Source organism: Hyphomonas sp. UBA3195 (assembly GCF_002366485.1).
Lineage (GTDB): Bacteria > Pseudomonadota > Alphaproteobacteria > Caulobacterales > Hyphomonadaceae > Hyphomonas.
On the sequence record NZ_DEXB01000051.1, the window covers coordinates 33,206 to 90,876 of the forward strand.

Annotated in this window: 51 protein-coding genes and 1 tRNA gene (1 of these 52 cut by a window edge); 29 read left to right on the forward strand and 23 right to left on the reverse strand. The window is 57.3% G+C overall.

Annotated elements, in window-relative coordinates; translation table 11 throughout:
• The 5 genes from surE to secF all read left to right on the forward strand — a co-directional run.
• A partial coding sequence (surE, locus tag B2344_RS15660; RefSeq protein ID WP_290485571.1) for a 5'/3'-nucleotidase SurE occupies positions 1 to 582 on the forward strand: 582 nt, incomplete at its 5' end.
• Positions 570 to 1,223, forward strand: a complete 654-nt coding sequence (locus B2344_RS15665) for a protein-L-isoaspartate(D-aspartate) O-methyltransferase (RefSeq protein ID WP_290485572.1) — start codon at positions 570 to 572, stop codon at positions 1,221 to 1,223. The genes surE and B2344_RS15665, both read left to right, overlap by 13 nt.
• Positions 1,224 to 1,317: 94 nt before the next feature.
• Positions 1,318 to 1,689 carry a preprotein translocase subunit YajC gene (gene yajC, locus B2344_RS15670; protein WP_051607524.1) on the forward strand — a complete coding sequence of 124 codons (372 nt, stop codon included), beginning with the start codon at positions 1,318 to 1,320 and terminating at the stop codon, positions 1,687 to 1,689.
• Positions 1,690 to 1,737: 48 nt separating this feature from the next.
• Complete coding sequence (gene secD / locus B2344_RS15675) at positions 1,738 to 3,345, forward strand: protein translocase subunit SecD (protein ID WP_206990791.1); 1,608 nt, start codon at positions 1,738 to 1,740, stop codon at positions 3,343 to 3,345.
• 18 nt (positions 3,346 to 3,363) lie between these two features.
• Positions 3,364 to 4,347 carry a protein translocase subunit SecF gene (gene secF / locus B2344_RS15680; protein ID WP_290482855.1) on the forward strand — a complete coding sequence of 328 codons (984 nt, stop codon included), beginning with the start codon at positions 3,364 to 3,366 and terminating at the stop codon, positions 4,345 to 4,347.
• Positions 4,348 to 4,364: 17 nt separating this feature from the next.
• Here the strand turns inward: secF and B2344_RS15685 are convergent, their stop codons facing one another.
• The gene (locus B2344_RS15685; protein ID WP_206990789.1) at positions 4,365 to 4,928 is read right to left on the reverse strand and encodes a TIGR00730 family Rossman fold protein; all 564 of its coding nucleotides are present in this window, start codon (positions 4,926 to 4,928) and stop codon (positions 4,365 to 4,367) included.
• A 154-nt stretch (positions 4,929 to 5,082) separates the two neighbouring features.
• Between B2344_RS15685 and B2344_RS15690 the strand changes: the two genes are divergently transcribed.
• Together B2344_RS15690 and B2344_RS15695 are read left to right on the forward strand one after the other, a co-directional pair.
• Complete coding sequence (locus tag B2344_RS15690) at positions 5,083 to 6,921, forward strand: ABCB family ABC transporter ATP-binding protein/permease (protein ID WP_290478718.1); 1,839 nt, start codon at positions 5,083 to 5,085, stop codon at positions 6,919 to 6,921.
• 15 nt (positions 6,922 to 6,936) lie between these two features.
• On the forward strand, positions 6,937 to 7,800 hold the full coding sequence (locus B2344_RS15695) for a phosphatidylserine decarboxylase (RefSeq protein ID WP_290478717.1): 864 nt from the start codon (positions 6,937 to 6,939) through the stop codon (positions 7,798 to 7,800).
• Here the strand turns inward: B2344_RS15695 and B2344_RS15700 are convergent.
• A complete protein-coding gene (locus B2344_RS15700; protein ID WP_206990786.1) occupies positions 7,797 to 8,012 on the reverse strand; it encodes a DUF2842 domain-containing protein in 216 nt (71 codons plus the stop codon). The genes B2344_RS15695 and B2344_RS15700 overlap by 4 nt on opposite strands.
• 73 nt (positions 8,013 to 8,085) lie before the next feature.
• Here B2344_RS15700 and B2344_RS15705 point away from each other — a divergent pair, with 73 nt between their 5' ends.
• A complete protein-coding gene (locus tag B2344_RS15705) occupies positions 8,086 to 9,132 on the forward strand; it encodes a COX15/CtaA family protein (protein WP_290485573.1) in 1,047 nt (348 codons plus the stop codon).
• Here B2344_RS15705 and B2344_RS15710 read toward each other — a convergent pair.
• On the reverse strand, positions 9,110 to 10,081 hold the full coding sequence (locus B2344_RS15710) for a hypothetical protein (protein WP_290478715.1): 972 nt from the start codon (positions 10,079 to 10,081) through the stop codon (positions 9,110 to 9,112). The two genes, B2344_RS15705 and B2344_RS15710, sit on opposite strands and share 23 nt — an antisense overlap.
• 38 nt (positions 10,082 to 10,119) lie before the next feature.
• Between B2344_RS15710 and rplM the strand changes: the two genes are divergently transcribed.
• The 3 genes from rplM (at position 10,120) to argC (ending at position 12,110) form a co-directional block, all read left to right on the forward strand.
• Positions 10,120 to 10,584: a 50S ribosomal protein L13 gene (rplM, locus tag B2344_RS15715; protein ID WP_034811561.1), complete on the forward strand. Its 465-nt coding sequence runs from the start codon at positions 10,120 to 10,122 to the stop codon at positions 10,582 to 10,584.
• A gap of 44 nt (positions 10,585 to 10,628) precedes the next feature.
• A complete protein-coding gene (gene rpsI, locus B2344_RS15720; RefSeq protein WP_233347546.1) occupies positions 10,629 to 11,075 on the forward strand; it encodes a 30S ribosomal protein S9 in 447 nt (148 codons plus the stop codon).
• An 87-nt stretch (positions 11,076 to 11,162) separates the two neighbouring features.
• Positions 11,163 to 12,110, forward strand: coding sequence for an N-acetyl-gamma-glutamyl-phosphate reductase (gene argC, locus B2344_RS15725; RefSeq protein ID WP_290484017.1), 948 nt, complete (start codon positions 11,163 to 11,165; stop codon positions 12,108 to 12,110).
• A gap of 2 nt (positions 12,111 to 12,112) precedes the next feature.
• Here argC and B2344_RS15730 read toward each other — a convergent pair whose 3' ends face one another.
• On the reverse strand, positions 12,113 to 13,942 hold the full coding sequence (locus B2344_RS15730) for a PHA/PHB synthase family protein (protein WP_290482648.1): 1,830 nt from the start codon (positions 13,940 to 13,942) through the stop codon (positions 12,113 to 12,115).
• Between the two features lie 72 nt (positions 13,943 to 14,014).
• Between B2344_RS15730 and B2344_RS15735 the strand changes: the two genes are divergently transcribed.
• From B2344_RS15735 to B2344_RS15770, 8 genes are all read left to right on the forward strand, one after another.
• The gene (locus B2344_RS15735; protein ID WP_156947805.1) at positions 14,015 to 14,452 is read left to right on the forward strand and encodes a hypothetical protein; all 438 of its coding nucleotides are present in this window, start codon (positions 14,015 to 14,017) and stop codon (positions 14,450 to 14,452) included.
• Positions 14,449 to 15,657: an LL-diaminopimelate aminotransferase gene (locus tag B2344_RS15740; protein WP_034811572.1), complete on the forward strand. Its 1,209-nt coding sequence runs from the start codon at positions 14,449 to 14,451 to the stop codon at positions 15,655 to 15,657. The genes B2344_RS15735 and B2344_RS15740 overlap by 4 nt, the downstream gene beginning before the upstream one ends.
• A gap of 80 nt (positions 15,658 to 15,737) precedes the next feature.
• Positions 15,738 to 17,021, forward strand: a complete 1,284-nt coding sequence (locus B2344_RS15745) for a homoserine dehydrogenase (RefSeq protein WP_206990781.1) — start codon at positions 15,738 to 15,740, stop codon at positions 17,019 to 17,021.
• Between the two features lie 57 nt (positions 17,022 to 17,078).
• Positions 17,079 to 18,032: a class II fructose-bisphosphatase gene (gene glpX, locus B2344_RS15750; protein WP_256434926.1), complete on the forward strand. Its 954-nt coding sequence runs from the start codon at positions 17,079 to 17,081 to the stop codon at positions 18,030 to 18,032.
• A gap of 64 nt (positions 18,033 to 18,096) precedes the next feature.
• Entirely contained in the window at positions 18,097 to 19,890 is a 1,794-nt protein-coding gene (gene recJ / locus B2344_RS15755; protein WP_290485574.1) for a single-stranded-DNA-specific exonuclease RecJ, read from the forward strand.
• A 78-nt stretch (positions 19,891 to 19,968) separates the two neighbouring features.
• Positions 19,969 to 20,043: transfer RNA gene (locus B2344_RS15760), tRNA-Glu, on the forward strand.
• Positions 20,044 to 20,200: 157 nt separating this feature from the next.
• Positions 20,201 to 20,533, forward strand: coding sequence for a DUF6538 domain-containing protein (locus B2344_RS15765; protein ID WP_290482650.1), 333 nt, complete (start codon positions 20,201 to 20,203; stop codon positions 20,531 to 20,533).
• Between the two features lie 78 nt (positions 20,534 to 20,611).
• Positions 20,612 to 21,181, forward strand: coding sequence for a hypothetical protein (locus B2344_RS15770; RefSeq protein WP_290485575.1), 570 nt, complete (start codon positions 20,612 to 20,614; stop codon positions 21,179 to 21,181).
• A gap of 373 nt (positions 21,182 to 21,554) precedes the next feature.
• Here B2344_RS15770 and B2344_RS15775 read toward each other — a convergent pair whose 3' ends face one another.
• The 6 genes from B2344_RS15775 to B2344_RS15800 all read right to left on the reverse strand — a co-directional run bounded on the left by B2344_RS15775 (position 21,555) and on the right by B2344_RS15800 (position 29,744).
• On the reverse strand, positions 21,555 to 22,574 hold the full coding sequence (locus tag B2344_RS15775; protein ID WP_290478708.1) for a sugar kinase: 1,020 nt from the start codon (positions 22,572 to 22,574) through the stop codon (positions 21,555 to 21,557).
• 98 nt (positions 22,575 to 22,672) lie between these two features.
• The gene (locus tag B2344_RS15780) at positions 22,673 to 23,554 is read right to left on the reverse strand and encodes an NAD(P)-dependent oxidoreductase (RefSeq protein WP_290485576.1); all 882 of its coding nucleotides are present in this window, start codon (positions 23,552 to 23,554) and stop codon (positions 22,673 to 22,675) included.
• 39 nt (positions 23,555 to 23,593) lie between these two features.
• Entirely contained in the window at positions 23,594 to 24,952 is a 1,359-nt protein-coding gene (locus B2344_RS15785; protein ID WP_290485577.1) for an MFS transporter, read from the reverse strand.
• Entirely contained in the window at positions 24,949 to 25,317 is a 369-nt protein-coding gene (locus B2344_RS15790) for a cupin domain-containing protein (RefSeq protein ID WP_290480954.1), read from the reverse strand. The genes B2344_RS15785 and B2344_RS15790 overlap by 4 nt, the downstream gene beginning before the upstream one ends.
• Before the next feature lie 40 nt (positions 25,318 to 25,357).
• Positions 25,358 to 27,352 carry a heparinase II/III domain-containing protein gene (locus B2344_RS15795; protein ID WP_290485578.1) on the reverse strand — a complete coding sequence of 665 codons (1,995 nt, stop codon included), beginning with the start codon at positions 27,350 to 27,352 and terminating at the stop codon, positions 25,358 to 25,360.
• 184 nt (positions 27,353 to 27,536) lie between these two features.
• A complete protein-coding gene (locus B2344_RS15800) occupies positions 27,537 to 29,744 on the reverse strand; it encodes a polysaccharide lyase 6 family protein (protein WP_290485579.1) in 2,208 nt (735 codons plus the stop codon).
• 293 nt (positions 29,745 to 30,037) lie between these two features.
• Here B2344_RS15800 and B2344_RS15805 point away from each other — a divergent pair, with 293 nt between their 5' ends.
• Positions 30,038 to 33,052: a TonB-dependent receptor gene (locus B2344_RS15805; RefSeq protein ID WP_290485580.1), complete on the forward strand. Its 3,015-nt coding sequence runs from the start codon at positions 30,038 to 30,040 to the stop codon at positions 33,050 to 33,052.
• A gap of 230 nt (positions 33,053 to 33,282) precedes the next feature.
• Positions 33,283 to 34,029 (forward strand): FadR/GntR family transcriptional regulator, encoded by a 747-nt coding sequence (locus B2344_RS15810; RefSeq protein ID WP_206990770.1) that lies wholly within the window; start codon positions 33,283 to 33,285, stop codon positions 34,027 to 34,029.
• A gap of 305 nt (positions 34,030 to 34,334) precedes the next feature.
• Here the strand turns inward: B2344_RS15810 and B2344_RS15815 are convergent, their stop codons facing one another.
• Together B2344_RS15815 and B2344_RS15820 are read right to left on the reverse strand one after the other, a co-directional pair.
• Entirely contained in the window at positions 34,335 to 34,646 is a 312-nt protein-coding gene (locus tag B2344_RS15815) for a helix-turn-helix domain-containing protein (protein WP_290479653.1), read from the reverse strand.
• A 502-nt stretch (positions 34,647 to 35,148) separates the two neighbouring features.
• Positions 35,149 to 36,102 carry an SDR family oxidoreductase gene (locus B2344_RS15820; protein ID WP_290483516.1) on the reverse strand — a complete coding sequence of 318 codons (954 nt, stop codon included), beginning with the start codon at positions 36,100 to 36,102 and terminating at the stop codon, positions 35,149 to 35,151.
• A 166-nt stretch (positions 36,103 to 36,268) separates the two neighbouring features.
• On the opposite strand from B2344_RS15820, the gene B2344_RS15825 reads away from it, so the two are divergent.
• The gene (locus tag B2344_RS15825) at positions 36,269 to 37,159 is read left to right on the forward strand and encodes an AraC family transcriptional regulator (RefSeq protein WP_290485581.1); all 891 of its coding nucleotides are present in this window, start codon (positions 36,269 to 36,271) and stop codon (positions 37,157 to 37,159) included.
• Positions 37,160 to 37,174: 15 nt separating this feature from the next.
• Here the strand turns inward: B2344_RS15825 and B2344_RS15830 are convergent, their stop codons facing one another.
• A complete protein-coding gene (locus tag B2344_RS15830; RefSeq protein ID WP_206990766.1) occupies positions 37,175 to 37,786 on the reverse strand; it encodes a TetR/AcrR family transcriptional regulator in 612 nt (203 codons plus the stop codon).
• Between the two features lie 111 nt (positions 37,787 to 37,897).
• The gene (locus tag B2344_RS15835; RefSeq protein ID WP_290485582.1) at positions 37,898 to 39,655 is read right to left on the reverse strand and encodes an N-acyl-D-amino-acid deacylase family protein; all 1,758 of its coding nucleotides are present in this window, start codon (positions 39,653 to 39,655) and stop codon (positions 37,898 to 37,900) included.
• Between the two features lie 215 nt (positions 39,656 to 39,870).
• Here B2344_RS15835 and B2344_RS15840 point away from each other — a divergent pair, with 215 nt between their 5' ends.
• Positions 39,871 to 42,084, forward strand: coding sequence for a TonB-dependent receptor (locus tag B2344_RS15840; protein ID WP_290485583.1), 2,214 nt, complete (start codon positions 39,871 to 39,873; stop codon positions 42,082 to 42,084).
• A gap of 60 nt (positions 42,085 to 42,144) precedes the next feature.
• On the opposite strand, the gene B2344_RS15845 is transcribed toward B2344_RS15840, so the two are convergent.
• Positions 42,145 to 42,993, reverse strand: a complete 849-nt coding sequence (locus tag B2344_RS15845) for an alpha/beta hydrolase (protein ID WP_290485584.1) — start codon at positions 42,991 to 42,993, stop codon at positions 42,145 to 42,147.
• A 1,530-nt stretch (positions 42,994 to 44,523) separates the two neighbouring features.
• A protein-coding gene (locus B2344_RS15850) for an IS3 family transposase (protein ID WP_290485585.1) occupies positions 44,524 to 45,662 on the reverse strand; the annotation gives its coding sequence in 2 pieces (ribosomal slippage) (positions 44,524 to 45,404 and positions 45,404 to 45,662; 1,140 coding nt in all).
• A gap of 80 nt (positions 45,663 to 45,742) precedes the next feature.
• On the opposite strand from B2344_RS15850, the gene B2344_RS15855 reads away from it, so the two are divergent.
• Entirely contained in the window at positions 45,743 to 46,171 is a 429-nt protein-coding gene (locus tag B2344_RS15855) for a hypothetical protein (RefSeq protein ID WP_290485586.1), read from the forward strand.
• A 167-nt stretch (positions 46,172 to 46,338) separates the two neighbouring features.
• Here the strand turns inward: B2344_RS15855 and B2344_RS15860 are convergent, their stop codons facing one another.
• The 7 genes from B2344_RS15860 to B2344_RS15890 form a co-directional block, all read right to left on the reverse strand.
• Positions 46,339 to 47,007: a hypothetical protein gene (locus tag B2344_RS15860; RefSeq protein ID WP_290485587.1), complete on the reverse strand. Its 669-nt coding sequence runs from the start codon at positions 47,005 to 47,007 to the stop codon at positions 46,339 to 46,341.
• Positions 47,008 to 47,072: 65 nt separating this feature from the next.
• Positions 47,073 to 49,166 (reverse strand): beta strand repeat-containing protein, encoded by a 2,094-nt coding sequence (locus B2344_RS15865; protein ID WP_290483510.1) that lies wholly within the window; start codon positions 49,164 to 49,166, stop codon positions 47,073 to 47,075.
• Positions 49,167 to 49,324: 158 nt separating this feature from the next.
• Positions 49,325 to 50,131, reverse strand: a complete 807-nt coding sequence (locus B2344_RS15870; RefSeq protein WP_290485588.1) for a hypothetical protein — start codon at positions 50,129 to 50,131, stop codon at positions 49,325 to 49,327.
• A 196-nt stretch (positions 50,132 to 50,327) separates the two neighbouring features.
• On the reverse strand, positions 50,328 to 51,272 hold the full coding sequence (locus tag B2344_RS15875; protein ID WP_290479642.1) for a CsgG/HfaB family protein: 945 nt from the start codon (positions 51,270 to 51,272) through the stop codon (positions 50,328 to 50,330).
• Between the two features lie 28 nt (positions 51,273 to 51,300).
• Positions 51,301 to 51,741: a curli assembly protein CsgF gene (locus B2344_RS15880; protein WP_290483508.1), complete on the reverse strand. Its 441-nt coding sequence runs from the start codon at positions 51,739 to 51,741 to the stop codon at positions 51,301 to 51,303.
• Positions 51,734 to 52,603, reverse strand: coding sequence for a hypothetical protein (locus B2344_RS15885; RefSeq protein ID WP_290483507.1), 870 nt, complete (start codon positions 52,601 to 52,603; stop codon positions 51,734 to 51,736). Before B2344_RS15885 ends, B2344_RS15880 begins: the two co-directional genes overlap by 8 nt.
• A 220-nt stretch (positions 52,604 to 52,823) precedes the next feature.
• On the reverse strand, positions 52,824 to 53,960 hold the full coding sequence (locus tag B2344_RS15890) for a helix-turn-helix transcriptional regulator (protein WP_290485589.1): 1,137 nt from the start codon (positions 53,958 to 53,960) through the stop codon (positions 52,824 to 52,826).
• 272 nt (positions 53,961 to 54,232) lie between these two features.
• Between B2344_RS15890 and B2344_RS15895 the strand changes: the two genes are divergently transcribed.
• The 5 genes from B2344_RS15895 to cydB form a co-directional block, all read left to right on the forward strand.
• A complete protein-coding gene (locus tag B2344_RS15895; RefSeq protein WP_206990746.1) occupies positions 54,233 to 54,757 on the forward strand; it encodes a cold-shock protein in 525 nt (174 codons plus the stop codon).
• A 52-nt stretch (positions 54,758 to 54,809) separates the two neighbouring features.
• Positions 54,810 to 55,265 (forward strand): DUF192 domain-containing protein, encoded by a 456-nt coding sequence (locus tag B2344_RS15900; protein ID WP_206990745.1) that lies wholly within the window; start codon positions 54,810 to 54,812, stop codon positions 55,263 to 55,265.
• Positions 55,258 to 55,689 carry a PaaI family thioesterase gene (locus tag B2344_RS15905; protein ID WP_206990744.1) on the forward strand — a complete coding sequence of 144 codons (432 nt, stop codon included), beginning with the start codon at positions 55,258 to 55,260 and terminating at the stop codon, positions 55,687 to 55,689. The genes B2344_RS15900 and B2344_RS15905 overlap by 8 nt, the downstream gene beginning before the upstream one ends.
• A 101-nt stretch (positions 55,690 to 55,790) precedes the next feature.
• The gene (locus B2344_RS15910; protein ID WP_206990743.1) at positions 55,791 to 57,209 is read left to right on the forward strand and encodes a cytochrome ubiquinol oxidase subunit I; all 1,419 of its coding nucleotides are present in this window, start codon (positions 55,791 to 55,793) and stop codon (positions 57,207 to 57,209) included.
• 9 nt (positions 57,210 to 57,218) lie between these two features.
• Positions 57,219 to 57,671: the 5' portion of a cytochrome d ubiquinol oxidase subunit II gene (gene cydB / locus B2344_RS15915; RefSeq protein ID WP_290485590.1), read on the forward strand. The gene runs 603 nt beyond the window's last position; 453 of the gene's 1,056 nt are visible here — the first part of the coding sequence; it begins with the start codon at positions 57,219 to 57,221; its stop codon lies beyond the right edge, outside the window.

Sequence of the window (57,671 nt, forward strand, 5' to 3'; positions counted from 1 at the left end):
GCCTGGGCCGTGGCGGGCACGCCGTCCGACTGCGTGCTGCTGGCGACGCACAATCTGATGCCAGAGAAGCCGGACCTTGTGCTGTCCGGCGTCAATCGCGGCCAGAACATTGCCGAGGATACGAGCTTCTCCGGAACGATCGCCGCGGCGCTGTTCGGCATGCAGCTCGGCATTCCGTCCATCGCCCTCAGCCAGTCGCAGAGCTTCCGCGAGCGCGGCTCCCTGCCTTGGGACACCGCCCGGGCCTGGGGCAGCAAGGCGATCAAGCCGCTGATCGAGCATGGTTGGCCTGGCGATGCGGTGATGAATGTGAACTTCCCGGATGTTGAGCCCGATGAGGTTAAGGGCATCCAGATCACCCGTCAGGGCTTTCGCGACGAATCGATCATCCATACCGACCGCCGCGAAGACCTGCGCGGCAATGATTATTACTGGATCGGGTACAAGGGCAAACTCTCCAAACCGGATGCTGGCACCGATTTGCGGGCGATCTATGATGGCTATGTCTCCATCTCCCCGCTTCATGTGGACTTGACGCATGAAGTATTCCTCCGGACGCTGCGGGAGCTATGGAAGACCTGATCACCGATCCATTCCGTGCCGCCCGACTTGTCCTGCGCTTGCGTCAGGAGGGGGTCACGGATGATGGCGTGCTGAGAGCGATGGAAACGGTCGACCGGGGAGCCTTTGTCGATGATGCCGCCCTGAAAGACCTTGCCTTTGCTGACTGCGTGGTGCCCATCCCGTGCGGCCAGACAATCCCGCGCCCGGCGGCGACCGGGCAATTGCTTCAGGCGCTGGGCCTCGGCCGCGAGCGCAAGGCGCGTCTTCTGGTGATTGGCATGGGGTCTGGATATATCGCCGCATTGGCCGGTCAGCTTGCCGCGGATGTGTTTGGCGTCGAGCGGTACAACAAGCTGACCGATCATGCGCGCCAACGGATTGTGAGCCTTGGCCTCGACAATCTTGCGGTGCGCTACGGCGCTGGCCTGCTCGGCTGGGCTGAACGCGGGCCATATGACCGCGTCCTCATCACGGGGCTAGTGGATGCGATCCCCCAGGCTCTGTTCGACCAGCTCAAGCCCGGCGGATTGGTGATCACGCCGATGCAACACGAAGGGCGCCAGCAGATTGCGCGCGTGGCGCGCGACGGCACGACTGAATGGTTCAGCCTGTCGCATGAGTTGGCGCCTATGGTGCCGGGATGTTCCCAGGCGCTATAGTTGCAGTGGTTTCATCTGCAGGGCTTGTTTGCCAATGCAACTGCCCACAGCTATAGGAGCAACACATTTTCAGGGGTCTATGGGAGAGAACCAAATGCTGACCAGACTTGCCACGCTGACCGCAGGCGCCGCCATTGTAACACTGCCGGCCTTGGCGCAGGCCGCGCCAAGCGCGTCGGGTCCGAGCATCATGAGCCAGGTGCTACTGTTCCTGCCGCTGATCCTGATCTTCTACTTCCTGCTGATCCGCCCGCAGCAACAGCGCGCGAAGAAGCACAAGGCCCTGATCGAGAACATCAAGAAGGGCGATACGATCGTCACGTCCGGCGGCATCGTCGGCAAGGTGACCAAGGCGGGCGACGAGGAAGTCACGGTCGAACTGGCCGAAGGCGTTCGCGTCCAGATCATCAAGCAGATGGTGATCGACGTTCGTGGCAAGAACCAGCCGGTCGCCGCCAACGATTAAGGGCCTGCAGGGCCCGCTTGCGGCCCTTCGCATGACAAGGAATTCCGCATGCTTCAGTTTCCACCTTGGAAGGTCGCGCTTGTTCTTCTGACACTGGCATGGGGTGTCGTCATGGCGCTGCCGAATGTCGTGAACATGGATGATGCGCCGGGTTTCATGCCCAAAAAGGGCGTTAATCTCGGCCTAGACCTTCAGGGCGGCGTCTACCTGATGATGGAAATCAATCCAGACGAGGTGATTGCCAACCGTCTGGAAGTGTTTGCCGGTGATGTGCGCAGCGCGTTTACCAATGTGACGCCGTCCGAGCGTATTGGCCATCTGCCAGACGTGAAGGGGCGCCAGCTGGAGATAACGCTGACGCGTCCTGACGCCGAAGGCAACTTCCCGATGGACGAGGCGCTCCGTCGTATGCGCAAGCTGAACGGCAATGTGGAAGGCGCGATTGGCGGCGCGAAGACGTACGAAATCGAACAACTCGGCACAGACCGGATTCTCGTCACGGTTCCCGCCGCATCAGAAGAAGCGTTGATGAAAGACGCGCTGGGCAAGACGATGACCATCGTTCGTCGCCGCGTCGATCCCGACGGTGTTTCCGAAATCTCGATCACGCCGCAGGGCAATGACCGGATCATTCTTGAGGCGCCAGGCGAGCCCGATCCGCAACGCTTGAAGGATTTGCTCAGCCGTGACGGCAAGATGACGTTCAATCTTGTTGATGACAGCCCATCCGCGATCACCTCGGCGCAGGCAGGCGTGGCGCGCGCGGGCTATCGCTTGCTGGAAGGGCCGACGACCGGGGCGCTGCTCGTGCGGAACATTCCGGAAGTGACCGGCGCAGATATTGCCAACGCAGCGCAAGGTTTTGACGAAGGTAACCGGCCACAGATTACGTTCCGCCTCAACAGCAATGGCGCCCGGAAATTCTACGACACGACCCGCAACAATTCCGGCAAGCTTTTTGCGATTGTTCTGGATGATGTGATCATGTCAGCGCCGCGCATCAATGAACCGATCCCTGGCGGCAATGTTCGCATCACGGGTGATTTCACGCAGGAAGAGGCCCAGGACCTTGCCGCGATCATCGAGGCCGGTGAAATGCCAGCCAAGGTCCAATTCCTGGATCAGCGCACGGTCAGCGCCACGCTGGGGCATGACTCCATTCGCGCCGGTACACGTGCATCCATGATCGGCCTCGCGCTTGTGGCGATCTTCATGATCATTGCTTATGGCCTGATGGGAGGTTTTGCCGTTGGCTCGCTTGCGGCGAACATCGTTCTGATTCTTGGGGCGCTCTCTGGGCTCGGCGCTACGCTGACCCTGCCGGGTATCGCAGGCATCATCCTGACCATCGGTATGGCGGTCGACGCCAACGTGCTCGTGTTTGAACGTATCCGCGAAGAACAACGCAATGGGCGCTCTCCCCTCACGGCCGTTCAGGCCGGGTATGAACGTGCCTTTTCGACCATTCTCGATGCGAACGTTACAACCCTGATCGCCGCCATCATTCTCTACCTGCTCGGTTCAGGACCGGTGAAAGGCTTCGCCGTGACGTTGGCCATCGGTATTGTCACATCGGTGTTCACCGCCTTTGTCGTGACCCGCTGGTTCACGGTCATGTGGTTGAAAACCTTCCGTCCCAAGAAGCTCGCGGTCTAGGCCCGGAGGAGATACGATATGCTACTCAAATACTGGCCCCAAAAGACCAATCTGAGCTTCATGAACCTTCGCCTGATTGGCGCAGTTGTCTCAGCGGTGCTGATTGCATCTTCCATCTTCTTCCTCGCGACGCGGGGTCTCAACTTCGGTGTCGACTTTGCCGGTGGAACAGTGATGGAGCTGGAGCAGACGGACACAATAACTGTGGAAGGTGTGCGTCAGGCGATGCCACTCAACGCCGATGTGAACAGCGCGGTCGGCACCGATGCTCGCAGTATCGTGGTCGTGAAATACGGCGAAGCAGATGCGTCCATTCTCGGGGAAGAATTTCAGGCGCTGTCTGCCACCGACCAGGCCGAACGCGCAACGGGCGCGACCAACGAACTGGTGACAGAAACGCTGAAAGAGGCGCTGGGCATAACTGACGAGCAGATACTCCGCAACGACTCGGTGGGCCCCAAGGTTTCGCAGGAATTGTTTAGGGATGGGATCACGGCGCTGATTGCAGCCCTTGCACTGATGCTGGTCTACATCTGGTTCCGGTTCGAGTGGCAGTTCTCGGTCGGCGCCGTGGCGGCGCTCGCACATGACGTGATCATCACGCTCGGCGTGTTTGCGTTCCTTCAGATGGAATTCAACCTGACCACTATTGCGGCCCTGCTGACAATCATTGGTTACTCGATGAACGACACGGTCGTTGTGTTTGACCGGGTGCGTGAAGAGAAGCGCAAGTATAAGAAGATGGCCGACAAGGAGGTTATCGACCTTGCGCTGAATGGCACGCTATCCCGGACCTTGCTCACCTCTGGCACGACCCTGTTGGCTTTGATGGCGATCTTCTTTCTGGGCGGTCCAGTCCTGCGCGGCATGAGCTTCGCGTTGATCTGGGGCGTATTTATCGGGACGTACTCGTCCATCTTCATCGCCTCGACCATCGTTCTGGCGTTGGGCATGGATCTCAACAAGAAACCGATTGAGGATGTTCCAGGCTTTCAGGGCTGAACGCGCCTGTCCCCGGCCTAATTGTCCAGGACGATAACCTTGTCCATCAGCGCGTCGATGGCTTGTTGTGGCGTATCGCTGTGAACCAGTGATGCACGGAAGCCTTCCGGTGTGAACTTGCCGTCGATGATGTGTTCCATCAGTTCGAAGAAGGGCGACCAGAATCCGTCTTCGTCGAGGAAGGCCATTGGCTTGGCATGCAGGCCGAGGCGTGCCCAGGACAAGATTTCGACGGCCTCTTCCAGCGTTCCGATACCGCCTGGCAAAACGATGAAGGCATCAGACTCATCAAACATCATCTGTTTACGAGTGTGCATGTCGTTGACGATGCGATGCTCAACATCCTCGTAGATGCGTTCCTTGTTGAGCAGGAAGCGTGGCATGATGCCAAGCACATCGCCCGCGGATTCGTGGGCTGATCGCGCGCACGCCCCCATCAGGCCAACGCCGCCGCCGCCATAGACGAGGCGGATATCGCGTTTGGCCAGTTCGCGGCCCAATTCTTCGGCCAGCTTGATATAGCCCGGCTGAACATCGTCGGACGCGCCGCAATAAACGCAGATGGATTTGATATTCGTCATGCGGGGTTCGCCTTTCAAACTTGCCTCAGCGAGGCGTGCCGTTGCCCTATATGGGGCCTCGTATTCCTCGACCAGTGACAATTTCAGGACGTTTCGCTGTTCGGCGCAACATGCAGGGTTTGCTGATCTGTCATTTTGTTCCCATATGCGGGCGATGACGAATCCTCACGCTGCCGCCGCTGACCATGACAAGATCGAAAGCGCTGATGGCGGGATCGGCGCCTCCATTCTGCGAATCCTGAAGCTGCTCGCGCGGCCGGAACTGTCGAAATGGCGGCCAATCATGGTGATCGCAATCTTGATCACACTCGCTGCTTCGGTGTTGGAAGTGATTTCGCCCTTGCTGCTGGGACACGCGATCAACCGCGCTGTTCCGGAAGGTGGCGAGGCGGCGGCCTTCGGCGCGGCCGCATATTGGCTCGCGGTCGGGATTGGTGTCCGCTTTCTTGCTGCGGCCATGCCGCAGGTGCGCGACTGGCTGTTTTCTCCCGTCAGTCAGGACGCACAACGCGTCGCCAGCGTGGACGCTTTCGGGCATGCGCAGTCTCTTTCTCTGAACTTTCACCAGACTCGGCGGACCGGCGCACTCAATCGGGTCATCGAGCGCGGTGCCAGTGCCATCGACTATTTGATTCGCTTCCTCGCCTTCAATATAGGGCCGACCTTCGTGCGGCTGGTGCTCGCCTCCATCGCGCTCGGCGTCGCTTATGATTACCGCCTGTCCCTGATCGCGGTCTTCACGATCATCATCTATGTCATCGCCACGGTAATCATCACCGAATGGCGCGTGCGCCAGCGCCGCCGAATGAATGAAGCCGACACGCATTTCCGAGCGACCTCTGTCGACATTCTGACCAATTTCGAAACCGTGAAGGCTTTCGCTGCAGAACGCCGCGAAACCGGCCGGTTCAACGACGCGATGCGCAATTACAATCATCGGTATGTCGATGCTGTCCGGTCCATGTACGTCCTGAACGCAACGCAAGCGGTGGTAATGAATGCAGGCTTGTTGGCGGTGCTCGTCCTGTCGGCCTGGAATGTCATTCAGGGAACCATGTTGGTCGGCGACCTGACGGCCGTCATGCTGATGCTGCTGTCACTCTATGCGCCGCTGAATATTCTCGGTTGGGCCTGGCGCGAGATCAAGCAAGGCGCGGTGGACCTCGAAAAGCTCTACGGGCTGCTCGCCATGAAAACCGAAGTGGCGGATGCGCCAGATGCGATGCCATTGTCGAAGCCGACTGGGCATGTCGAATTCCGCAATGTGGGTTTCAATCATGAAGGCCGTGCAGTTGGCGTGCAGGATGTCAGTTTTGACTTGCTGCCCGGCCGCAAGGTTGCGTTTGTCGGCACATCTGGGGCGGGAAAGTCGACGCTGCTTAAGCTCCTGTTCCGCTTCTACGATGTCGATCAGGGCAGCGTGTTGGTCGATGGGCATGATGTGAGATCGCTGACACAGGAATCCCTGCGCAAGGCGCTTGGGCTCGTGCCTCAGGACGTTGTTCTGTTCAATGACACGATCCGGTCCAACATCGCTTACGCTCGTCCCGATGCCAGCGACGAGGAGCTGCGGGATGCTGCGCGCCGGGCGCAATTACTCGATTTCATCGAATCGCTGCCCGATGGCTGGAAAACACGCGTTGGCGAGCGAGGCTTGAAACTGTCTGGGGGTGAGAAGCAGCGCGTGGGAATTGCCCGCGTGATTCTGGCCGATCCGTCCATCCTCGTGCTGGACGAGGCCACGTCAGCGCTGGACAGTGCGACGGAAGAGGCCGTGCAAGACGCGCTTGAGGATGCCGCCGAGGGGCGTACGACATTGATGGTCGCCCACCGCCTGTCTACTGTGAAATCTGCTGACGAGATCATCGTTCTCGATGCCGGGCGAGTGATTGAGCGCGGCACACATGCAGACCTGCTGGCAAAAGGCGGCAAATATGCTGATATGTGGGAAAGACAGGCCAAGAGCGCGGAGATCGCGCTCGCTGCGGAATAGAAAAGGCTGGCGGGCATGACCGAAGACCTCGAACGGAAGACGACGCCCTGGATGACCGGCGGGCTCGATTGGGAGGGCGTTGCGGCTGCGTTGGCCTCCCTTCTGGTCGGCCTGTTGCTAAGTTGGGTCTGGGACCCACTCTTCTGGGTTGGGTTTGCCGGGATGATCGCTGCCTTGATGGCGGCGCGCTGGGCCAAGCGAACCGCGCCAGATCTTGCCAGCGGCATTGTGGCGCCGTGCGACGGGGTGGTGGTATCAGTGACCCCAGCCGATCCGCCGGGCGAATTGCGCATGGCCGGCGCGGAAACCACACGCATCCGGATATCTTCGTCGCCGGCCACAACGAACCGACTCTACGCACCGATTGCTGGCAGTCTGGAAAGCCTCATTACGGAAGACGGCGAACAAACTGTCCCATTTGCCATGCGCCCAGATGCAGACGGATTGGCGATTTCATACCTGTTGTTTGAAAGCCGTGCACAGCAGGTAGGTGTGCGCATCGCGACAGGCGGTCTTGGCCCACGTCAGGAATTGGAAGCTGAATCGGGCGATATCATGCGACTTGGACGCGTGTTCGGAAAACGACGGCTGGGCGGCTGGTGCGATGTGTATGTTCCGGCCAAAGCCGGCCAGTTGATTTGGCCTGGCCAGACATTGATCGGGGGGGAAACCGTGCTGGGCCGTCTGGAATCCGATCGCGACGAAGGCTCTTTCGAAACGATGTCGGGAGAGGCAGGTGAATTGCCATTAGGCGTGACGGAGGATGAATCGGTCGAGGAGGACGATTATCCGGAGCCCGACGAGGCAGATACACCTGACGATCCCGCTGTTATGCTGGCGCGGTTGAAGGAAGCCACCAAGAACAAACCTGAAGACTAGTCTTCCTGCTTTGGCGCATCGCGATTCATCCACGCGAAGATCGGCTTGAACGGGATGATCCAACCGATTCCTGCGAATACGTAGAACAGCATTTCAGCCCATTTCGGCCAACCTGAGACAATCGGACCGACTGAGCCGACCATGATAATCCAGCAGACCATGAAGGCCAGCAGGATCAGGCTCGCGACGATTTTCCTGGTCGGATAGCTCATGGGTATGTCTCTCAACTGCACATGCGACTTTGCCGCCTCTTGCGCGGGCGTCTGCTTGGATCATGTATCTCGCATGAGCGAAACGTCAAAAGTCAGCCCCTCCGCTACCTGGATCCGCCGCTGGCTGATCCTTGTCGGTCTGATGGTCTATGCCATGATCCTGATTGGTGGTGCCACACGCCTGACGGATTCCGGCCTTTCCATCACTGAATGGAATCCGGTCAGTGGTGCGTTGCCGCCGCTCTCAGAAGGTGCGTGGCAAACCGAGTTCGCGAAATACCAGCAAACCGCTGAATACCAGTTCGTCAATCAGGGCATGTCCATGGCGGAGTTCCAGAAAATATTCTGGTGGGAGTGGGGGCATCGCTTTTTTGGGCGCATGATCGGCTTGGTGGCTGTTGCGGGTTTTGCGGTCTTTACCGTTCGCGGTTGGCTGACCAAACATCTCACTTGGCATCTGATCGCATTGATCGGACTCGGTGGTCTGCAGGGCGCCATAGGCTGGTGGATGGTGGCCAGCGGCATTGGCGAGACCACGCGCGTGGACGTCGCGCCTTATCGGTTGATGACCCATTTCACACTTGCGCTGTTGATTATCGCCTACGTCACTTGGCTCTGGCACGATCTTGGCGAAAAGCGCCGACCGGCGGTAGCTGGGCTCACCCGAAGCATTGCCGTAATACTTCTGGTCACGATTTTCATCCAGATGGCTGCCGGCGCCTTGGTTGCCGGCCTTGATGCGGGCCGGTCCTACAATGATTGGCCGTTGATGGCGGGAGAGTTCTTTCCGTCACACTATGTGGAAGAAGGCCTCGGTGCGCGCAGCCTGTTTGAGGGGCGCGCTGCAACGCAATTCAATCACCGCATTCTGGCCTATGCCATCTGGGCCGGATCATTGGCATCCGCCTGGGCGTTCCGGAGCACGCCACTGCGACAGGAATTTCGTTGGCTGGCTGTGCTCGTGACCCTACAGGCAGTGTGGGGAATTCTCACGCTTGTGCACGCCGCCCCGATGAACCTGGCTCTGGTTCATCAGGGTCTTGGCGTAATCGTTACGCTGATGGCAGTGCGTCTTGTCTGGCAATCGCGTGGGACGTCTAGCGAGAATCGTCCAGCGTAAGGGGGCTTGGATCGACGAATACGGCCTGATGCTGGTCCGGGGCGGTTTCGCCCGCGATGACAATCACACCGCCTGGATATCCACCACTCATCATCGTGCCCATGGCGGCCATCGCATCCGGTGCATCTGGCGCAATAACGGTAATGCCATCCCGAACGGTGATTTCGGTGTTGGTCATGCCCAAATCTGTTGAGACCTGAAGCCCACTGCCGTCTTCGATGGAGAGCAGGGCATCAAAATCGCCACGTGTGAGCGACGCTGCGCTTTTCGCACGCGGGGAGGCAACCAGTGTGTCGCTCGTATAGGCGCAGGACCTGATCCCAAAATCTGTGAAGGTCGATTCGCTGGCATCCCAGGAAAACTCGCCATTCTCTTCCCGCACGATGCCGGTCTGAAGTACGCGATCATTGGTCGAGGTCCAGTAAGCCACTCGCATGATACCGGCTGCCCGCATCGGACCGGAGCAAACGCCGGCAATGGAGCTCGTATTTGGAACGGGCAGGTCGACCTGAGCCGGGGCGAGGAGGCCTTCGCCGTAAAGATATGCTTTCAGCTGGCCCTCGCGGGTGATTCCCGGGAATATGGTCACCGTACTGCCGCCAAGCGTGGCGCTCTGGCCGCTGGCGAGGTCAGTGAGCCTGAAGTTGGCAGGTTCCCCCAGAATTTCGCCATTCATATTGAACAATTGCAGGCCGCCGCGCTCATAGGCGACTGCCAGCAGGCCTCCGAGGCCTCCGGAGAGCGCCACAGCGTTCACTTTGCCTTCCAGTGGGCGCGTGGACCATACAGCGGGAAGCTCCACACCAGCAGCGATTTCAGAGGCAGAAGCCGGTACTTCGGGGGCTTCGGCTTTCTTCGAGCATCCAACTGCTGTAAAAAGCAGGGCGAGGCCAAGCCCTGCGTTGACAACCGGGGAAGTGGCGCTTAAACGCCAGCGCTTGAATTGCATTCCATGAACTCCGAAAGCGAGAGGCTCTTAGTAGAGCGATGAAAACCTATAACGCACCAGCCAACGTAGAGCACAACTGGGTCGTGATCGACGCGACCGATGTCGTCGTCGGACGCCTTGCTTCATATGTCGCCAAGCGCCTGCGCGGCAAGCACCGTGCTGACTTTACACCTCACATCGATACGGGCGATCACGTCGTCATTATCAATGCTGACAAGGTGAAATTCACCGGTCGCAAGATGACGGACAAAGTGTACTATCGCCACACCGGTTATCCGGGCGGCATCAAGTCCACGACGCCGGAAAAAATCCTCAATGGTCGTTTCCCTGAGCGCGCGCTTGAACTTGCCGTGAAGCGGATGATGCCAAAAGAAAGCCCGCTGGCCCGCAAGCAGTTCTCGAAACTGCACGTGTATGGCGGCGCGGAGCACCCACACGAGGCCCAGAAGCCCGACACTGTCGACTTCAAAGCCATGAACCGCAAGAACATCAAGGCGGCCTGATCAACATGACTGACACTGCAAACTCCCTCCAGGATCTTGGCGCCATGTCCGGCGCAACCGAAGCTGAAGCTCCGGCTGCTCCAATCGAGCCGAAGATCGACGCTCAGGGCCGTGCTTACGGCACCGGTCGCCGCAAAGAGGCCGTCGCCCGCGTCTGGATCAAGCCCGGCACTGGCAAGATCACGATCAATGGTCGCGATCAGGAACAGTACTTCGCGCGCCCTGTGCTGCGCATGGTAATTGCTCAGCCACTGGTCGAAGCTGGCCGCGAAGGCGAGTTTGACATCATTGCAACTGTGAAGGGCTCCGGCCTTTCCGGTCAGGCAGGCGCTGTGCGTCACGGCCTGTCGCGTGCCCTCGTCAACTACGAGCCAGGCCTGCGCGCCGTGCTGAAGCCATTCGGCTTCATGACCCGCGACCCACGCGTTGTCGAACGCAAGAAGTATGGTCGTGCGAAAGCACGCCGCAGCTTCCAGTTCTCGAAGCGCTAGGCCGCACACCGAATATCATTATTCAGGCGGGCGCTTCGGAAACGGAGCGCCCGTTTTGTTTTGTCCGGAATCGGGAACACACAGATTATGCTGCCCAAAGTATTCATTGATGGCGAAGCCGGAACGACCGGCCTTCAGATTGCCGAGCGACTGCGGGCTCGCACGGACCTTGAGCTGATTTCCATTGATCCGGACAAGCGCAAGGACAATATCGAGCGTGCGCGCCTGATGGATGCATCCGACGCGGTCATCCTCTGTTTGCCCGATGATGCAGCGCGTCTTGGGGTGTCCCTCGTGAACAGTCCGAACACGGTGATCATCGACGCATCTACAGCGCACCGGGTTGCGAGTGGATGGACTTACGGATTTCCGGAAATGGACAAGGGGCAGCGCGCCGCGATCCAGGCGTCCCGGCGGATCTCCAATCCAGGCTGCTATCCCACAGGTGTGATTGCGCTGTTGCGTCCGCTGGTCTCAAAATGGCTGGTGCCAACCTCTTGGCCCATCGTGGTCTCTGCTGTGTCGGGCTATACCGGCGGCGGCAAGGCCATGATCGCTGAGTTCGAGGATGAGGCGTCCGAAACGTATTCTGAAGACAATCACCGCATCTATGCGATGGGACAGAAGCACAAGCATCCCCCTGAGATGAAGAAGTATTCCCGGCTCGAGCACGCTCCCGTCTTCATGCCGTCAGTGGGGCGTTATGCGCAGGGTATGATCGTTGAAATCGGCCTGCCGCTCTGGGCCATTCCGGGTAAGCCACGCCGTGCGCAAATTCACGCGGCACTGACCTCAGCCTATCAAGGCGAGCGATTTGTAAGTGTGGCCTCCCTCGCAGACTGCGATGCCTTGAAGGGTGTTGAGCCAGAGGCCTGCAACGGAACCAATCGGATCGATCTGTTTGTCTTCGGCACGGATGACGAGGCGCGACTTGTGGCGCGTTTTGACAATCTCGGTAAGGGCGCTTCTGGCGCGGCGGTTCAGAACCTCAATATTGCGTTGGGGCTGGACGAGGATGCCGGATTGACGGCTTGAGCTTACTTGAGCCTGATATCCTCAAGACGAACTCTGGCATAAGTGCCCGGCGCAGCGCCGAGGCCCATGTCCTTTGGCTGCTTCGCAATGACTTTGCGACCGGACTTCGGCCGTAGCCAGTCCCACCAGGTCGGCCACCAGGAGCCTGCATGCTCCTCCGCACCTTCGAGCCATTCCGCGCCAGTTTCTGGCAGCGCGCCATTATTGGTCCAATGGCAGTATTTTCCGGAATCCGGGTGGTTCACTACGCCGGCGATGTGGCCTGAGGCGGCGAGGATGAAATTGGTCTTGCCGCCAAATACCTTGGCGGTGCGGTAGACACTTTCCATGGGGCAGATGTGATCGTCGCGGCTGGCCTGCACCATGATCGGGATATCGACCTTTTGCAGGTCCACTGTTTCGCCGAGCACCTTGAACTTGCCGCGTGCGAGCTTGTTCTCTGCGTAACAGTCCTTGAGGTATCTGCGGTGTACCTTGCCCGGAATATTGGTCTGGTCAGCGTTCCAATACAGCAAATCGAACGGCCGCGGCTCCTTGCCCAGCATGTACTGGTCAATGACGTAGCGCCAGACCAGATCAATCGGGCGTAGCCAGTTGAAGGTTTCGTACATCATCGTTCCAGGCATGATGCCGTCATGTTCCTCGATGATGGAGTCGATATAGGCGCGGCCATTATCGTCGGTGAAGACTTTCAGGTCTCCGGCTAGGCTGAAATCGGACTGGGATGCAAAGAAGGTGGCTGACTTGATACGGTCGTCGCCGCTGGCAGCCATGTGGCCGAGGGCTGAAGAGAGTAGGGTGCCCCCGATACAATACCCGACTGTATTGAGGCCCTTCTGCCCAGTCGCCTGAAGCGTGGCTTCGACGGCGGCATAGATGCCATTCTTCACATAGTCGTTCCACGTGTAGTCGCGGGTCACTTCGTCGGCCGAGCGCCACGAGACGACAAAGACTGACAGGCCCTTGTCTAGCAGCCAGCGGATCATCGAGTTTTCATCGCGCAAATCGAGGATGTAGAATTTGTTGATCCAGGGCGGGAAGATCAGCAACGGACGCGCATGGGTCTGCTCGCCAGTTGGTTTGTACTGGATCAGTTCGATCAAATCATTCCTGAAAACAACTTCACCGGGCGCCGTCGCGATGTTCTCGCCGAGTTTGAACGGCGTCTCGTCAGTTTGGGTGATGTAGAGTTTGCCATTGCCCCTTTTTACATCGTCGCGAGCCATCCGGATGCCTGCCAGCACGCTCTCACCGCCACTTTCGAAGAAGGTGCGCAGGGCCTGCGGATTGCTGCCGAGATGATTGGTCGGCGCGAGACTGTCGGCCAATTGCTGGCTGAAGAATTTTGCGCGCAAGTGAATATTGTCCGGCAGGTCGTCCTTCACATGATCGGCCAGGCCCATCAGCCATTTGGCATTGAGGTCATAGGCTTTGCGGATAAATTTGAAGCCGGGATTGCGATCCCATTCAGGGTCGGAAAAACGTTTGTCCCGGACCGCATTGGCGGCGCCGGTCATGCCTTCCAGTGCCATTTCCTGCCACAGCTCCATCCAACCCTGCATGAGTTGCATGTTGGCGTTCATCAATGCAACGGGGTTCTTCGCGAAGCCTTGGCCCACGGCTTGGAAAGCTTCGCCCACACCCATAGGGTCGCCATTCGTCACAGTGCCGAGTGGCCCGGATCCTGACAGGACATCTAGCAACAGGGCGTGAGATTCTGTATTGGCCAGCGCCAGCGTGGTCAGCAGGGACTGCATTTGCATGGGGTTTTGCTGGGCGAGAATCTCGGCGAGCAGTGGCTGGCTGTCTTTATTGTTCTTGCGGTCGACCATTCGTCCCAATATCGCCTTGTTTAGCCGCCTCTAACTATTCTACGGAATAATTGTGATTTAATGAGTTTAACCATGAAAAACACGGCGATTCCCCTGACAAGTGTATGTTGCCTGCTATTGGCAGCATGTACGGGGTCGTTTTCGAAGGTTCGGACAGCCATCGACCAGGCACCGGACTGGTATGATGCGCGCCGTGTGGAAATTCGTGGCGAAGGCTATCCCGAGATTGTCGATATTCCGACAATTGAAAAGGGGAATACACCGGGGCAAACACTCGAAACATCGAAAGCGCGCGGCGCTGAGTTGCGCGCAGTATTTGCGGAAAACGCGCGAGCGGTCGCGCCCGCAAATGCCGCCGCCGAGATCGAAGACCTTAGGGAATCGGTTCGGCGCGGATTTGCGGGCTTTGAGGCCAACTCCAACTTCCTGACGGATGAGGAGATTGAGGCCATACGATCCGCTTTTGATGTTCCACGAGTTACGAGGGGCCTACGGGCCGCCAACAGATGAATACAGATTTCCACAAGATCCGCCGACTTCCCCCATACGTTTTCGAACAAGTGAACCGCACCAAGGCGGCGCTGCGCGCGCAAGGTGCGGATATTATCGATCTCGGTATGGGCAATCCCGACATGCCAACGCCAGAGCATATAGTCGACAAACTGTGCGAGACGGCCCGTCGCCCTGACGTGAATGGCTACTCTGCTTCGCGCGGTATCAAGGGCCTGCGCCGCGCTGTGACCAATTACTACCAGCGTCGCTTCGATGTGTCCCTCGATATGGACCGGGAAGTCATCGTGACGCTCGGATCCAAGGAGGGGTTTGCGAACCTCGCTCAGGCCATCTCGGCGCCGGGCGATGTCATTCTTTCTCCCGACCCGTCCTATCCGCTGCATTCGTTCGGATTCATAATCGCCGGGGCATCCATTCGCAGCGTTCCTGCGCACACGCCGGAAGAGTACCTGTCCAATCTCAGCAAGGCCGTAAAATATTGTGTGCCACCGCCGACAGCGATGGTGTTGTGTTTTCCTTCCAACCCCACGGCTGAAGTTTGCGATCTCGACTTCTACAAGGAAGCCGTGAAGTTTGCGCGCAAGCACGATTTGATCGTCTTGTCCGATCTTGCTTACAACGAAATCTATTTTGACGAGCCGACCCCTTCGATCCTTCAGGTGGATGGTGCAAAGGACATCGCCGTTGAATTCACCACCATGTCGAAGACCTATTCCATGGCTGGATGGCGGATCGGCTTCGTGGCCGGCAACGAGAAGCTTGTTGGCGCACTGGGGCGCGTGAAATCCTATCTCGACTACGGTGCATACACGCCGATCCAGGTCGCGGCGGCAGCTGCGCTGGATGGCCCTCAGGATTGTGTCGACGAATTTCGCCAGATCTATCGGTCACGCCGCGACGTGCTGGTGGAGAGCTTCACGCGGGCCGGCTGGCCCATCCCGTCGCCGAAAGCCTCGATGTTCGCCTGGGCTCCGATCCCTGAGCCTCTCAAGGAAATGGGTAGTCTCGAATTCTCGCTACAGCTGATCAATGAAGCACATGTGGCCGTCGCGCCGGGTGCCGGATTTGGGGAGCAAGGCGATGGGCATGTCCGGATTGCGCTGGTCGAGAATGAGCAGCGTATCCGGCAGGCAGCGCGCAATATTCGCAAATTCCTGCAGTCCCGCGGGATCAAGGATATCCAGCCCGCCGCGGCAGAGTAGCGCGCGCCCTCGACGCATTCGCCCAAACCCGCTATGCGCTGCCCCTGAAAGTCAGACACTCAAACTGAAAGGGTGACCAATTGGGGCCGTTGAGAATAGGTATTGCGGGTTTGGGCCACGTCGGCTGTGGTCTCATCGAACTGGTTGAGCGGCAGGAGCGCCTGCGCATTCCGGGTAAGATCGAGATTGCAGGTGTGAGCGCGCGTAGCCAGTCTCGCAACCGGCCCGTCGATACAAGCAAGTATCGCTGGTTCGATGACGCTGCGACCCTGGCTGAAGACCCGGAAGTCGACGTATTCGTTGAATTGATCGGAGGATCTGACGGCCCGGCGAAGTTTGCGGTCGAAGAGGCCCTTAAGGCAGGTAAGCCGGTGGTCACCGCCAACAAGGCCCTGATGGCCAAGCATGGCATGGCGCTGGCCAAGCTGGCTGAAGAAAAGCAGGTAGATCTGTTGTTCGAGGCCGCTGTCGCTGGGGGTATTCCAGTCGTGCGCGTGTTGCGCGACAGTCTGGCAGGGGTCGAAATCAAACGCGTGGCGGGTATCCTGAACGGTACCTGCAACTTCCTGACAACAGAAATGCTGGCAACGGGCCGCGCTTATGACGAAGTGCTCGCCGAAGCCCAGAAGCTCGGATATGCCGAAGCTGATCCTACGCTGGATGTTTCTGGCATGGATGCCGCGCACAAGGCAGCGATTCTCTCTGCCATTGCGTTCTCTGCTGACCTCGACTTCTCCAAGGTGGAAGTCTCTGGAGTAGATGGGGTCGAGCTGCTCGATTTGCGCCTTGCCGATCGCCTGGGGTTACGGATCAAGTTGATAGCAGAGGGTGTTTTGACCGATGAAGGCGTTGTGTGCCGGGTTGAGCCAATGGCCTTGCCTGTGTCGCATCCGCTTGCCCGCATTGATGGCTCCCTGAACACGGTGCGTATCGAAGGTGATCCTGTGGGTGCCGTCACCTTGACGGGCCCTGGCGCGGGCGCTGGTCCCACCGCGAGCGCCGTGATGGGAGATGTCGCAAAGCTGTTCCGCCCGGCGATCCGTCCGGCCTTTGGACGCGCAGAACACCACATGGCGCGGCCCTTCACAACTGGGCGCAAGGATGAGGTGGCCCAGTTCTTCCTGCGGGTACGACTGGCTGACAAGCCGGGCGCGCTGGCGGCACTTTCGGAGTCTTTGGCCGCTGAAGGCGTATCCGTCGACAAGCTGCTTCAGGATTCAGCAGATGATACTGGTGCAAGCCCGATTGCGATTGTCACACACCGATGCGAACGATCAAATATGGACGCGGCCTTGGCGCGATTGGAAAAATTTGCAATTGCTGTTGATCCGCCGCGCCTGATCAGGATCGAGTCGGCAAGCTAATTGCTTTAGATAGGCGCAGAGCCTTTATGTTTTGCGCGTTCGGAGAATTGAGAATTCATGAAAAATAGCGTTCTGACGCCCAGCCTTGCCGATTCCATGGTCCGTGTTACGGAATCTGCTGCCATAGCCGCCGCCAAACTGGTTGGCCGTGGAGATGAGAAGAAAGCCGATGCAGCCGCTGTGGATGCGATGCGCACGGCATTCAACGAGGTTGATTTCCAGGGGCGCGTGGTCATCGGCGAAGGTGAACGCGACGAAGCGCCCATGCTGTACATCGGGGAAGAGGTCGGCACTGGTAAAGGAGCCGAGATCGACATCGCCCTTGATCCGCTGGAAGGCACCACACTAACCGCAAAAGCCATGGCCAATGCGCTGGCCGTGCTGGCCATCGCGCCGCGTGGCGGCCTGCTGTATGCGCCAGACACCTATATGGACAAGATTGCCGTAGGCCCTGGCTATCCGGAAGGCATTATCAGTCTGGATGCGACACCTGCCGAGAACATTCAGGCGCTGGCCAAGCACAAGGGCATGGATGTCACCGACATGACCGCTTGTGTGCTGGACCGCCCGCGTCATGAAGGCATCATTGAGAGCCTGCGTTCGGTTGGCGCGCGTGTGGCCCTGATCACGGATGGCGATGTGGCCGGCGTAATCGCGACGACCAACCCACACACCGGAATTGATCTCTATGTCGGTCAAGGTGGCGCGCCCGAAGGCGTACTTGCAGCAGCGGCCCTCAAATGTGTTGGCGGCCAGATGCTGGGACGCCTCGTGTTCCGCAATGATGATGAGCGCAAACGTGCAGAGCGCACGGGTATCACCGACTTCGACCGCACTTACTCCCTAAATGAACTCGCCTCGGGTGACACAGTATTCTGTGCGACGGGCGTGACCGATGGATCGATGCTCAGCGGCGTGAAATCCGCAGACGGTCGTGTGCACACTCACACACTCGTCATGACATCACTCGACGGTATGGTGCGCTATGTGCGCTCCGATCATAAGGTCTGAGCCGGGCGTTTCCCGTGACAGCCTAGATGCGTTAGAATCTCCGGGAGCGATTCCCGGAGAACCCATGGCTGACCCAGCCCTAAAGCAAGATACGACGCTATTCGATGTGCAGAGATCGGCCACGGGCCGGTTCTGGACGCTTGCGTCTGTGGATGAGGCATTGGTGCGGCGGCTCCAGCCGAGCGTCGGTGGATCCGATTTGTTGGCCAGGTTGCTCGCCACCAGAGATGTGACGCCAGACGAAGCGGCGACTTATCTGTCCCCGACCTTAAGGGAGACATTTCCTGATCCGTCGAGTTTCTCAGACATGGACAAGGCGGCCGAGATTGTGCTCGACGCGATTCTCGCAAAGAAGCGCGTCACGGTCTTTGCTGACTATGACGTCGATGGCGGTACCAGCTCAGCAATTCTCGCGCGATATTTCCGGGCATGGGGCGAAGACCTCGGGCTTTACGTGCCGGATCGCCTGGAAGAGGGGTATGGTCCTTCGCCCGAAGCTTTTCGACACTTGAAGGAAAAAGGCGCGGAACTCGTCATTACCGTCGATTGCGGCGCAGCTGCGGTCAATGCGCTGGAAGAGGCGGAGTCTATCGGTCTGCCCATTGTCGTCATCGATCACCATTTGATGGCCGGGCATAACCCTCCAGCGGCTGCACTGGTCAATCCGAACCGGCCCGACTGCAACTCTGGTTGTGGTCATCTCGCTGCGGCGGGCGTCGTTTTTGTTTTTGCGGCCGCATTGAACCGATTGGCGCGGGAACGAGGCATTGCGCCTCCGGAAGGTCTACCGGACATCATGTCGTTTCTTGACCTCGCAGCACTTGGGACGCTTTGCGACATGTCACCCCTACGCGGTGTAAACCGAGCCTTCGTGCGACAAGGGCTCAGCATTCTGTCCCGCGGTCAAAATGAAGGCCTGCGCGCGCTGGCCGAAGTATCCGGGATCAGCAAAGTGGACAGTGTGTACCACGCTACATTCATGCTGGGGCCACGGCTTAACGCAGGCGGTCGTGTGGGTGATCCGTGGATCGCCGCGAAACTTCTGGCTACGGATGACCGGTCAGAGGCAATTGCGCTGGCCGAGCGGCTGCACGCACTTAATGACGAACGTAAGGCCGTCGAAGCGGCGATTCTCGATCAGGCCACCGCACAGGCTGAGCAGGCGCTGAAGCGTAATCCAGACCGGGGTATCCTGGTCGCCGGTGGCGAAGGCTGGCATCCCGGCGTGATCGGCATCGTGGCCGGACGCCTGAAGGAACGGTTCCACCTTCCCTGCATAGTCATTGGCTGGGGACAGGGGCTGGGGCCCGTCGCTAAGGGATCGGGGCGATCGGTAACCGGTGTGAACATTGGTGATGCGATTTCAGCTGCGGCGCGTGAAGGAGTCATCTTGTCAGGGGGCGGCCATGCGATGGCGGGTGGCCTGAGCCTTGAGCCTGAGCAAATTCCAGCCTTCGACGCATGGATGGTCGGCCATATGGCGAAGTTTACGGCAGAGCGTGCTGCGGCACTGGAACTGCCCGTGGATGCGATCCTGTCTCCGGGCGCAGCATCTCCTGCGCTGGTTGATCAGATCGCCGGTATTGGCCCGTTTGGTGTCGGATCCCCCGAGCCTGTTTTCGCGCTGCAATCGGTACATGTCACGGGCGTGCGACAGGTTGGCGTAAATCATCTGAAGTTCACCGCCGAAGACTCCAGTGGGCGTCTTGATTGCATCGCTTGGCGTAGCGCTGGCCAGCCTTTGGGGGAAGTAATTCGTCCGAATGCGCGGCTCCATGTTGTTGGAAAATTGAAGGCGGATGAGTGGAATGGCCGTCGGCGGGTACAGCTGGATGTCAGTGATGCAGCTGAGGCATGATTTATCTGCAGAAACCCGCCTCAAAGCGCTTTACGAGTCAGAAATGAGCAGCTATATCGCCTGTCTTCGAGCCGGTGCGGTCCCTTCGTCTATCGGTTAGGACGCCAGGTTTTCAACCTGGAAAGAGGGGTTCGATTCCCCTAGGGACTGCCACGGCTTGAACTTCATTGAAAAACAATGTGTTGCGCGATGCAAAATCGCTGATTTTCAACACACTTTTCAACACGATTCAGTGTCGCTAGAACGCATTTCCCCGGGGGTCACTTGATCGTCGGAAGGGTTCATTATGCGTGCTAGAAGGTATCGATCTATGAGTTATGTTTATGAGAGATCCAATGGACTCTTTGAGATCAGGTATCCGATCCCTTCAGATGTCGTGAGCTACTTTCCAAAACCAAATAGCAAGCGGTTCAGAACTCATATTATCAAGTCACTTTCGACGCGGGATCAGAACGATGCCAACAAAGCAGCCATTGATTGCATCAAGGAGTTTGAAGGTGCGTTTTCCGTTCTGAGAGAAGGCGTCGCTTCCAATGATTTCAAAGCTTTTTGCCGAGTGGCTTATGAACAGGAAACTGCAATCATCACGGAAAGCTTCCTGAGCACGGAGACAGGCAAGAGCGGTCGCCTCGATCAACGCTGAGGGGATCTTCGGAGCGCCCTGACAACTACCGATACCGAGCAACTTGAAGCGCTAGTTGGGTGGCTCGTCGATCACTATTTGGATGTGACCACCAGCAAAAGTGCGTCCGTTCCAAGGGATACACCCATTCGCAATGCGATGCTCAAAGCTGCAGCCGGTGTGCTGTCGGATGCGTACACCCACGGTTTGGCTGAAATTCGCGGCTTAGCAAGACCTCCTCAACCAAAGTCTCCATTTTTGAAGGCTGAGCCAACAGTATTGCCCGCACTTGGAGATAATACACCTTTAACGCCGGAGGGGCGTAAATCTCTGGAGCAATATTGGGAGGTCTACGAACAGGTCAAACAGGATTCGACGACACCTGTGAAAGCAAAGACTTTGGAGCGTAGACGGGTTGCGTGGACTGAGTTTCATGAACTCACCGGTTCGTCTCTTCCGATATTTAAGGTGCAAAAATCTCACATCTGGGCGTATCGAGATGCCCTGAAAAGAGCACCAGCCAGGTCGGGTTCCATATCTGAGCTCAGACGGTTAAGTTTTCCGGAGAAGCTCGAAAAAGCCCGCAATGGCAGTAATTATGCCAAGTTGACCCAGGAACCATTAAAGACCGGCTCAGGCAAATCCAAGTTGTTCTTCAGCTGGCCGTAATTCGAGGACACTTAGTGAGCAATCCTGCGGTGGGGGTCACCGAATCCAGCTCAGTTACCAGACCGAGCAGAAGAGCCTACACCACCAAAGAGCTAAATGTAATATTCACGTCGGCCCCGTTCGACAGGGTGTGGCCGTTGGAAGATGACAACACGACCGACCTTCCAACGTACTGGTTCACCGCCATTCGATCGGGTTCGCGGTACGGGTATTTCTCGACGGTTTGAGCCGGCGATATTGAATGCACCGGGGTGGGGGAAGGCGGCGATCCCTAAGACTTCTCTCCTTCGCGTCGACTGCGCTCTCAGGAGTCCGTAGAGCAGCCTAGGACCTGCTCGTTCGCACTGGTTCGCATTAAACTGACACCACCCCATCAGCGACGCAATTGCCCGAAGCGTGTCGTGGAGACGAGAGCATCGACTTCACTGACAGAGACTGCGTTGCTGTCTCCGTGTATCGAGTGTTTAAGGCAGTTGGCGGCGGCGCCAAACTCCAGTGCTTCACTGGGCTTTCGGGCGTCGACCAGTCCATAAATCAGCCCGGCACAAAAAGCGTCGCCGGTTCCGACGCGGTCTAGGATGGCTGTCATTTCGTACGTGCGCGAAAAATAGGAGCCAGCCTGCGTGCGCAGGTGCGCGCTCCAACTATGATTTTCTGCCGACTTTGAATTTCTTAGCGTGATCGACGCATTTGTTAACTGGCTGAACCGTCTGAACAGCTGCTCGGTCAGGGATTCCGCCCACACCTGACTGCCATTCTCACCTTCGCCGTCCACACCGAGACAATGGGTGCAGTCGCCTCTTCCGGCGATCAATGTATCGGCCAGCGAAGCAAGAGCTGGCATCACCTCAATGGCCGATCGACCATATTCCCACAACCGTTCGCGATAGTTCAGGTCGAGCGAAACATGTATATTCCGTCTCCGGGCTTCCTCCATGGCAAAAGTCGCAAGTTGGCGGGTCTCATCTGAAAGCGCGGGCGTTATGCCGCTAATATGAAACCAATCTGCTCCGTCAAAGGCTGCGTTCCAGTCGATATCATCGGGGGATAACTCGGAAAACACACTGCCGGCCCGGTCATACACCACGCACCCGGAGCGAAAATCGGCACCTTCTTCCATAAAGTAAAGTCCCAGCCGGCCAGGACGCCGAATGACCTGACTCGTATCGACATCGTGGGCCCGGAGAAACCGGAGCGCTTGCGCTCCGAGTTCACCTTCCGGAAGCCCCGTGACCAGGCGAGAGGCGAGACCAAACTCTGCAAGCGATACGGCGACATTGGCCTCGGCGCCCCCATGGCATACCTCGAAGGCCTGTGCTTGGCGCAGACGCAATTTGCCGGGGGGCTTCAGGCGCATCATGAGCTCGCCAAGTGTGACGATTGTCTTTGACATGGTCGACGCCTTTCAGTGCGCGGTTCTGCCGAAAATCGGCTTGTGTGGTGTAGATGTAAACAAAAAACAATCCTGGAACGGACAGAACTCGTAATCGCTTACCTTTTCAAATCAACGAAGTAGTCGAAGATTTCCGGCACATTACCTGAGCCCATTCCGGCTTCGACGGCGGCTGAGAGATTCGTCGAGGTGCCTTCGGCAATCAGGGAACGAGAACCGAGATCCGAGACCATCTGGTTAAAGTAACGCAGATCCTTGTTTGCATTGTTGATGGAGAACCCAAGGTCGCTCACACCGTCGACCGCGTAGTTCTTGCAGAACTTCATGAACGGCGAATTGGACGGACCAGATGACATTATTTCGTAGAGCTGACCGCGGTCTACGCCGGCCAGTTTTGCCGCAGCGAAAGCCTGCGACATGGCGCAGACGGTTGTCATGCCCATGAAGTTGTTGATCAGCTTCGTCGTGTGGCCGGCACCGAGCGGGCCGAGATAAAAGACGTTTTCGCCCTGTTCCTTGAGGACCGGCTCGTACTTGTCGAACGTCGCCTTGTCACCGCCAGCCATGATATTCAGCAGCCCGTCCTTGGCGTGCGCAGGCGTACGACCGAGGGGCGCATCAATCATGCCCACGCCTTTCCTGGCGAGGTCGGCGCCGATCTTCTGAGAGGACGCAGGGATGGACGTTCCGAAGTCGATCAGGACGGAGTCTTCCTTGATCCCTTCAAGAATGCCATTTTCGCCATAGACGAGCTTTTCGACCACTTCGGACGTCGTCACGCAGAGCTCAATGATGTCGCTTTTCTCGGCGAGCTCCTTGGGCGAGCTGGCTTCGGTCGCATTTCCTCTTGCCAAGACAGCAGCGACCGCATCCTTGTTGAGATCCATCACGATGACTTCGAAACCCCGCTTCTGCAGGTTTTCGACCATATTGCCGCCCATCAGCCCAAGACCGATGAAACCAATGACGGGTTTTGACATATTCATGACTCCTAATTCCAGAAATATTCAGATAATAAGTTAGCGCGTTAGCGCGCCGCGTGGCTTGAGCGGTTCAATCCGTCCACAGAGAATCCACACTGCGAACAACGCCAGCAGAGCGAGTCCGGCGCCGATGATGAAGACGGGCGCGTAATTGTCGCCCTGCGTGATGACTGGAACCAGGAAGGTCAGCCCGGCCGCACCGAGCTTTGCGGCCATGCCTGCAAAGCCCGAGAGCGTGCCCACGGACCTTCCGCTGTAAAAATCGCTCGGCAGTGTCTGGACATTGCCAATAGCAGTCTGGAAGCCGAACAGAATGGTCGCCATGATGATGACTGAGATGGTCGCAAGCGTCGTCGTCGCAGGATCGGTCATCCCAAACACTGAGGCTATCAGCGTCGGATCCGCCAGCATCATAAGTGACGGAAGCATGATCAGGCACCCGAGGGAAATGACCATTTTGCGGGTGGCATCGACAGTCCAGCCCGCTTGGATGCGGTTCTGGGCCAGAAGTCCCCCAAACCAGGCACCCAGCATGGCGCCGAAATATGGGACCCACGCATAGAGCGCGAGTTCCTTGACCTCCATGTCATAGACACGGTTCAGGTAGAGCGGAATCCAGACAATAAAGAGCCACCAGATCGGATCAATCGCGGCAGACGCGATGATCACGCCCCAGCTCTGTTTCCGGCTCAGGATTTCTCCGGTGCCCGGTGCATAACCGTCATCCGGCTTGCCATCCTGGTCGATATCCTGATTGAGTTGACCGGTCAGGATGTATTCGCGTTCGTTTTCATTCAGCCAAGGGTGGTTCTTGGGGGGAGACTTGACGAGCACCCACCAAGGGATGAGCCAAAGGAAGCCCAGCACGCCGACAAGAACAAAGATGATGTGCCAGCTGAAGTGGATCGAAAGGAAGCCAATAATTGGGATTGAAATCAACCCGCCGATCGCCGCTCCGGAGTTGAAAATGCCTTGGGCAAAAGCCCTTTCCCTGGTTGGAAACCATTCTGCATTGGCTTTGGCCGCGCCAGGCCAGTTGCCTGCCTCAGCGATACCGAGAATGGAGCGGAAAATGCTGAACGAAACCACACCGCGCGCAAAAGCGTGCATCACTGTCGCAACAGACCAGACGCCGATTGACAAAGCAAAACCGAGACGCGTGCCGATCCAGTCAAAAATCTTGCCGAAGATCGCCTGGCCGAAGGCATAGGAGAATATGAAAACCACGGAGATGAAGCCGTAAATCTGGTCAACTTGTGCTGTCGATTTCTCCGGATACAGCTCCGCTGCGATGTCTGGCCAAAGAACACTCAATGTCTGCCGGTCAATATAGTTGATAACAGTCGCCAACGCGACGAGACCAACAACCCACCATCTTAGGCCCGAAAGTTTCATGACGAGTATCCCTCGCCATTGAGGAAGTCTTCCCGAGCGGGGCTGAAGATATCGAGCAGAATGCCGGCCTCCAGGCACACAGCACCATGTCCAGCACCCGACGGCACGAAAAAGCAGCCTCCTGCTTCCAATACCTGTGTCTCGCCATCGACGAAGACTTCGAACTTCCCTTCCACGACATACGCCGTCTGCGTGTGAGGGTGAGCGTGGACAGGACCGACAGCGCCCTTCTCGAACCACACCTTCACCAGCATCAGGTTGTTGTCATAGCCGAGAATCTTTCGGCGCATGCCGTTCCCGATATCTTCAGCATCGCTGGCGGGGCTGTTCATGAACAAATCCGACTGATTTGGCGTAGCAGGCATTTCTGGTCCTCCCGGTGCGATCGACGCACCTGTCTTGTCACTAAGTACTGGATTGGATGTATGCGTAGACTGGCCCGGTCCACTCAACGGAGATGCCGTCGATATCGATCACGTGTTTCAGTTCCGCAGAAGTGTCTTCCGCGAAGGCGAAAACGATGTTGTCACCTGTTTTCGTAGTCACCATATACACTGATACGCCGTTGTCGGACGTCTGGTAGATGTTCTCTACGGAGCTGCCGGGAAAAACAGTAACTTCTTCGTCATTGTCGTACCGCCCATGACGTTCGTAGACGGAGAAGAAATCTATGCTGTCTGCCTTTGACCTCAGGACGAGCGCCTGCTCGCGGCGAAGATTATTGTTCGGGTCATTCGCCCCGAGTTCTGTGAGGAATGCGGTCGTCGGCGTGCTTGCAGCGAAGCTCAATGTATAGAACTGATCTTCGATCAGCCATGACAAGTCCGAGAGTGTCGTCAGTGGTTGTGAGACAGCCTTCTGCCAAAGATGCTGATAGCCATTGGCGGTGCCAAACGGAGTTAGCTGGCTCGTCGCGTGGTCCAGTTTGAAGCCAGTCTCGATCAATTGGCCTTTGAAGTGGACCGGCAGGTCATAGGTGTGCTGCGTATCGCTACGTGCGCGCACGATATCAACGATGTATTGGCCGCCATCAGGTTGTGGAACCAAGGCGAGGAGACGCTGCAGACTTACACCCTCATATGCAGTATCGAGTTCTGCCGCAGTGAGCTGAATTCCGTTGACCGTTTCATAGGCAATGACGTGGGGCGCGTAGTTTTGACCCGTCTCCCAATCCCCGCCGAACTGGCTCTCCTGGTCAACAACAAGCGTGTTGTGAGCGATAGTTTGCTTGGCCCAAGTCTCGTTTTCGGGAAGGTAGCGTCCGCCGTTCTTGGGCTCGACATTCAGGAAGCGCGCCGCGCCATAGTCCGCAACGACTTCGTGACCATCGTCGTAGTACAGAAATCCGAGGCGATCGAAATGGCCGTGGCCCAAGCCTTGGGAGGTTGGTTTGAAGACGACGGCTGCACCGCGGGCGTCCCCCGCGCGCAGTATCGCTAGTGCCCCTTGATCGCCATTTGACCCGTCGCGAAGCAGGGAGGATTTGAATGGAAATGGGGTCGTCAACCCCAATGACAGATCCCGCGCGAGAGCTTCTCCTTCGTGCGTCGGAACGACGCTATCCTGCATGGACACCACATCCAGCAGTGATGAGTCGCCAGTTAGGTCGTAGACGATGGCCAGAGCATACTTCAGCTCAACCGTGTTAAGTCCTTTCTCCCGGATTGCGTCATTGATCGGAAAGAAGCGCCCGGCATAACTTTGCTGAACGGTGGCGTACGCGGCTTTCAGCAAAACGCCGTCCCGATACCTGAAGATATCCCGTTCCGGATCGTTCTCCTGAATTGCTTGCGCAAACAGGACGAAAGGCATCAGGGCGTAGCGCTGGTAGTAAGGCCCTTCAGCGTAGTACCCATCGGGCGAAAACAGTTCGTCCAGCTGCCGCAGGAACCCGGCATCACCAGACTGATCAAGGCCAAGAAGCGCTTGGTTCACCCAGGTATCTTCTTCGAGCACATATCCGGTCATGCCGACTGCTGCTGCTGCCCACGTGCCGTGATTGTGAATACGGTCGAAAGTTTGTGGCTGGCCCTCTGACAGGAAATCGGCCATCGGTCGAATGACGCCGGACTCGATTTCTGCTCGTGTACCTGTGTCCAGGTCTGCCCTGATGGCCTCGTAGCCCTGAATTGCGTAGACGAGCCAGACAGCTTCATTCAGGCTTTGCCAGAAGAGTTTGCCGGGCGTTTGTTCCTTTCGCTGGGGGTGCAATCCCAGTTCCGGATAGAGAGCCGAATAGTCCCGTAGAATGGATGTCGCCAACTCTCTGTAACGCTCATCACTCGTGAGCTCGTAGAGCATGCCGGCTTCGTAGATCGTCTTGGCGTTTTGCTTATGTTGCTCATGAGTATAGCCGCCCCCCGCGTCGATCGGCACCGGCACCGGCACGCCGGTTTTCATGCGCGCTTCCAGATCCTGTTTTATCTTATCGACGGACTGCTCAAAGAGGGGAGCGCTGGACGATTTGACTGCAGAGTAACTATCGGGATTACCAGAATGTGCGCAGCCTGATAGTGTCGGCGCCATCGTCAACAGTGCCGCGCTGGCGATAGTGGTGCGGAGGGAACAGGCGCGTATCATCACTTTACCTCAGGTCCACAGTGGTCAAGACAGCTGCGGCGCTTGGATCCATGAGCGTATTGCCGGACACCGCCACTTCGGGATTGCCAGTGGTGATGGTCAGTTGCGCCGGTTTCGCGTTGGCAATTTGGTTTCCACTGATTTTGAGATTCTGAACACCGTGTAGCTCCATGAGAGGGCCACCTCGCAGGCCAACATCGTCGAACTTCGAGTCGCTGACCCAGACGTGAGGGCCAAACGTGCTTTCATCCCGACCGCCACGATAAACGGCGGCAACAGGTCCGCCGATACGCTCGAACGAGCTGTCCTCTATGATGACATATTCGGCATTGTATATTCCGTAGTCGTCCGTTTCGGTATCCAGTTTGATGACGGTGCCAGAAATATCGCTGAAGTGGGATCCGGAAATCTTGATCCGGTCGTAAAACGTACCCTTGGCTGCAGATACGACCGAGAATCCCTTATTCACGTCGAAGCCGGTAAATGACATGTCTGCCAACTCGACCGTGTGGTTTCCGCTGCCACCCATCGAAGTGGTAAAAATGAAGCTGTTACCGCTGGCATCGGGGGAGGCTGCGCCCGAAACACTCACGCCTTGCATCCGAAGGCTTCCCTTACCAGAAAGCTGTACGAAATTTGGCCGCTCAAATGTGATGACTGGTGGATTATCTGGGTCTGCGGCTTCCACCGTGACCGGGACCTGCAAGTTGACCAGCTTGGATTCGCGATACTGACCCGATGTAAGTACCAGTGTGTCGCCCGCCTTGGCGCGGGCGAGGGCTGTTCCCAACGCATCGGGACTTGCGACGACCTCGATCCGCTCCCCTCCGTCGAACGGTGATGACACAGATGGCTTGGGATACCAGTCAGCACCGGTCTCAGTGCGTTGGACACCAAGGGAATGCCCGACGGGTAGTCGTGTTTTGGCTGTGACGGCTGGCAACACTTCGAACCCGTAGGCTATTTCCGACGGTGGAGCAGCCGTCGTCACATTGTCCTCAAAAGTAATTCCGCTTAGGTCGTCCTGTATTCGAAATGGCGCGTCGCTACCTTCTCCAATCACAATGTTGCTTCGGAAAATGGAATTGACAGGTACGGCCGTGCGTTCAGCGTCGGATCCTTCGGCCAGCTCAATGCGGCGGACAGTATCGAACACATTATTCTCTATAATTGCGCCATCAACCTGATGATAGCGGTTGATCGGCGAGTTCGGTACCCCATTCATTACGACCAGCGCACCAGAAAATCTCTCTCCGGTCAGATCCTTGAAATAGTTGTTCCGCACGGTCTGGCGCGCATTGATAACGCGGACACCTCCCGTATAAGGAGCGCCATCTCCATCAAAGAGGTTGTTCTCAACCAAGGTATCATTGCCGTGGCGCAAGGTGAGTGTACCACGCGACCGGAAGAACGTGTTCCCACGGTACGTATTACCGCCTGATTTGTTCGAAATGATTTCGACCTCGCCGCTGCAGCGGTCGAAGTAGTTGTTCTCCACGAGTGTGCCCGAGTGCGTGAGCGAATAATGACTGGTTCCAATACGAAGCGTCTCGCCCCCATTTGACCCGAACACTGGGCGAGGCCCGAAATAGTTGTTTCGAATGACATGGTTGTTGTTCTGGCTGTCTTCCGTATTGAGGCGGACTGCCATTGTAGGACCGGAATTGAGCTTGCCCGACAAGTGATTGTGATCGAACATATTGTTCTGGCCATACATCGCAACCCAGATGTCACGCTGCGCCCTGGTTGGGTTGGAGTAGTTTTCGATAACTGTTTCGGTGACACGTGAATTATAGGCGAGATTGTCATTGTCTCGCCGGAAGCTGATAACTTCAGTGCGCGGCGTATAACCTTCCCGAAAAACAAGACCGGATATGACAAGGTGTTTGCCGGCCAGTCTCAGGCTCGACTGTCCGGACAAGATAACCTTGCCAGGTGTTTCAGCCGATACGGTAATGGGAGTTTCGATTGTCCCTTCAGCGTCGAGAAGCATATCAAAGTCGCGCCAAACACCGTTCTGGAGAACGATCTGGTCTCCTGGCTGGGCATTGGTTGCTGCATTGAAATAGTCTTCCTGATTGGAGACGGGGATGACACGATGGCTATGAGGGCGTTGGGGTGTGGCTTCAGAAACTTCAGGCAGTGCGGGGACAGCCTGACAAGCGCCCAAAGCAAAACAAATTACCGTCGCATTGATGAGCCCTAAACGCATGCTTTTCTCCCGAGGCCGTGTAATCCGGCTTTTCTGCAGTGCTAAATTGTCAGACCAATTTGTCAACCAATTAATTCTTGCGCTGTTAAAAATGTTCTTTTTGATCCCCGTCGCTTGGGGGGGGGTGTCGCAAATTTACAATACTAGCTCGGAAAACTGATTAGAGGTCATACCAATATAGACAAATATGCATACCAAAGTGGTTGACATACCATCAGCGGAGGGTGTTGGTAGTCTTCGAAGTGCCTTGCGTCGAGACGAGGCCTCAAAAATATAAATGGGAGGAATTCAGTATGCGCACGTTTAAACAGGATGAGTCTGTCAGTCTGAGGAGGCAGCGGGTTTGGCGGGCGGCACTGCTTGCCGGTGTCGCGCTGCCGTTGGGTGCCGCAGCATGGGCGCAGGAAGAACCGGTCACCGTGTCAGCACCGGCCGCTGAAGGTGAAGCGCGCCAGGATACGGTTGTGGTGACGGGAATCCGCTCATCGCTCGCAAGCGCACTTAGTGAAAAGCGTGCTGCCGATAATCTGATTGAAGTCATCCAAGCAGAAGACATTGGTAAGCTGCCGGACCAAAACCTTGCTGAAGTTCTGGAGAATATCACGGGTGTTCAGATTACTCGCGAAGCTGGTGTGGGCACCGGGGTTCAGATCCGCGGTACAAATGCAAACCGCACCGAGATAAACGGTGTGTCCACCGTGGGGTCTGGTTCTGGTCGGGGTGGCATTAGTTTTGAAGATGTTTCTGCTGCCATGATCGCGGCTGTTGAGGTAACCAAAGCTCCTGAGGCAAAGACGATTGAAGGTTCTGTGGGCGGGACAATCAATCTCAGAACAATTCGTCCGCTTGACCTTACTGAGCGTTTGACGACGATACGAATTCAGGGCGAGGACAGCAGCCTCACAACCGATGGTATCACTCCCCGGCTCGCTGGGACCTATGGCAATAAATGGTCAACGGACATGGGTGAGATCGGGACCGTCATCAGCGTCAGCTACGCTGAGCAGGACGTTACCGCGTTTCGTCCTCGTGCAGACCGCGATAACCTGATTGCGTCAGATAGTGGTGCCGACAGTGCGCAGTCTTTTGATTTTCTGCCAATACAGTTCCTGAATCAAGACTACGACAACTTTGAGTACGAGACGACCAATATAGCCGGTACGGTAGAGTGGGCGCCGAATGATGGCGTGAAGCTGTACTTTGATGCTGTTCTGAACGATCAGGAGCGCCGGCAAGAAAGCTCCAGGGTGCAGGCCTCGGGGGTCAGCAGCCTAAATAACATCTCCATTCCGTCTGCCTTCGAAACAGTGAATTTTGGCACGTTGAGCGGCGAAGACGGCGCGCAATTCCTCGGTAGCATTGAGGCGGCGCTCAGAGGTGTCATACCGGTCGACTTGGCTGATGATGATGACGATCCGAACCTTCGTTTTTCATCCGATACAAACTCCCGCCTGACAGATAGCAGAATCTACCGGTTGGGGGCCGACTGGCGGCGCGGCAATCTTTCGGGCCGTGTCGAGCTCTCAACGTCGACATCGGATTCCACGACACCGAGCTTCAATACCACGCTCAATTTCATCAATCCCAACGCTCCGCTGGATGCTGGTGGCGGAAACGACAACGCTGTCCCATTCGTCTACGATCTGAGTGGGGGGGCGCTGACCTTTGCCGTTGCGCAGGATGCCGCATTTGGTCCGACAACCGCACAGTTGCTTGATCCGGCAAACGTTGTTTTGCGTGATGTCAATATCGGCGAGGACAGGTCCGACAACAGTGAAGACGCGTTTCGTGCCGACTTCACCTATGATCTGACAGACAGCTCCGTAAGCGAATTCATCACATCTATTGATGCGGGGTATCGTTACAACAAAACCTCCAGCACCCGCGACCAAATTCGTTCAAACGTCGGATTGCGTTCAATGGCTGATAGTCCGCGGGGGGATCTTTTTGCGGATCTCCTTGTTGCCGGTCCGGACAACTTCAATGCAGCCGATGGCCGGGCGCTGTACGTTTCAGATTTTCTGCTGATCAATCCAGAACTCGCCGCGTCCAATCCCGATGGTGTGCTTGCTGCCCTAAATGCGGCCATCTCTGCACATGGTGGATCAAGATCAATTGACTCGCCCACCTCGAGTCAAAGCGCCTTTTTCGACATCGAGGAAGAAACCCATGCCCTTTATGCGCAAGCCAACTTCGAATACGGTATGTTCCGCGGTAATGCAGGCCTGCGTTATCTGGAAACGGACATTACTTCAGTCGGGAATTCTATACTCAATGGCACCGCGATGCGGGTCTCGACGGAAGGCAGCTATGATTTCTTGCTGCCGCGTTTCAACCTTGTGGCCAACCCGACCGAAGATGTGATTCTGCGTTTTGGCTTGAGCAGGGACATCAGGCGCCCGAACTTTGATGACCTGTCAACGTCGCGGACGTTCAGCACCAGTCCGAACCCGCCGGTTCAGATCGGCAATCCTGGCTTGGCGCCCGAACAGGTAGACTCCTTCGACATCGCAGCTGAGTGGTATTTCGCGCCCTCCGCTGTGGTAAGCATCGGCTATTTCAACAAGAAGCGTACCGACCTGTTCGTTACTCAGCAGGAAGACCCATTCGAAGATCCGGTCACAGGTTTCCGTGATCTGACCGATCCGTGCGAGGCGGGGGGTATTTTCAACCCAATTGCCGATCCGAACGTGTTTGCGGCCAGCGGCACGCCAGTCGGTATCTGTGTGCCAGTTTCGACGACGGTCAACGATCCCGGTGAGACTACACAGGAAGGTTTCGAGTTTGCGTTCCAGTATGATCTTTCTGAGTTTGAGGATCGGCTCGGCTGGGCGTCTGGCTTCGGTGTACTTGCAAACTATACCAATCAGAAATTTTCTGGCGGTGAAACGGTGAACACTGCGACGAGTCGCGCCAATCAGGTGTTTGCCGCCCTGGGTGCGACAACACCTGTGACGTTCCAGCAGCCACTGATTGATCTGTCGGAGAATGCGTATAACGCCACACTCTACTACGAGAAATATGGCCTTTCTGCCCGTGCCCGCTACACGTGGCGTGACGCGTACCGATCAACAGATTTCGGCAGTACGTCCAGCTTCCCTTGGGGATTCCCCGTTGTTCAGGAGGCTCGGGGACAGCTCAATGCGAGCATCAATTATGATGTGACCGAGAGCCTGAGTGTGGGAATTGAAGGCGTGAACCTCACCGAATCTGAGGTTCAGCAATCCTGCGTCAACGAAGGGGCGCTCTTGTGTTTCCAGGGATTGACTGATCGGAGGATTTCATTCGGCGCCAGCTACAGCTTCTAGAAGACAGTAGTGAGCCGATTCACGACAGGAAACGCCCCACGTGTGTGGGGCGTTTTCGTGCATGATCACTGGATTTAGCGGTTTAGAGGCATATTCGGAGATTCGCGCGAATTTTTTTACAAATTGGTCCAACCAATTTGTAAACCTTTTAAAATTACGTATAATGTCGTCGCAATCGGGATTTTGTTGTCTACCCTTAGACCTGACATGCTGCTTGAAGGAACCATTTGATGTCAGAGAAGCGCCTTTACCACACCGTTGCCAGAGCTATTCTGGATATGATCGAGTCCGGATCTTATCCGCCGGGCACGCGGTTGCCTGGAGAGCGCGAACTGGCAGAGAGATTTGGCGTGAGCCGCGTCGTGGTGCGAGAGGCCGAAATCTCTTTGGAGGCCATTGGGCGACTCGACATCAGGGTCGGGTCCGGCGTCTATGTACGCGATGCCGACGAATCGAGCGGACTTATACTGCCGCGTGTTACACCTTTCGAGCTAACTCAGACCCGCCTGATCTTTGAATCCGAGTGCGCCGCTCTCGCTGCCACGCAGATCACCGACGCGCAAATTGAAGGACTGCGGGAAACGATAGAAAAGATGGCGTCATCGACGCACGATACTCCTGACGGCGACGAAGCTGATCGCGACTTCCATCTTCAAATTGCGAAGGCCACGGGCAATGCGGCCAACGTGTTCTTCCTGCAAAACCTCTGGCGTATGCGCAATGAAATTGACGCAGTCCGGAAAGTCTATTCAGCCGTGTGTCTCGATGACACGTCACATCGCGTGAATGAGCATTCGAATATCCTCGATGCTCTGGAAGCCAGAGATCCACAAGCCGCTCGTGAAGCAATGCAGGGCCATTTCGAGCGCCTGCTGGAAGCGCTTCTGGACGCGTCGGAACGACAGGCCATCGAGGAGGCGCGGCAGAAGTCGAGCGCCAATCGGGAGAGGTATCTCAAATTGGCGGCTGCGCGTTAGGAGAGCTGGAGGCAATTGTCAGGGGAAGTGGTCGTTGTCTATTTACGCCTGACATCATGATCTACCTTCCAACGCACAAGTTCGCCGCCATTCAATCGGGTTCGCGGTACGGGTATTTCTCGACGGTTTGAGCGGAAGATATTGGTCGCACCCGAGCGGAGGAGGTTGGTGATCCCTGAGACTTCTTCCATTCGCATGGACTGCGCTCTCAGGAGTCCGTAGAGCGCGTTTCACCCTTCAGTACTGGTTGGCTTTCTGAAGTCGTCAAACGCGCTCTGGTGACTCTCTCTCAGAGCTTTCTGAAGCTACTCGTCGTAGTAGTTGTGGATGTCACGTGCCACATAGACGAGTTGCCACTCCCAAATGGTAATCACCCGGTCTGCGACAGACACAATCTCAGGGTCATCCGGGCATTCCTGAGCGAGCCAGGCTGAAAGCACATGGGCAACGTCGTGGCTGAAGAAGTTGGCGATTGTTGAAAGATGTCGGAGCGGGACCTTGGCAGAGCCGCGCATCCATTGAACGACGGTTGTGTCTCTCTTGTATCCAAGCTTTTCGGCAAGCTCGGCGGGTGTGGATGTCCGGTACTCGAAAGAGAGTTCGAGAAACCGGGACATCCGGTGGTTTGAAGGTGTTTCTTCAAGTTCTGGGAACAGCATTGGTCTTCCTTTCGGTTGGTTGTCGATAGGAAGAATCTAGCGGTTCTCGTCGGTGATTGCGGGTGGCAAACTCTTGTTTGTGTAAGGCGAAGTGTACTTGTCGGGTTGAACCTACGGCATATACGAAATGTCTCGTTTCAGCGTATCCGAAGGCTTTGGGAAAAAGCTTCAATCGGTTCGTTGGTGCACAATCACTTCAATCATCAAAGGAATATCGAGAGTAGGGCCGGATTCAAATTGCTACGTGACGCTGCTCTTCTCGAATGGCGCGCGTTGATCGCCGCCTGAGACCTGTACATCCGCGAAAAGCGGAGACTGGTTCGAAGCCGTCTGACAGCGCCCACCTTGGCGGGACATGCAAGGACCCGTTGCGATGGCGTATTTCCTGCGCGCGTCCAAGCAGATGGCAACAGTCCGTCAGGTTGACTCGACCCGCGCGGGGCCGGGGACCTTCAGGGAATTAAAGTGACCATTCGAATCCGACGGCCTTTTCGGACACGTCCCAAAGCCGCGCCATCACCGCCTTGTCATAGGCATGGGCGTTCAGGGTTCCCTTGCCGACCGGTCCTACGAATTCGCGGGTGCCGGTGGGGCCGTAGAGGGCGCGCTGTTCGGTCAGGGCCTTTTCGGTGGCGCACATGACTTCCGGGTAAGACCCTTGCTCAGCGGTTTGGACCATCGGTGTCTTGGTCATCAACCACCAGATAAACCGCATGGTGCGGCTGCCGCTGGTAGAGATCAACGAGGTGGCAGACGAACCAGGGTGGCAGACGAAAACCTCGACATCGTTGCGCCCCGCAGCGGCCAGCCTGTCTTGCAGCTCATAGCCGAACATCATCTGCGCCAGTTTGCTTTGTGAATAAGCTGTGTTCGCGCCGTATCCTTCTTCCCAGTTCATGTCGTCAAAGTTGATGGTTCTCAGACCCATATTGTAGCCAAGGCTGGCCACGATAACGATCCGGCCTTTGCTTTCCGCGATCCGCTCGAACAGAAGGCCGTTCAGCAGGAAGTGACCGAAATGGTTGGTGCCAAGTTGGCTCTCGAACCCATCCACTGTCAGCTTGCGGGTGGGCACTTGGGCGATGGCGGCGTTGTTGATCAGCGCGTCAATGCGCGGCACGGTCGTCAACACCTCGGCAGCCGCATCGCGAACACTATCCAGAACCGCCAGATCCAATCGAACAAAGCTGACATCGGCCGCTTCGCCGATTTCCTGTTTCAGTTCTCCGATGGCCGCTTTCGATTTCTCGGTCGAGCGGTTCAGCATTACCACCTTCGCGCCTATCTTCAGAAGCGTTCGTGCCGCCTGAAAGCCCGCGCCCGAATTCGCCCCGGTGATGAGGTATGTCTTGCCGCTCAGGTCGCCGAGGCGTTCGGGCGTCCAGCCCTTGCGTCCGAATGTCGTGTCTGCCAATGTTTTCTCCTGCCAGCGCTACTGGCCGTCTGTTCGGATGTCTGATTTTTTCCTAGAAGGTAGATGGCTCTCGGAAAGTGCAGGAAACAGACGTAATCGTCGCTAATACATGCCTGATTGTCTCGTCCGTATTGTAAAGCAGCATCTTCCTTGCCAGTTTAGCATCATGAGCAAAGACCAGATCAGACACCTGATCGACCAGCGCCTTCCCGAGGCGGGGGTGGTCGACACCGCGCTGAAGGGCGTGCAGCTTTTCCGCGTGACCGAACCCGTTCCCTGCGCGCCCGCCGTCTATGAGCCCACCGTTGTGGCAATTCTCAGCGGTGTGAAAGAGGCCATCCTAGACGGCGAACATCACGCGTATGGCAGCGAAGAATACCTGCTGTGCCCTATGACCCTGCCTGTTGAAGCGGGGGCCCCGCAGGCATCGGACGACAACCCGCTGCTGGGAGTGATGATCGCGCTGGAGCCACGCTTGATGCGGGATCTTGCCATTGAGATGGAGACCACCGCCGGCGCCGGTTTCAGACACGACGGCCTGTCGCAGCCAGCGCTGGCGCTGGCGAAATGGGATGCCGGATTTACTGAGGCCCTGCTGCGGCTGCTGGAGCTGCTCGATAATCCGGTGGACGCGGCGGTGCTGGGCCCGGGGCGTCTGCGCGAGCTGTATTATGCCCTGCTGAAGGGGGAGGCAGGGTCCGCCGCGCGGCGCGCCTTCGGTGTTGGCAACGAAATCGCGCGCACCATCGACTACCTGTCCAGCCATCTGAGCGAACAGGTCACCATTGACGACATGGCCAACCATGTTGGCATGAGCCGCGCGGTGTTCCACCGGCGATTCAAGGAGGCGACGACGATGACCCCCATCCAGTTCGTTAAGTCAATGCGCCTGAATAATGCCGCTATGAAGATCGCTGAGGGCAAGACTGTGTCCGAGGCCGCCTGGGACGTGGGCTATCAAAGCTCGTCGCAGTTCAGCCGGGAGTTCAAGCGTCTTTACGGTCAGTCTCCCAGGCAGTGGAGCCATGCCCGGCAACCGGCACTCGGTCCGGCGTAACGGCCTATCCTAACATCAACTGCCAGACTGATTTGTAAGTGCAGCCCACAGCAGGTCTTCCAGAAACGCCCGTTGAGCGGATTCGGTCTCATCCTTGCGCATCAGGACCAGCGAATGGACGTTCTGGATGATCTCCGCAAGGCGTTCATCGGACAGATCGTTGCGAAGCGTGCCTTCTGCCCGCCCGCGCTCGAAAACCGGGGCCCAGATCTTCACAATCTCGGCCCGGACGGCATCGTTGCCCTGAACGAGAAAGTGCTCCATTTGGGTGCTCGTTTCGTTCAGTATGATCGCTTGGAACAGTTCTTCTTCCTGCGCGATGCGTATGTTTTCGATCGAGCCTTCGATCAGGGCTTCTTTGACGTCCGAATATTTGGCGACCGCACCGGCAGACTTTGATCCCATGCCTCGCAGCAATTGGAACAGAACCTGATTCACCAGCGCGGGCCGGTCCTCGAACATGCGATAAAGCGTTTTCCGAGATATGCCGGCCTCGCGAGCAATGTCACTCATTGACGTCTTGTGAGGTCCCAACTGCCTGAAACACTTCAGGGCAGCGTCAACCACCGCTTTTCTGGACACGCCGGAATGTGTCGTTTCGGGGCCGGGAGCGGTAGTGTCAGTCATACAGGATTTCACAGGCCTTTGCTTGAATGGGTAAGTATCTTGCCGGACCGCATTTAGTCCATACTTCACAGTCTATTAGAGCGCACATGGCAGCCCCCCCTGAAGTTGACGTCATTCAGCGGCCATGAGTGGTGATGGGGCGGATTTCGACGTCACACGAACGAATGCACCGGGGGTTGCTCCGGTGGGGCGGTCCGTTTGGTGAGTGACCACACCATTCACGATAACACAGTCGTAGCCGCCCGCGCGAGCTTGGCGGCGCCAGTCGCCTTCGGGCATGTCGTGGACAATCTCATACTTGCTCATGTCGAAGTGAAGCTGGTCGAGATCGTAGATCAGGATATCCGCCTTGAACCCGGGGAGTAGGGCGCCGCGATCACGAATGCCGACCGAACGCGCATGTTTCAAGCTGAGCTGGAAGTGCATTTCTTCCAGTGTCTTGAGTTTTTCCTCTCGTACCAACCAGATCAACAGGTCGGTTGCGTAATGCCCCATGCCAAACGCCTTTGTGTGGGCTCCACCGTCTGAACCACCGGGGACCACGGCTGGATTCGCCATGAAGCGTACCGCTTGATCCGGCGTGATTGACGCGATCGGCGGCGATTTCATTTGCAGGTCCAGATCCGACTTGACGCCAAGGTCCAGCAAGGCGGCGACAGCACTCACGCCAATTTCTTCGCCGACCTGCGCCAGAGTTTTTCCGAGGAATTTCTGAAGCGCGGGATGTTCGCCGACCGCTATGACGGTTTGGCCTTCCAGGCCCGCCGCGCCGCTTGCAGCACCCATTTCCGCGTATTGCGTCTCAAACTCCCGAACAAAAGCGGGGTCTTTTATCAATGCAAGAATTTCGGCATCGGAACTGCAGCCGACGATTTTGCGGACTGCGGGAAGTTGGCCTGCGGCGGTATCGAGTTCTCGGATGCCGGCCTCTACCCAACCGCGATTGATCAGGGCACCAGCTGTTACGTCGCATCCCGCTTCGCGCATGGAGTCTAGCCATTGAAGGTCTTCGTCGACCACTTGGGGCACCAGATCATGTGTCAGGAATACGTTATGTATGACCCGCACGCGCGTCCCGCGGGCCAATTCGGCTACACGTTGTGTGATGGAACGATCGCCGAAATACATGATCTGGGGCAACATCTGGATGACGCCTTCGCCGCGCGTTATGACTGCACGGCAAATATTCAGAATATCGTCATGGTCCATGAGGTCGGTCGGCATGGGGGTGCCGTCCGTATCGACATGTGAATTGCCTTCGGCACCCATAACCGACATCGAAATACCTATGGCCCCGGCGTCCATTGCTTCATTGATCAGGCGATGTATTTCGGCCAGTTCTTCTGTATTCGGTCCTCGCGTTTTGGCGGCATCTACACCCATCACATAGACGAGCAGGGGATTGAGCGGGAGAAACGTCAGGACGTTCAGCCCTTTCCGCAAACCGCGGATGCGTTCCATGTATTCGGGAAAGGACTCCCAGTCCCACGGCAGTGCTGCTTTCTGGTGGGACACAGGGATTTGCTCCGTAGTTTCCAGCATGCCCATGATCCGCTCGCGGTCTTTTTCTCGAACCGGAGCAATTCCAAAACCGCAATTTGCATTCACGACGGTCGTGACACCATTGCGACCGGCATCCAGACAGTACGGATCCCAGAACAAGGCTGCATCGTAGTGGGTGTGCTGCGTTATGAAACCGGGCGCGACGGTTTTTCCGGTGGCGTCAATGGTCTGCTTTGAGCTGCGGCCCCGCAGGTCGCCAATTTCAGAGATCAGATCATTAATGATTCCGATATCTGCATAGCCACCGGGACTGCCTGTGCCATCGACAAGAAATCCTCCTGAAATGATTAGATCAAAATCCGTCATTTGTCGTTCCATCCCTTCTCTGTGGTTGTTTGTTGCAAACCTCGATTTGCAAGCACGGAAGAGGTTTTGAACCCGCCTCTCCTTCTGTTCATGACGGATTGAATGACACAATAATATGCAATTGTCACCCCCGAGTTGACACAAGACACAAAACGTAATCTTTGTATCAAAAAGCGGAACGCATAATACAATTAGTCCGCATGGGAGGAACGAGGATGACCAACAATCAAGACACCACAACTGCGTCTGGCGAAGCCGGTACCGCAAGAAGAACGACCGCAGCGGCAAGGTGGGGCGGGCTGGCGGCATGCGTTGCTCTAATGCCGTTGACCACACCTGCGATCGCGCAAATGGGTGAAGGTGTCGAAGCGGAATCTCGTCAGGCGACTGTGATCGTCACGGCGACCAAACGAGAGGCGAGCATCCAGGATGTCGCCGCCTCAATCTCGCAGGTCGGTGGAGATGATCTAGAGACGCGCGGTGTCGATGATGTCGAAAACCTCGCCCTGCAGATACCGAATTTGACATTCGGAAAATTCGGGAGAAACACATTCGTGACAGTGCGCGGTATTGGCACGACGGTCGATTCGGGCGTGGCTGAACCCTCCGTTGCAACCTATGTCGATGGCGTTTTCCTCCCGCGCGCCACAATGGCGCTGCTGCGCCAGGTGGACCTCGAGCGCGTGGAAGTTTTGCGGGGACCGCAAGGCACGCTCTACGGGCGCAATGCGACGGGCGGCGCGGTGAACTATGTTTCGCGCGGACCGAGCGACACGTTCGAAGGGAAAATTGTTGCCACGTTTGAGGAGCGTAACGGCCGTGGTGTCGATGCCGTCGTGTCCGGTCCCATCTCGGAGGGATTGTCCTTCCGGTTGAGCGGCGGCGTGCAAAAGCAGGATGGCTATGTGAAGGTGCTGAATACCGGTCAGGATCTTGGTGATCAGAATCTGTGGCATGCGCGCGGGGCTCTAAAGATTGAGCCATCAGACAACGTCACGATCGACCTTTCTGTTCAGCATGAAGAGGACACTGGAAATTTTGGTTGGCAGTCGGTTGTTTCCGAACCATTTGTTGTTGCTGGAACTGCGGCGTTGTTCATGACCAACGCGAACTTCACAACAACGCCTAACCAAGTGTACGCGGACGGCGATCATTCCGGAAATGCCGAGACGACCATTGCGATTGCGCGGGTGAACTGGGATGTTTCGGAAACAGTCTCCTTCCGCTCCATTACCGGCTATGTCGATCATGAGATCGACAATTCATTTGATGCGGACGGGACCAACTTCTTCTTCGCCGATCTTACGGGATCGTCTAGGCCGTCCCAATCGTTTAGCCAGGAATTCAATTTGTATGGCCAGACGGGTGCGCTGGATTGGTTGATCGGGGCCTACTATTTCAGCGAAGAGTTTGAACTTGGCCTGCCTGTGGAGTTTCCGGGAGTTCTGTTTGGCGTCCCCACGGTGCCGCGTCTCGAGGTTATTGCGGGGGATTTGGTTGAAGATACGGAATCCTATGCGGCATTCGCCGATGTGACCTATGCATTGACGGAACGGCTGCGCATCAATGCCGGATTGCGCTTCAACGCAGAGGAAAAAGAGTTTACGTTTTTTGGTGCGCCGTCTCCGGCTGGAAACATCGACTCTGAAGACGTCTTGCCGAAGCTCGGCATGCAATTCGATGTCAGTAATAATGTGAATGTCTATGCGAACTGGCAAAAGGGCATCAAATCAGGCGGACACCAGCTAAGCTTGCCGCAATTGTTCGACAGCGAAGAACTGGATGCGTACGAACTTGGCATCAAGTCACAATGGATGAATGGTGCCCTGACCGCGAACGCCGCGCTTTTCTCCTATGACTATACGAATCTGCAAGCGACCATCACCATTCCGCCTGCGACGACCTTGGTTGAGAATGGGGATGCGGAGCTGATCGGGCTGGAAGGCGAACTCATATATGCCGCAACGGATAATATTGCCTTCAATATGGGCGTCTCGCTTCTGGACACGGAATATACGGACCTGATCACGACCGACCAGGCATTGCCAGGGACGCCCGCTGTCGACCTCACCGGGGAAGAACTAATCCGGGCACCCGAGTTCACTGCGAATTTCGGGGCGGAGTGGAATATTCCAATAAATTCCGGCTTTCTAGGTAGCGTGCGCCTGCGCGGAGATGTCTTTCACTCAGCAGATTACAAGCTGGCCTTCATTGACTATCCGGAGTTGAGGCAGTCTGAATACACGAACATAAACCTGTCAGCGACGCTTACAGATACGTCTGGCAATTACCAGCTTCGTGCTTTTGTGAACAATGCCACCGACGAAATCATCCTGAACAATGGGAGCTATTTGGCGTCGAGCGGTGGGTTCATCGGCATTCATTCGGCGCCCCGGACCGCCGGCGTTTCGCTTTCTGCCAAGTTCTAGGTTTTCTCTCAGATGGACTGCCAATGTCTCGGCGCCGGTTAGCGGAGCCGGGACCTTTTTTCAGCTATCAATGCCAAGCCGTCGACGCAGGAAATCGAATGATGCCTCGCGGAAATCACGTGAGATGTCTGCTTCGGGCGCCAGGGCGTCAAACCCGTGGGGAACATCTTCAACAATTTCCAGTTCGCTCTCTACGCCGTCTTTCGAGAGCCGTTCCGCATAGTCGAGGTTTTCACCGTAGAAGAGATCCTTGTCGCCGACGCCGATCCAGGCTGGCGGCAAATTCGACAAGTCGGGGCGACGTGACGGCACAGCCCAACGCGGAATCTCCGATCCGTCATCCGGCGGATGTCCCAGATAGGCAGACCAGCCGAAAAAATTGTTCTCATTGTTCCAAGCGATATGCCGGACTGGTGTGAGGTCTCCTCGTGTTGCCGTCCGGTCATCGATCATAGGGTAGTAAAGAAGTTGCGCGGCCGGCTGCGGGGCGCCTTCATCCAGAATCCTCTGGCAGAGTGCTGCCGCCAGGCCGCCCCCTGCGCTCTGGCCTGCGACGACAATCCTGGAAGGATCAACTCCCATGAGTTCAGCGTTGTCCAGAAACCACAACCAGGCTTTGTAGCAATCGTCGAGCGGCGCCGGATACGGATGCTTGGGCGCCAGTCGATAGTCTACTGACACCACAGACATGCCGAGTTCGCGGACGATCCGATTGCAATCAGGATCGTTCATTCTTGCCTGGCCCATTACGTATCCACCACCGTGAATGAACAGCATTCCAGCGCCGGCGTGTTCGCTGACCGGTTCGTAAACGCGAACGCTGACATGTTCGAGCTTTACGGTGTGCCTACGAACATTGGCGTCGGCCTGCGACCGGAAGGCGATCGCCATGACCGATTTCATCAGCATCCGCGACAACGGACTTCGAAGAGATATGGTCGGCATCCTCGCAACTTGCTTTTGCACTTGAGGGTGCAGATCGCTGACCTTCATTTGCTTTGATGTCATGATGTTTCATCTCGCTCCCCGTTTGTTTGCAGATGGAGTACAGAAGACTTCTGCACAAGCTGAGACTCTGACACAATATTGTTGATGTGTATCACACATTTGCCGCAGCGGTATTGAGATAAGAACTGGCTTCAAGGAGGGGGTCTCTAAGGTGTACCTTCGCGAAGGGATGAAATCACCTTTTTGCTAACTCATTGCAATGCAGAAGATCATCCAGTTTGCGACGGGCTTGTCAAAGGAACCAGACCCGAGTTGACCAATACTGCTGGTTGGCTCCAATCGATGGAAAAAACTGTTCTGTTGCTTCAGAACGATGGGGATTGTGAACAGCCTGCTGAAGCTGGATCTGCCCGACGATCCGGCCGCATCTCAGAGTATGGGTAGTTCAACATCCTTGTCAGGGTAAATGCCGAGGCAAGGGGGTGACTATACCCACGTTACTCTAAGACTTCTCCTCTCCGGCGAGTGCGCTCTCAGAGCGCGCAGGAGAGTCGAAAAACGGTCTCCAGTAACAATTACTGAAGGCATCAAAGAAGCGAGTCAGCGAGCAATCTGAGTCGATTGTGACGCATTCTGATCCGGTGGACGGAAATCACCGATTGAAGTACGGAGTGATGAGTTGAGGATCGTGAACTGGAACATTGAACGGCGGAAGCCGAGTTCATGGCAAGCACGTTCACTCGTGGATGAGATAGCGTCGCTAGAGCCGGACTATGTTTGTCTAACCGAAGCTTGGAAGCAGTCGCTGGCGGATTTCGGCGGTCATGTTATCTCGGCGGAGGGGGGGCATGGAGCCCTCAACATCCCGATGAACGCAAGGTCGTTCTCTGGTCTCGAAATCCGTGGGCAGACGTCGAACCGATCGAGCAGCTTGAAGCGATCGGTAGCGCCATAACAGCCAGGAGTGAGATCAACGGCAACGTCGTCAGATTTGTAGGTGTTTGCATTCCGTATCATTTTGCCAGTCCGCTCGGAGTTGAGCCGAGAGCCAAACCTTGGACTGAGCATGAGAGGTTTCTGGAAATACTTAAGCCACATTTGGCGCGTTGGGCTCGAGATGAGCCGGTGACTGTCTTGGGTGATTTCAATCGACGGGTTCCGAGATCCTGGGGGCCAAAGCAGTCGTATGAGAAGTTGGAGGATACATTCTCAGGTTACCAGTTTGCCACAACCGGTATCTTGGACGAAATCAATGATCGAACAATCGACCATATAGCTTTCGCCGGTTCGTTTGAGGTGAAGAGAGTATACGGGAAGAGTGCGCATCTTCCAGATGGTCGAAGACGGTCTGACCATTTTGGTGTTGTTGCGGAACTCGCGTGAACTGCCAGAGGCTTTAGGAGAGGGTCTGTATGATGATAGTGGGCATGCTCTGCCCCACTGAGGTGGTCCACCGGAATTGTTAGTCCGGCGGTTTCCATGTAGCGGCGTTCATGCCGCCACCTCCCCACAGTAAGGCGGTATGAACGCCGCGGGCAAGATGGTTTGTGGAGCAGGTGGTCGGTAGCCCAGAGAAGAGTGTGGGCGCACGGTGTTGTAGTGCCGCCGCCAAGCCTCGATCAGGATCTGGGCTTCCCTGAGATCGAAGAAGATTTCCCTCGCCAGCAACTCGTCTCTGAGCTTGGAGTTGAAGCTCTCGCAGTAACCGTTTTCCCATGGTGAACCCGGTTCGATATAGAGCGTCTTCACGCCGACCCGGCCAAGCCAGTCACGCAGCGCGGTGGCGATGAACTCCGGGCCATTGTCGGAGCGGATATGCTCAGGCGGGCCATGCGCGACGAACAGCTCGCCCAGCGTGTCGAGCACATCGCGGGAGTTGAGCCTGCGTTCGACGCGGATGGCGAGGCATTCGCGGGTGAACTCATCGATTACGCACAGCATACGGAACACCTTGCCGGCATGCGTACGGTCCTGAACGAAGTCATACGACCAGACATGGCCTTTGTGCATTGGCCGCAACCGGATACAGGAGCCGTCATTCAGCCATAACCGGCCGCGTTTTGGTTGTTTCATCGGAACTTTCAGCCCCTCACGCCGCCAGATGCGATAGACGCGCTTCTCGTTCACATGCCAGCCATCCCGTCTCAGCAGGGCTGTGATGCGGCGATAGCCATACCTGCCGAACCGCTCGGCCAGGGCGATGATGGCCGCTGTCAGCACATCCTCGTCCTGACGCACCACACGCGGCTTACGCTGGGTGGAACGGTGCTGGCCGATCACACGGCAGGCCCGGCGCTCTGTTGCACCGAGTGTCTCCACCACATGATCGACCGCTTCGCGTTTGCGTGAAGGGCTTAGAACTTTCCCTCTATGACTTCCTGAAGGATCTGGTTGTCGAGAGTCAGATCGGAGATGGCGCGACGCAGCCGCGCATTCTCCTTCTCGATCTCCTTCATCCGTTTGGCCTGGCCAACCTGCAGCCCGCCATACTCCTTGCGCCACCGGTAGTATGTCTGCTCCGTCACACCGATCGAGCGCACAGCCTGGCCCGTCGCCTCACCACGCGCGAGGCGCACCTCAACCTCCCGCAGCTTCGCAATAATCTCTTCAGGCGTAGATCTCTTGCCCATGTCTCAGCTCCATATCTGAAGCCGGAACTAACTCAAATAATGGACCACTTTCGTGGGGGCAGACCAAAGCCGTGCGGGACATGTTTGAGGTCCTGGACAAGGCGATCGACCTCGACACAGCAGGCGTTCCGCCCATTGACGGGCTAGAGGGCTTCAAAGATCTCCTCCGACGCTACATTCGGCATTGTGCCGCCAATCCTGACCACGCCCGGATCATGGTGTCCGAAGCGATGATAGGCGGCGAGCGGCTCCAATGGATAGTGGACAATTTTCTCATTCCGCGACGCGACGCGATTGCGCAGCGCCTGGTGCGTGCCAGTACTCTGGAACAGCTGCCAGACCTCAACCCGTTATCCTTCCTCTATATCACGACGTCTGTCTGTCAGATGCCATTCGTGCTGGCGCACGAGGTTCAAGCATTGTTTGGTATTGATGTGCGGAAACCAGAAATCGTGGACGCGCACATTGAGTCGGTGTTGAACCTGTTTTTTCAGTATCGCGCCGACTGATTCCGGAAGACATGGAGGCTTGGGGCCGACGCGTCTGAGGCACGCGCCTTGTCAGGTGTCCTCGTTCAACTGCATTGAGGCCGGAGCTTGCTCCCGTTCCAGCGTGTGTCAGATCGTGTCAGCCCGTTTCATGCCATGCCGCTCGGACGGGCCGGAGCTTGCAGGGCTTATTGCTGTGTTCCGGGAATCAGGACGTCGATCGGCAGGCCTTCCGTGCCGAAATCCGGCAACATGTCATCTTCGTCCGGAGGCGGCGGGGTGCCGTCGGAGCCGGTGCCCATGAGAAATTCGCTGCCGGCCGATTGGGCGGCCTGCGACACGGCCTTGCCACGACCGATCTCGTTGACGGCGCTGGCGGGATCTATGACGGTCACGGCGCGCGCGCTGGGCACGACAACGGTCAGCGTTCCATCTCCTTCGCCGGAGGTCAGGGTGAGCCCGTCATTCGGCTCCAGGCTGGTGCGACAGCGCTCTGTTCCAGCCAGGTCGCCAATACAGGGATCGTCTGCGTCCGTGACGCGAGTCAGGCGGGCAGCCGCCGGGTTCGCTGGAATTTGGCCGAAACCCGCAGACGCAGCATCCTGCCTGGTGTCTTCGGAGGCCGGAACGACCTGTTCTGCACTGATGGCGTAGGCCGCTGCGTCGGCATCCTTGCGCTGGCCATCGGGACGGGGCGGTGGAGGCGTGTCGGCCTCGAGGCCGCCGGTCGGCATGGTGAATATTTTGGGAGGCTCCAACGGCGTGGTGCAGCCGGTGCAGAGGGCAAGGACGAGCAGGGCGCCAGCAAGGTTCGCGGGGCGCGGATAGGCGGTCGACGAGGATGTGTGGCTCGTCATGGCTCAGTCCTTCCGGTGTGTGGAATGAAGGTCCCGGGCCGGAAAACCGGCCCGGGACGGCAGGGTTACTGGTTGACCGTGGCCGAGTTATAGGACCCGGTCTGGACGATGGAGGCCATGTTGCCGGCGGTCACCGTCTGATTGATCGACGCGTCGTTGAAGTCACCGCCGCTTTGCGAGATCGTCGCCATGTTGCCGTCGGTCGACTGCAGGATCGAGGCGGTGGAGAATTCGCCGCCCGTCTGGGTGATCTCACCGGTATTGTCATTTCCGCTCTGCGTGACGCTGGCGGTCAGGTTGCGACCGGAATTGTTGCCTTGCGTGACCGTCGCGGAGTTATCGTCCCCGCTCTGATCAATATCGGCATCTCCACGGCCACCATTCTGGAGAACGGAACCCGTGTTTCCATGACCGGTCTGCACGATGTAGGAATCGTTTGAGAAGCCGCTCTGGTCAATGCTGGCCATGTTGAACGATGCGCCGCCGATCTGGTCGATGGCCGCCGTGCTGGACTTGCCGTCCTGATCGATACTGGCTTCGTTGTCGGAGCCGATCTGGGTGACATAGGCGTTCAGCGAGCTGTCCTGCCAGACGCGACCTTCCTGGGTGACGTTCGCCGTGTTGCCGGAGCCGTCCTGATAGACGTCAGCCAGAACGCTGTTGTCAGCCTTCTGGCCGGTTTCACCTGGTGCGTTGTCATATTGGTCGACATTGGCCGTGTTGCCATCACCATACTGGGTGACGATGGCATCGAAGTTCTGCGAACCATCCATGTTGAACGATTGGGACACATTGGCCGTGCTCATGCCATCCTGCAAGATGGTCGTGCTCAGGCCGGACTGACCGTCCCCGTTCATGAACTGGTCGACATTCGCCGTTGCGCCGCCATCCTGCGTGATGCTTGCAGAAATGTTCGTGGAGCCATTGCCAGCGATGCCCTGATTCACGTTTGCGACCGAACCACCATTCTGATCGAGCGTGGCGATCACGGACCCGGACGTTACGGCACCGCTTGTCGCGGTGTTTTCGACGGACTGGTCTACAAAGGCGCTGGAACCGCCATCCTGCGTCACATTGGCCGTAATGCCGGTTGCCCGGTTGCCATCCAGGGACTGGTTGACTTCGGAGATCGAAGCGCCGGACTGGTTGATCGTGGCGAAGGCATTGTTGGCCTGTCCGTCAACAGCGGTCTGGCTGACAGTCGAGCTGGAACCGCCGGTTTGGGTCACATTGGTCCGCAGCGTGCCCGTGAAGCCGGGGCCGGTGCCTTCCTGAGTCACGGACGAGGAATTGGTGTCGCCGTTCTGGTTCACATTGGCAACCTGGTTGAAACCGCCGCCGGTGTTCGTCTGATCCACGGTGGAGGTGTTGTTGTTGCCAGCCTGAATAACCGTCGATTCCGGATCGGCATTCGGGATGTTGATCGTGCCATTGGAGGAATCGTCCGTCTGCGCGATCGTGGACACGTTGTTGTCGCCTGTCTGATCATTGTCAGCATAGGCGCCGATTGCATTCTGGGTGACAGTGGAGTCGTTGTCGTTACCGATCTGGTCAACGGTCGAATTATTGTCGCTGCCCGTCTGGGTGACGGAAGCCGCGTTGGCATCACCGAGCTGTGCAACCGTCGTTGTGTCGCCCGTGCCGTCCTGGGCGACGACCGCGCTGTTGTCATTGCCTTCCTGGCTGACTGTGGCGACTTCACCGCCCGTATCGTCGGTAAGGCCTTGTGCGACGGTCACGCTGTTGCCCTGGCCACCGACCTGGTCAACAGAAGCCGTCTGTGCGAGCGAACCTGCGGTGTTCTGGTCGATGTCAACCGAGTTCGGGGCGGCCCCGGTAACGGTGTCAGCGGTCTGGGTCACCGTTGCAGAGTTGCCAACCGCAGCGCCGACGGCACTGGTCTGATCGATGTCGGCCGTATTGGTGGCAATACTGTAGATCTGCGATCCGGGAGGTGTGTGCTTCTGGGTGATGGACGCCGAGTTTTCGTCGCCGGTTTGGTCGATATAGCCTTCGTTTTCGAGACCTTCGGTCTGATCAATGTCGGCATTGTTTGAAACGCCGCTCTGGTTGATGAGCGCCTCTGATTCGTCTGCGAAGGCAGGTCCCCCGAAGCAAAGTGCCGCGATTGCGGCGGTGGCGAGAAGTTTCGTGCGCATGAGATGTCTCCTTGTCAGTGCACATTTCGCACTGATCCTTTCTCGGATCAGCTTGTTCAAAAGGCCATTCTGGAAGCTGAGTGCGTCCCCCCGATGGCTTCTGCCACGCCCCGCTGATGTACAGTTGGAGGCATGTTCGGTTTCAGACCGGGCGCGCATCAGTATGCGCCTTGCGTCACGGTGACCGTGCCGCAGCCAGAGGCCACGACACATCCGGTCTGGTTGATTGTGTATTCCAGCGCATCGCCGGTCTGGACGAGCAGGGCGGACAGGCCTTCGCCGTCCTGGTAGATTTTACCCTGGTTGTCGTTTCCGTCCTGCTCGATTGACGCGGTGTTTCCGGCGCCGGTCTGTTCGATCAGCGCATCGTTGTCCTCACCGTTCTGCACGATGGAGGCGACATTGCCGCCTTCCACAAGATCGCCAGGCGAGACGGTCTGATAGATTGCGGCGGTGTTGCCGTGTCCCAGCTGCGTGAGGGAAGCGGAATTATAGTACAGTTCACCAAAATCATTTGTCTGCCGTATGAGGGCGTCGTTGGAGTCGCCCTCGATTGTGAGGGTGGCATCATTGCGGCCTGCAGGCTGACTGCCGACGGGGGACGAATCCTGGCGAATCGCGAACGAGTTCGAGTCTCCCGTCACGGATATGCGGGCCGACGCATTGTCTCCGGATTGGGAGACCGTATTGGCCCGGTTCATCTGTCCCTGAACATAGGCGTCCACGACAAGATTGCGCCCCGACTGGGTGACTTCCAGCGTGTTTGCGCGTTGCGCCTCGGCCTGCCGGGTGCGCTCAAGAATGTCGGAAATCTGCTCAATATTGGCGAATGAGCCCGTGTCGGCCCCGGCGGGAAGGGCCAAGCCGAACAAGATGGACAGGACGCCGAATGAATTGCGCGTCGAGTGTCTGCGCGCGTTCTCAGCGGGCGGACGTGCAGATGCGATTGCAGTATGTGGCAACATAAAGTGCCGCTCCCGAGTTGCTTGCCTCGACTTGAGGCAGTATTGGTCGGGAGATCCGCCAAATGGCAGATCCCCGGGGAGAGACCGGTCCGAGCGCCAACTTGAAGTCGGTCTCTCCCCACCCTTATTGCGGCTCGCGCCGCGCGATCTTGTCTTTGCCTGGTCCTAGTCGGTCCAGGGCTTTGATTGCATCAGCTCAACTTGCTTCATTGGCCTCCCAGTTTTCGCCCTCTTGCAGCAATTCCTTTGGCACACCCTTCAGGGCGTCCTTTGGAAATTCGGTGCGGTATTTCTGATCGTAGAAATCCACCGCTGTCTTGCCGAGATCGGGGTTTTCGAAGTTCCAGAGACCAGACTTTACACCTTCCACGATCAATCCGTAAACGGCTTTTTCGAGCGCCTGGCGTACAGCAACATGGCGAGGCTGGTTCAGGGTGATTCCGGCCTCTGCTTCGAGAAGCTCCCGATAGGCGACATATTTGAAGGCGTTGGCCTGCCAGGCGACAGACGCGACGCGTTGTTCGGTCGTTACCGAGATCAGGACTTCGCCCGTCTTGACGCTTACAGCCCGCAAATACACCGAAACGGCGTCTTCCCGGTACTGTGTGTTCGCGCCAATTCCCAGATAGCGTGCGCCGGCCCCACCCGTTTGCGTATTCGTATCATAACCCGTGATGGCTCCTTCGATCAGGATGCCCGCGAAAAGCAGCGCGGGAAGTGCGACCGATTCCTTTGCAGATTCCCCCAGATAACGCTGGCGCATTTCCAAGATGATCTGGCGTTCCTTGAGCAAATTATCCAGCTTTTCCCGTTCGATGACGGTAAACCAGCTGCCATCTCCTGCGTCCTGCAGGGCCTTGATCAGGATCGGCGTTGCGCCCTGAGTCACGGCGCGCGACAGCGTCTGGACAGTATCGCTCGGCTTGAAGGCGCCGGTCTCGTCCGCGACGCCATAGACGGCGACCGGAATCTGCTCCGTCGGCTTTGGCAGCCAGATCAAAGCATACTCGGTCTGCGTGCGCGGATTCACGGTCGGCTCCGCCATGTCCATGGACGCTTTTGGCGGCGTGCCGCACGCAGCAAGCAGAAGTGTCAGTACAGGCGTTGCCAGCCAACGCTTGAGGCCAGATTGTCCCCACATACAGTGTGTGTCCCCTACAAATTCCCGGTTAGCCGCCGGTGGTGAAAATCGGCACCACGACTTCTGTCGTTGTCCCTGTGGTTGCGTCAAAAATGGTCAGTGTGATCGAATCCAGACCCCTCACGAATTCGACTGTCTGGTCGCCGAAGACGACCCGGCCATAATCCTGCGGATCCTCCCCGAAAATGGCATTGGCGACCTCGGAGGCGAGTCCTGACAGAAGGCGGCTTTGCAGCTGCCGAATGAACAGGTCAGCCTGCGGATCACCGCTGGCGGAGGATGGCGCCTCGGTATCATCCTGGGCGTTTGCGATGCCGAGGAGGTGGGCCGAGTTGAACGGGTTTCCGCCGAAGGACGGATTGACGGGCGTATAGACGAGTTCCTGCGCTGCCGCGCTGCCGGCAAGGGCGAGTGCGACCATGCCGGCGCACGCACCGGTGCGGATTATCCTGATTGGGTGACTAGTCATTTCCTGTTCCTTTCCAGCGCACGCCATCCACGAGGAGGCGGCCTGCGCGTTGCAGATCGACATGTGCCAATGTGATGCCATTCGAAACCTTTGCCTGCGAGGCACCGCCCAGTGACATACGTGCATCCGATGCTGTGCCGGCCATTTGAAGCGTCGCGGTTCCATCGAGTTCGGCCGTGATGTCCGTGAGCGTAACGGAATCCAGCGTGATCCGGCTGGTTCCGGACTGATAGATTTCAGCCGTGCCGGTGAGCTGGTCGCTGACCAGCCGGGATGTCCGGCCAAGACAGGCATGCAGGCGGTTTCGGATTTCGCTGATCCGGATGTGGCCGCCATGACTGGCGTCGATTTCAGCGACTTCGGCGCCGGACATTTCCAGGGCCAGGGCGCCGGTTGTTGTCAGACGGAACGTGTCGGTGACATTGTTGGCGATGATACGGCTGCATCCGCCAGCCAGAATTTCGAGATTGTCAGCATCGGCGATTTCGGCATCTCCGGCCCGCATGGATATGCGGACATTTGTGGAAGTGGGTGCGGAAATCACCACGGTCGGGAAGTCGCCGATCGGGTGCATCTCGCCATTGTCGAAAGAGATGCTGAGTTCGCCATTGGTGCGGGCGCAATTCATGGCGAGGGAGGCAGGGGCCCCGCGGACCGAGACGCCGCCATCTTCATCGGTGCTCACGGACAGGGTTCCAAGGTTTCCGACGCCGTCCTCGACGGAGATGATTTCGATCTTGTCCTCGGTGTTCGGGATGATCCGAAGCGTGCCGACATAATCTTCAATATCCAGCGTCATCGCATCATGCCCCGTGGACGGGTGTCCCGCTGATGCGCTGGCCGGCACTAGAAATGCGATCATGAGGCCAACTGCCGCATACGATGCCGCCCGTGGCTTACTTAATTTTGTCGCACGCATTCTGCCCTGCCAATCTTACAGCAACAGCTCACCGAATTGGGCCGGATATTGCGGGCGTGTCCCCACTCCCGGCTCGCGTTCAGCGAACGTTTCACCCTTTGTGAGTGCTAACGAAACATTAAGAAAGTGGGCTGTCATCCCCCAAACGGGGGGAAGGGGCAATTTATCCGTAAGGTTTATCGCCTGCATTCGTTTGCACGGGCACGGACATACCAGAATCGAACGCGAAACGTGACGATTTTATCACAATCTCGGCCTGGCGATTGACCACCATCTTCTGCATGATCGACTTGAGAAGCGTCTTGACCGTGCTGGTCGCCACAGCCCGGGCTGTGGCGATTTCCGCTACGGTCTGGCTGGCATAGAGCCGTTCGCAGACATCGCATTCTGCTGAGGTCAGGGAGTAGGTCTGGCGCAACAGGTTCCGGTCCAGGGATTTCACGGATGTGAGCTTGTCGATGAACAGGACCGCATGGCCGGAGCGGGCGCCGAAATGCCCGATGGGGGGCACCGGTGTGACCGAACAGATATAGGTGCATTCCGGGCGCAGGCGCGCGAAGGAAAAGCGGCCGCCAATGGCGTTGCTCTGGCCGCGCAGGGTGAGGGCCAGATCGCGGTTGCTCTCGTCGGACAGGAGATCCAGGCGGCCGAGCCCATCGGTGCGGACCACGCCGGACGCGAGCAGTTTCTCGAACTGTTCTGACTGCCGGACGACCGTGCCGGATTTGTGCAGGATGGCGACGCAGGCCTGGCGGCCGAACATGTCCAGCAGGGACGTTTCCTGCCGGCTGACAATGCGCCCTGCAAGATGCGTGACCGGAATGGCTGCGCGGACCATCTGAGAAAAGCGGGCAATGGAATCATCCGAAAACGGACCATCATCGCGGGGGCGGGCAATCGCCAGGGCCACCACGGTCGAGTCATCGCTGGCGAGGACCGTGCCGGCGAACTGGCCGACGCCGGCCGGAATCAGGAGTTCCTGATAGGCGGCATTGGTGGCCACGGTCTCCTCATCTGCCACTTCATGGTCTCGAATGATTCGGCCGATCTCGCGCGAGGCCAGAATCCGGGTGCGCGGATTGACGGCGAGATACTCCTGCTCATTTTGGAAAAGGTCGCGATCGACGGTGCCCTCGACGGCGGAATCCAGAATGAAGGTCGCATCACTGACGGAAATGAGTTGTGTAGTTTCCGCACCACAATGCGCATTGACCATCTCGAGCGCCCGGGGCAGGACATCGCTGTCGCACAGGCCTTCCAAGAGCAATTCTTTGAAGGTGTCGAGGGTATGATTGCTCATATATTCCAATCTACGCGCCAAGTTTGGCAGCAATGTATAGCTTTCCGTTACTTAACGTTGCAAGCATATTCTTGGTAAATGGGCTGTGAGGATGATCACGGCAGGGAGGTATGACGGGGCGTTGCTGCAGTGTCTCACCGCGCTTGCCCATTTCTGTCCACATTGCGGGGGTAAGCGGCGGGCAGGGGCGCAGAAAGCCATTCTTTGATGTGAAGATCGCGTGACAAGCGCGTTAACACATTTTAGGTTGCCTGATTGGGGAATACGGGTTGATGACGAGAATAGCCGCCAAATCAGAGTCAGAGCCTGCATCCGTGGAGGATGCCGTGCGCGTAATTGGCCATGTGAAATGGTTCGATAGTGCCAAGGGCTACGGATTTATTGTCGCCGAGTCGACGTCTGACGCAAGTCTGACGGGAGACGTGATGCTGCATGTGACATGCCTGAGGGGGTATGGTGAATCCTCTGCCGATGAGGGTGCGCGCATCGTTTGTGACGCCGTGAAAGGCGACCGCGGTTGGCAAACCGCTAACATAATTGAGATGGAACGCCCTCGGGCCACTGTGGCCAAGGAGAAAGGTGTTGAGCGCGATTACGAGACGGTCACGCTGAAATGGTTCAATCGCACCCGCGGCTATGGGTTCGTTCAGCGCGAAGGCGATGACACGGATATCTTTGTGCACGCCGTCGTTCTGCGCAAAGCTGGCTACGAAGATATTGAGCCTGGCACGGATCTGGAAGTCTGCATTGAAACCGGTTCAAAAGGTGAGCACGTTAGCCACATTAAACGCGGGTAAGCAGCAGCCAAGACAGCTTGCCGCCTTGCGGGCACCCGTCTAAACAAGCCCCATGATACGTTTCATCTCTTCTGCTTTTGCATCGCTCGTCCTGTTCTTGCCTGCGGCTTTCGCCCAGCTGGAAACCGGCCCTCTCACAATCATGTCGGGAGAGACTGAGCACAGCTTTACGGTCGAATTGGCGAATGACCCGGAAGAAGTCCAGACAGGCCTCATGAATCGGGAAGAGCTCGCAGAAAATGCTGGCATGCTGTTCGATTTCGGCCAGCCGCGCGAAGCCAATATGTGGATGAAGAATACGCTGATCTCTCTGGACATGCTGTTCATTGATCCTGATGGCAAAGTGCTGGCGATTGCTCGCGAAACTGTTCCAGGATCGCTGCGTCGGATCAATCCGGGCGTGCCGGTGAAGGGCGTGCTGGAACTGGCGGGGGGGCGTGCCGCCGAACTGGGGATTGAGCCCGGCGATACAGTCCATCACGACGTATTCGGAAACATGGGTGAGTGAGGCGGTTGAGCCGCTGAGACAACCGCCGCCGGGATTCGCGCCAACGCCATCCCGCGGGAAATTCACGCTACACAATGGTCCCACGTATCGTGCGTCGGCATCAGGCGATGTGCGCACCGGCATGTGGGTGCTGGATCGTCACTGCAATGGCATGGGCTTCCTTCACGGCGGAATGACCTGCGCTTTTTCCGATAGTGCGCTGGCATGGGCTGTCTGGAGCGCGACCGGCAAGATGTCGGTCACGCTCAAGCTGACCATGGAGTTCATGGACATCGTTCGGGAGGGCTGCTGGCTGGAAGCGCATCCGCATGTTACGCTGATAGACGGTGACCATGTTCACGTTACAGCGAGGCTGGTGAAGGACGATGGGGGCATTGCGGCGCGCGCTGACGCCATATTCAGGACATTGCGTCGGAAGGGCTGACTGGGCGCGCCTGCGTCAGACCGGCGCGCGTCAGCTCGTCAAGTTTGGCCAGCCTGCAAACTATATTAGAAAAATTGCATATATGATCCGGAGCGAGCCTCATGGAATTTGATGCACTTATCTTGTCGCGACTTCAGTTTGCTTTCGTCGTCGCCTTTCACATTCTCTTTCCTGCCTTCACGATCGGTCTCGCGGCTTTTCTCGCGGTATGCGAAGGCTTGTGGCTGAAGACCGGCAGGGAAGTCTTCAAGCGACTTTATTTGCATTGGGTGAAAATCTTCGCGCTTGCTTTCGCCATGGGCGTCGTATCCGGGGTCGTGATGAGCTACCAATTTGGTACGAATTGGAGCCTGTTCTCTGAGATCACCGGCAGCGTCATGGGCCCCATGTTGGCCTATGAAGTGCTGACCGCTTTTTTCCTGGAGGCAACATTCCTGGGCGTGATGCTGTTTGGCTGGCAAAAAGTTGGTCGGAAGCTGCACTTTGCTGCGACATGCGCTGTAGCAATCGGCACCACGATTTCAGCTTTCTGGATCCTCGCCGCAAACAGCTGGATGCAGACGCCAGCCGGCTTTGCGATTGATGCAGAGACCGGCAATTTTTATGCAACCAGCTGGATCGAGGCGATCTTCAATCCGAGCCTGCCAAGTCGGCTCGCACACATGTTGCTGGCTGCCTATACTACGACTGCGGCGGTAATTCTCGCTGCGGGTGCGTGGCAGACTCTGAAAGGTCGGACAACCGAGCCCACCAAGTGGCAAATTCGTATGGCGTCGGGCACTCTGGCCGTCCTGCTGCCGATCCAGATCATGGTTGGACACTGGTCGGGCGAAGTTGCGCACAAGTACCAGCCCGCCAAGATCGCAGTGGTGGAGGGATGGTGTGAATCCAAGGAAGTGCAGGGCACGGTTCTGATCGCGTGGCCGGATGGTTCCGAATGCGGCCATGCGGGCATAACGGTTCCGGGCACCAGTTCATTCCTTTTCCCCGGCCTGGAGGAGGGCGAAATGCTTCATGGCATCGACCACTTTCCGGAATCCGAACGGCCGCCGCTATGGCTCGTCTTCTATGCATTTCGCATTATGGTAGGGGCCGGGCTCGGCATGCTGGCCATGGGCGTTTGGGGCACCTTCCTCTGGTGGAGGAAAAAGCTGGACACACCGGGTCTCTTCCACATTGCGGCTGTCCCGGCTGGCGCGCTTGGTTTCATTGCTGTCGTGACCGGGTGGATTACTGCGGAAGTCGGTCGCCAGCCCTACACGGTCTATGGACATTTGCGCACGGTGGACAGCCTGTCACCGGTCTCTGCCGGGCAGGTGGCGACGTCCTTGCTCGTGTTCATGGTCGTCTATGCCATCATTTTCACGGCCGGTGTCGTATATATGGCGCGCATTGCCACGCGCGGCTTTGATGACAGTCCCACGGACCCTTCTGGCCGTGAGCGGCGTCCTCCTGGGTCTCCAATGGGCGCAGTCGATGACAAGGCCGAAACATCCGACGATATCGTTGCGGCGGAATAGGAGGCGAACATGGCTATCGACCTACCCTTCATCTGGGCCCTGATCCTCGCCATCGGCGTCATGATGTACGTCTTGCTTGACGGGTTCGATCTCGGCGTTGGCATGTTCACCGCGATCGCGCAGTCTGAAGAAGAGCGGAACATGATGACCGCCACCGTCGAGCCCGTTTGGGACGGCAATGAGACATGGCTGATCATTGGTGGTGGCGGCCTGTTTGCGGCGTTTCCCACCGCATACGCGATCATCATGCCAGCCTTCTATTTGCCTGTGCTTATCATGTTGGCTGCATTGATATTCCGCGGCGTCGCGTTTGAATTCCGACACAAGGCCGTGCGTCGACCCACTCGTATCTTCTGGAATGGCGCTTTCTATGGTGGATCGTTCACCGCCGCATTTTCACAGGGCATCATGCTTGGCGGGATGGTACAGGGCATTCATGTCGAGGGCGGTGCCTTCGCGGGC

What these genes read in the sequence shown, in the direction of transcription:
- rpsI (WP_233347546.1), top strand. Translation starts at nt 10,629, where the DNA reads ATGTCCGGCGCAACCGAAGCTGAAGCTCCGGCTGCTCCAATCGAGCCG.
- secF (WP_290482855.1), top strand. Translation starts at nt 3,364, where the DNA reads ATGCTACTCAAATACTGGCCCCAAAAGACCAATCTGAGCTTCATGAAC.
- B2344_RS15895 (WP_206990746.1), top strand. Translation starts at nt 54,233, where the DNA reads ATGACGAGAATAGCCGCCAAATCAGAGTCAGAGCCTGCATCCGTGGAG.
- glpX (WP_256434926.1), top strand. Translation starts at nt 17,079, where the DNA reads ATGAAAAATAGCGTTCTGACGCCCAGCCTTGCCGATTCCATGGTCCGT.
- B2344_RS15890 (WP_290485589.1), bottom strand. Translation starts at nt 53,960, where the DNA reads ATGAGCAATCATACCCTCGACACCTTCAAAGAATTGCTCTTGGAAGGC.
- B2344_RS15825 (WP_290485581.1), top strand. Translation starts at nt 36,269, where the DNA reads ATGAGCAAAGACCAGATCAGACACCTGATCGACCAGCGCCTTCCCGAG.
- argC (WP_290484017.1), top strand. Translation starts at nt 11,163, where the DNA reads ATGCTGCCCAAAGTATTCATTGATGGCGAAGCCGGAACGACCGGCCTT.
- B2344_RS15885 (WP_290483507.1), bottom strand. Translation starts at nt 52,603, where the DNA reads ATGATCGCATTTCTAGTGCCGGCCAGCGCATCAGCGGGACACCCGTCC.
- yajC (WP_051607524.1), top strand. Translation starts at nt 1,318, where the DNA reads ATGCTGACCAGACTTGCCACGCTGACCGCAGGCGCCGCCATTGTAACA.
- B2344_RS15830 (WP_206990766.1), bottom strand. Translation starts at nt 37,786, where the DNA reads ATGACTGACACTACCGCTCCCGGCCCCGAAACGACACATTCCGGCGTG.
- B2344_RS15875 (WP_290479642.1), bottom strand. Translation starts at nt 51,272, where the DNA reads ATGTGGGGACAATCTGGCCTCAAGCGTTGGCTGGCAACGCCTGTACTG.
- B2344_RS15730 (WP_290482648.1), bottom strand. Translation starts at nt 13,942, where the DNA reads ATGGTCGACCGCAAGAACAATAAAGACAGCCAGCCACTGCTCGCCGAG.
- B2344_RS15735 (WP_156947805.1), top strand. Translation starts at nt 14,015, where the DNA reads ATGAAAAACACGGCGATTCCCCTGACAAGTGTATGTTGCCTGCTATTG.
- B2344_RS15845 (WP_290485584.1), bottom strand. Translation starts at nt 42,993, where the DNA reads ATGCTGATGAAATCGGTCATGGCGATCGCCTTCCGGTCGCAGGCCGAC.
- B2344_RS15665 (WP_290485572.1), top strand. Translation starts at nt 570, where the DNA reads ATGGAAGACCTGATCACCGATCCATTCCGTGCCGCCCGACTTGTCCTG.
- rplM (WP_034811561.1), top strand. Translation starts at nt 10,120, where the DNA reads ATGAAAACCTATAACGCACCAGCCAACGTAGAGCACAACTGGGTCGTG.
- B2344_RS15700 (WP_206990786.1), bottom strand. Translation starts at nt 8,012, where the DNA reads ATGAGCTATCCGACCAGGAAAATCGTCGCGAGCCTGATCCTGCTGGCC.
- B2344_RS15910 (WP_206990743.1), top strand. Translation starts at nt 55,791, where the DNA reads ATGGAATTTGATGCACTTATCTTGTCGCGACTTCAGTTTGCTTTCGTC.
- B2344_RS15880 (WP_290483508.1), bottom strand. Translation starts at nt 51,741, where the DNA reads ATGACTAGTCACCCAATCAGGATAATCCGCACCGGTGCGTGCGCCGGC.
- B2344_RS15860 (WP_290485587.1), bottom strand. Translation starts at nt 47,007, where the DNA reads ATGACGAGCCACACATCCTCGTCGACCGCCTATCCGCGCCCCGCGAAC.
- B2344_RS15705 (WP_290485573.1), top strand. Translation starts at nt 8,086, where the DNA reads ATGAGCGAAACGTCAAAAGTCAGCCCCTCCGCTACCTGGATCCGCCGC.
- B2344_RS15740 (WP_034811572.1), top strand. Translation starts at nt 14,449, where the DNA reads ATGAATACAGATTTCCACAAGATCCGCCGACTTCCCCCATACGTTTTC.
- B2344_RS15685 (WP_206990789.1), bottom strand. Translation starts at nt 4,928, where the DNA reads ATGACGAATATCAAATCCATCTGCGTTTATTGCGGCGCGTCCGACGAT.
- B2344_RS15870 (WP_290485588.1), bottom strand. Translation starts at nt 50,131, where the DNA reads ATGTTGCCACATACTGCAATCGCATCTGCACGTCCGCCCGCTGAGAAC.
- B2344_RS15800 (WP_290485579.1), bottom strand. Translation starts at nt 29,744, where the DNA reads ATGCGTTTAGGGCTCATCAATGCGACGGTAATTTGTTTTGCTTTGGGC.
- B2344_RS15855 (WP_290485586.1), top strand. Translation starts at nt 45,743, where the DNA reads ATGTTTGAGGTCCTGGACAAGGCGATCGACCTCGACACAGCAGGCGTT.
- B2344_RS15695 (WP_290478717.1), top strand. Translation starts at nt 6,937, where the DNA reads ATGACCGAAGACCTCGAACGGAAGACGACGCCCTGGATGACCGGCGGG.
- B2344_RS15900 (WP_206990745.1), top strand. Translation starts at nt 54,810, where the DNA reads ATGATACGTTTCATCTCTTCTGCTTTTGCATCGCTCGTCCTGTTCTTG.
- B2344_RS15785 (WP_290485577.1), bottom strand. Translation starts at nt 24,952, where the DNA reads ATGAAACTTTCGGGCCTAAGATGGTGGGTTGTTGGTCTCGTCGCGTTG.
- B2344_RS15780 (WP_290485576.1), bottom strand. Translation starts at nt 23,554, where the DNA reads ATGTCAAAACCCGTCATTGGTTTCATCGGTCTTGGGCTGATGGGCGGC.
- B2344_RS15810 (WP_206990770.1), top strand. Translation starts at nt 33,283, where the DNA reads ATGTCAGAGAAGCGCCTTTACCACACCGTTGCCAGAGCTATTCTGGAT.
- B2344_RS15815 (WP_290479653.1), bottom strand. Translation starts at nt 34,646, where the DNA reads ATGTCCCGGTTTCTCGAACTCTCTTTCGAGTACCGGACATCCACACCC.
- B2344_RS15795 (WP_290485578.1), bottom strand. Translation starts at nt 27,352, where the DNA reads ATGAAAACCGGCGTGCCGGTGCCGGTGCCGATCGACGCGGGGGGCGGC.
- B2344_RS15790 (WP_290480954.1), bottom strand. Translation starts at nt 25,317, where the DNA reads ATGCCTGCTACGCCAAATCAGTCGGATTTGTTCATGAACAGCCCCGCC.
- secD (WP_206990791.1), top strand. Translation starts at nt 1,738, where the DNA reads ATGCTTCAGTTTCCACCTTGGAAGGTCGCGCTTGTTCTTCTGACACTG.
- B2344_RS15835 (WP_290485582.1), bottom strand. Translation starts at nt 39,655, where the DNA reads ATGACGGATTTTGATCTAATCATTTCAGGAGGATTTCTTGTCGATGGC.
- B2344_RS15765 (WP_290482650.1), top strand. Translation starts at nt 20,201, where the DNA reads ATGAGTTATGTTTATGAGAGATCCAATGGACTCTTTGAGATCAGGTAT.
- B2344_RS15710 (WP_290478715.1), bottom strand. Translation starts at nt 10,081, where the DNA reads ATGCAATTCAAGCGCTGGCGTTTAAGCGCCACTTCCCCGGTTGTCAAC.
- B2344_RS15690 (WP_290478718.1), top strand. Translation starts at nt 5,083, where the DNA reads ATGACGAATCCTCACGCTGCCGCCGCTGACCATGACAAGATCGAAAGC.
- B2344_RS15775 (WP_290478708.1), bottom strand. Translation starts at nt 22,574, where the DNA reads ATGTCAAAGACAATCGTCACACTTGGCGAGCTCATGATGCGCCTGAAG.
- recJ (WP_290485574.1), top strand. Translation starts at nt 18,097, where the DNA reads ATGGCTGACCCAGCCCTAAAGCAAGATACGACGCTATTCGATGTGCAG.
- B2344_RS15805 (WP_290485580.1), top strand. Translation starts at nt 30,038, where the DNA reads ATGCGCACGTTTAAACAGGATGAGTCTGTCAGTCTGAGGAGGCAGCGG.
- B2344_RS15865 (WP_290483510.1), bottom strand. Translation starts at nt 49,166, where the DNA reads ATGCGCACGAAACTTCTCGCCACCGCCGCAATCGCGGCACTTTGCTTC.
- B2344_RS15840 (WP_290485583.1), top strand. Translation starts at nt 39,871, where the DNA reads ATGACCAACAATCAAGACACCACAACTGCGTCTGGCGAAGCCGGTACC.